Origin of the sequence: Salipaludibacillus sp. CUR1, assembly GCF_021028955.1 — a bacterium.
Taxonomy (GTDB): Bacteria; Bacillota; Bacilli; order Bacillales; family Salisediminibacteriaceae; genus Salipaludibacillus.
The window spans coordinates 1-57,671 of sequence record NZ_JAIWPE010000014.1 but is presented as its reverse complement, the minus strand read 5'-3'; the positions used below and the strand labels follow the sequence as shown (position 1 = coordinate 57,671).

The 57,671-nt window shown below is 43.0% G+C and carries 49 protein-coding genes (1 of these 49 running past the window's edge); 9 read left to right on the top strand and 40 right to left on the bottom strand.

Annotated elements, in window-relative coordinates; translation table 11 throughout:
- Positions 1-74: the start of an ABC transporter ATP-binding protein gene (locus tag K8O68_RS02720; protein WP_230895426.1), read on the bottom strand. 949 nt of this gene lie to the left of the window's left edge; only the first 74 of its 1,023 coding nucleotides appear in the window; the start codon lies at positions 72-74; its stop codon lies off the left edge, out of view.
- A gap of 8 nt (positions 75-82) precedes the next feature.
- Positions 83-1,066 carry an ABC transporter ATP-binding protein gene (locus K8O68_RS02715; RefSeq protein ID WP_230895404.1) on the bottom strand — a complete coding sequence of 328 codons (984 nt, stop codon included), beginning with the start codon at positions 1,064-1,066 and terminating at the stop codon, positions 83-85.
- Between the two features lie 563 nt (positions 1,067-1,629).
- Here K8O68_RS02715 and K8O68_RS02710 point away from each other — a divergent pair.
- Positions 1,630-2,421: an SDR family oxidoreductase gene (locus tag K8O68_RS02710; RefSeq protein WP_230895403.1), complete on the top strand. Its 792-nt coding sequence runs from the start codon at positions 1,630-1,632 to the stop codon at positions 2,419-2,421.
- Between the two features lie 135 nt (positions 2,422-2,556).
- On the opposite strand, the gene K8O68_RS02705 is transcribed toward K8O68_RS02710, so the two are convergent.
- The 22 genes from K8O68_RS02705 to K8O68_RS02600 form a co-directional block, all read right to left on the bottom strand.
- Positions 2,557-2,754 carry a hypothetical protein gene (locus K8O68_RS02705; protein WP_230895402.1) on the bottom strand — a complete coding sequence of 66 codons (198 nt, stop codon included), beginning with the start codon at positions 2,752-2,754 and terminating at the stop codon, positions 2,557-2,559.
- Between the two features lie 22 nt (positions 2,755-2,776).
- The gene (locus K8O68_RS02700; protein WP_230895401.1) at positions 2,777-3,235 is read right to left on the bottom strand and encodes a hypothetical protein; all 459 of its coding nucleotides are present in this window, start codon (positions 3,233-3,235) and stop codon (positions 2,777-2,779) included.
- Between the two features lie 17 nt (positions 3,236-3,252).
- A complete protein-coding gene (locus K8O68_RS02695) occupies positions 3,253-5,436 on the bottom strand; it encodes an MMPL family transporter (protein ID WP_230895400.1) in 2,184 nt (727 codons plus the stop codon).
- 301 nt (positions 5,437-5,737) lie between these two features.
- The gene (locus tag K8O68_RS02690) at positions 5,738-7,147 is read right to left on the bottom strand and encodes a sensor histidine kinase (protein WP_230895399.1); all 1,410 of its coding nucleotides are present in this window, start codon (positions 7,145-7,147) and stop codon (positions 5,738-5,740) included.
- Positions 7,140-7,838: a response regulator transcription factor gene (locus tag K8O68_RS02685; RefSeq protein ID WP_230895398.1), complete on the bottom strand. Its 699-nt coding sequence runs from the start codon at positions 7,836-7,838 to the stop codon at positions 7,140-7,142. Before K8O68_RS02685 ends, K8O68_RS02690 begins: the two co-directional genes overlap by 8 nt.
- Before the next feature lie 161 nt (positions 7,839-7,999).
- Entirely contained in the window at positions 8,000-8,173 is a 174-nt protein-coding gene (locus K8O68_RS02680; RefSeq protein ID WP_230895397.1) for a hypothetical protein, read from the bottom strand.
- A 45-nt stretch (positions 8,174-8,218) separates the two neighbouring features.
- Positions 8,219-9,634 carry a Na+/H+ antiporter NhaC gene (nhaC, locus tag K8O68_RS02675; RefSeq protein ID WP_230895396.1) on the bottom strand — a complete coding sequence of 472 codons (1,416 nt, stop codon included), beginning with the start codon at positions 9,632-9,634 and terminating at the stop codon, positions 8,219-8,221.
- Positions 9,635-9,946: 312 nt separating this feature from the next.
- Positions 9,947-11,824, bottom strand: coding sequence for an asparagine synthase (glutamine-hydrolyzing) (gene asnB, locus K8O68_RS02670; RefSeq protein WP_230895395.1), 1,878 nt, complete (start codon positions 11,822-11,824; stop codon positions 9,947-9,949).
- Between the two features lie 292 nt (positions 11,825-12,116).
- Positions 12,117-12,725 (bottom strand): NAD(P)/FAD-dependent oxidoreductase, encoded by a 609-nt coding sequence (locus tag K8O68_RS02665; protein WP_230895394.1) that lies wholly within the window; start codon positions 12,723-12,725, stop codon positions 12,117-12,119.
- Positions 12,726-12,963: 238 nt separating this feature from the next.
- The gene (locus tag K8O68_RS02660) at positions 12,964-14,586 is read right to left on the bottom strand and encodes a long-chain fatty acid--CoA ligase (protein ID WP_230895393.1); all 1,623 of its coding nucleotides are present in this window, start codon (positions 14,584-14,586) and stop codon (positions 12,964-12,966) included.
- A gap of 137 nt (positions 14,587-14,723) precedes the next feature.
- The gene (locus K8O68_RS02655; RefSeq protein WP_230895392.1) at positions 14,724-15,707 is read right to left on the bottom strand and encodes a quinone oxidoreductase family protein; all 984 of its coding nucleotides are present in this window, start codon (positions 15,705-15,707) and stop codon (positions 14,724-14,726) included.
- A gap of 101 nt (positions 15,708-15,808) precedes the next feature.
- Positions 15,809-17,587, bottom strand: coding sequence for an acyl-CoA dehydrogenase family protein (locus K8O68_RS02650; protein WP_230895425.1), 1,779 nt, complete (start codon positions 17,585-17,587; stop codon positions 15,809-15,811).
- A gap of 64 nt (positions 17,588-17,651) precedes the next feature.
- A complete protein-coding gene (locus tag K8O68_RS02645) occupies positions 17,652-18,374 on the bottom strand; it encodes a 2-phosphosulfolactate phosphatase (protein ID WP_230895391.1) in 723 nt (240 codons plus the stop codon).
- 37 nt (positions 18,375-18,411) lie between these two features.
- Positions 18,412-19,470 (bottom strand): phosphotransferase family protein, encoded by a 1,059-nt coding sequence (locus K8O68_RS02640; RefSeq protein ID WP_370640471.1) that lies wholly within the window; start codon positions 19,468-19,470, stop codon positions 18,412-18,414.
- Positions 19,471-19,568: 98 nt separating this feature from the next.
- On the bottom strand, positions 19,569-20,348 hold the full coding sequence (locus K8O68_RS02635; protein ID WP_230895389.1) for an enoyl-CoA hydratase: 780 nt from the start codon (positions 20,346-20,348) through the stop codon (positions 19,569-19,571).
- A 30-nt stretch (positions 20,349-20,378) separates the two neighbouring features.
- Positions 20,379-21,251 (bottom strand): 3-hydroxyacyl-CoA dehydrogenase family protein, encoded by an 873-nt coding sequence (locus tag K8O68_RS02630; RefSeq protein ID WP_230895388.1) that lies wholly within the window; start codon positions 21,249-21,251, stop codon positions 20,379-20,381.
- Between the two features lie 133 nt (positions 21,252-21,384).
- The gene (locus tag K8O68_RS02625) at positions 21,385-21,951 is read right to left on the bottom strand and encodes a TetR/AcrR family transcriptional regulator (RefSeq protein ID WP_230895387.1); all 567 of its coding nucleotides are present in this window, start codon (positions 21,949-21,951) and stop codon (positions 21,385-21,387) included.
- 61 nt (positions 21,952-22,012) lie between these two features.
- On the bottom strand, positions 22,013-22,789 hold the full coding sequence (locus K8O68_RS02620; protein WP_230895386.1) for an SDR family oxidoreductase: 777 nt from the start codon (positions 22,787-22,789) through the stop codon (positions 22,013-22,015).
- A 23-nt stretch (positions 22,790-22,812) separates the two neighbouring features.
- Positions 22,813-24,021, bottom strand: a complete 1,209-nt coding sequence (locus K8O68_RS02615; RefSeq protein WP_230895385.1) for an acyl-CoA dehydrogenase — start codon at positions 24,019-24,021, stop codon at positions 22,813-22,815.
- A 210-nt stretch (positions 24,022-24,231) separates the two neighbouring features.
- A complete protein-coding gene (locus K8O68_RS02610) occupies positions 24,232-25,992 on the bottom strand; it encodes a glycoside hydrolase family 16 protein (RefSeq protein WP_230895384.1) in 1,761 nt (586 codons plus the stop codon).
- 211 nt (positions 25,993-26,203) lie between these two features.
- Positions 26,204-27,208 carry a LacI family DNA-binding transcriptional regulator gene (locus tag K8O68_RS02605; protein WP_230895383.1) on the bottom strand — a complete coding sequence of 335 codons (1,005 nt, stop codon included), beginning with the start codon at positions 27,206-27,208 and terminating at the stop codon, positions 26,204-26,206.
- A gap of 203 nt (positions 27,209-27,411) precedes the next feature.
- A complete protein-coding gene (locus K8O68_RS02600; RefSeq protein ID WP_230895382.1) occupies positions 27,412-28,377 on the bottom strand; it encodes a bile acid:sodium symporter family protein in 966 nt (321 codons plus the stop codon).
- A 179-nt stretch (positions 28,378-28,556) separates the two neighbouring features.
- Here K8O68_RS02600 and nei point away from each other — a divergent pair, with 179 nt between their 5' ends.
- Positions 28,557-29,375 carry an endonuclease VIII gene (gene nei, locus K8O68_RS02595; protein ID WP_230895381.1) on the top strand — a complete coding sequence of 273 codons (819 nt, stop codon included), beginning with the start codon at positions 28,557-28,559 and terminating at the stop codon, positions 29,373-29,375.
- 136 nt (positions 29,376-29,511) lie between these two features.
- The gene (locus tag K8O68_RS02590) at positions 29,512-30,336 is read left to right on the top strand and encodes a squalene/phytoene synthase family protein (protein WP_230895380.1); all 825 of its coding nucleotides are present in this window, start codon (positions 29,512-29,514) and stop codon (positions 30,334-30,336) included.
- Positions 30,337-30,408: 72 nt separating this feature from the next.
- Here the strand turns inward: K8O68_RS02590 and K8O68_RS02585 are convergent, their stop codons facing one another.
- The 10 genes from K8O68_RS02585 to K8O68_RS02540 form a co-directional block, all read right to left on the bottom strand.
- Positions 30,409-30,567: a YjcZ family sporulation protein gene (locus K8O68_RS02585; protein ID WP_230895379.1), complete on the bottom strand. Its 159-nt coding sequence runs from the start codon at positions 30,565-30,567 to the stop codon at positions 30,409-30,411.
- Between the two features lie 426 nt (positions 30,568-30,993).
- Complete coding sequence (locus K8O68_RS02580) at positions 30,994-31,131, bottom strand: hypothetical protein (protein ID WP_230895378.1); 138 nt, start codon at positions 31,129-31,131, stop codon at positions 30,994-30,996.
- A gap of 178 nt (positions 31,132-31,309) precedes the next feature.
- On the bottom strand, positions 31,310-32,809 hold the full coding sequence (gene yfcC, locus K8O68_RS02575; protein ID WP_230895377.1) for a putative basic amino acid antiporter YfcC: 1,500 nt from the start codon (positions 32,807-32,809) through the stop codon (positions 31,310-31,312).
- A gap of 471 nt (positions 32,810-33,280) precedes the next feature.
- A complete protein-coding gene (locus K8O68_RS02570) occupies positions 33,281-34,864 on the bottom strand; it encodes a BCCT family transporter (protein WP_230895376.1) in 1,584 nt (527 codons plus the stop codon).
- A 295-nt stretch (positions 34,865-35,159) separates the two neighbouring features.
- A complete protein-coding gene (locus K8O68_RS02565; RefSeq protein WP_230895375.1) occupies positions 35,160-35,885 on the bottom strand; it encodes a PAS domain S-box protein in 726 nt (241 codons plus the stop codon).
- 124 nt (positions 35,886-36,009) lie between these two features.
- Positions 36,010-36,309 carry a spore coat protein gene (locus tag K8O68_RS02560; RefSeq protein WP_230895374.1) on the bottom strand — a complete coding sequence of 100 codons (300 nt, stop codon included), beginning with the start codon at positions 36,307-36,309 and terminating at the stop codon, positions 36,010-36,012.
- A 12-nt stretch (positions 36,310-36,321) separates the two neighbouring features.
- A complete protein-coding gene (locus tag K8O68_RS02555) occupies positions 36,322-36,525 on the bottom strand; it encodes a hypothetical protein (protein WP_230895373.1) in 204 nt (67 codons plus the stop codon).
- Positions 36,526-36,752: 227 nt separating this feature from the next.
- Entirely contained in the window at positions 36,753-38,471 is a 1,719-nt protein-coding gene (ggt, locus tag K8O68_RS02550; protein ID WP_230895372.1) for a gamma-glutamyltransferase, read from the bottom strand.
- A 377-nt stretch (positions 38,472-38,848) separates the two neighbouring features.
- On the bottom strand, positions 38,849-40,219 hold the full coding sequence (locus tag K8O68_RS02545) for a UDP-N-acetylmuramoyl-tripeptide--D-alanyl-D-alanine ligase (protein ID WP_230895371.1): 1,371 nt from the start codon (positions 40,217-40,219) through the stop codon (positions 38,849-38,851).
- Between the two features lie 200 nt (positions 40,220-40,419).
- Positions 40,420-41,520 carry a D-alanine--D-alanine ligase gene (locus K8O68_RS02540; protein ID WP_230895370.1) on the bottom strand — a complete coding sequence of 367 codons (1,101 nt, stop codon included), beginning with the start codon at positions 41,518-41,520 and terminating at the stop codon, positions 40,420-40,422.
- Positions 41,521-41,965: 445 nt separating this feature from the next.
- On the opposite strand from K8O68_RS02540, the gene K8O68_RS02535 reads away from it, so the two are divergent.
- The gene (locus K8O68_RS02535; protein WP_230895369.1) at positions 41,966-42,748 is read left to right on the top strand and encodes a formate/nitrite transporter family protein; all 783 of its coding nucleotides are present in this window, start codon (positions 41,966-41,968) and stop codon (positions 42,746-42,748) included.
- A 202-nt stretch (positions 42,749-42,950) separates the two neighbouring features.
- Here K8O68_RS02535 and K8O68_RS02530 read toward each other — a convergent pair whose 3' ends face one another.
- Positions 42,951-44,573 (bottom strand): PucR family transcriptional regulator, encoded by a 1,623-nt coding sequence (locus tag K8O68_RS02530; RefSeq protein ID WP_230895368.1) that lies wholly within the window; start codon positions 44,571-44,573, stop codon positions 42,951-42,953.
- Between the two features lie 297 nt (positions 44,574-44,870).
- On the opposite strand from K8O68_RS02530, the gene K8O68_RS02525 reads away from it, so the two are divergent.
- On the top strand, positions 44,871-46,814 hold the full coding sequence (locus K8O68_RS02525) for an oxidoreductase (protein ID WP_230895367.1): 1,944 nt from the start codon (positions 44,871-44,873) through the stop codon (positions 46,812-46,814).
- A 14-nt stretch (positions 46,815-46,828) separates the two neighbouring features.
- Positions 46,829-47,695, top strand: coding sequence for an SDR family NAD(P)-dependent oxidoreductase (locus K8O68_RS02520; RefSeq protein WP_230895366.1), 867 nt, complete (start codon positions 46,829-46,831; stop codon positions 47,693-47,695).
- 114 nt (positions 47,696-47,809) lie between these two features.
- On the opposite strand, the gene K8O68_RS02515 is transcribed toward K8O68_RS02520, so the two are convergent.
- The 3 genes from K8O68_RS02515 to betB form a co-directional block, all read right to left on the bottom strand.
- The gene (locus K8O68_RS02515; protein WP_230895365.1) at positions 47,810-48,520 is read right to left on the bottom strand and encodes a hypothetical protein; all 711 of its coding nucleotides are present in this window, start codon (positions 48,518-48,520) and stop codon (positions 47,810-47,812) included.
- 223 nt (positions 48,521-48,743) lie between these two features.
- Complete coding sequence (locus tag K8O68_RS02510) at positions 48,744-49,736, bottom strand: aldo/keto reductase (protein WP_230895364.1); 993 nt, start codon at positions 49,734-49,736, stop codon at positions 48,744-48,746.
- Positions 49,737-50,006: 270 nt separating this feature from the next.
- The gene (gene betB, locus K8O68_RS02505) at positions 50,007-51,479 is read right to left on the bottom strand and encodes a betaine-aldehyde dehydrogenase (RefSeq protein ID WP_230895363.1); all 1,473 of its coding nucleotides are present in this window, start codon (positions 51,477-51,479) and stop codon (positions 50,007-50,009) included.
- Positions 51,480-51,767: 288 nt separating this feature from the next.
- Between betB and cudC the strand changes: the two genes are divergently transcribed.
- Both cudC and K8O68_RS02495 read left to right on the top strand, forming a co-directional pair.
- Entirely contained in the window at positions 51,768-52,319 is a 552-nt protein-coding gene (gene cudC / locus K8O68_RS02500; protein WP_230895362.1) for a choline uptake/conversion transcriptional regulator CudC, read from the top strand.
- Positions 52,320-52,493: 174 nt separating this feature from the next.
- Positions 52,494-53,417, top strand: coding sequence for a glycine betaine ABC transporter substrate-binding protein (locus tag K8O68_RS02495; RefSeq protein ID WP_230895361.1), 924 nt, complete (start codon positions 52,494-52,496; stop codon positions 53,415-53,417).
- A 139-nt stretch (positions 53,418-53,556) separates the two neighbouring features.
- Here K8O68_RS02495 and betA read toward each other — a convergent pair whose 3' ends face one another.
- Together betA and K8O68_RS02485 are read right to left on the bottom strand one after the other, a co-directional pair.
- Entirely contained in the window at positions 53,557-55,248 is a 1,692-nt protein-coding gene (betA, locus tag K8O68_RS02490; RefSeq protein WP_230895360.1) for a choline dehydrogenase, read from the bottom strand.
- 687 nt (positions 55,249-55,935) lie between these two features.
- Positions 55,936-57,015, bottom strand: a complete 1,080-nt coding sequence (locus K8O68_RS02485) for a phospholipase D-like domain-containing protein (protein ID WP_230895359.1) — start codon at positions 57,013-57,015, stop codon at positions 55,936-55,938.
- 333 nt (positions 57,016-57,348) lie between these two features.
- Between K8O68_RS02485 and K8O68_RS02480 the strand changes: the two genes are divergently transcribed.
- On the top strand, positions 57,349-57,564 hold the full coding sequence (locus K8O68_RS02480) for a tyrosine-type recombinase/integrase (RefSeq protein ID WP_370640470.1): 216 nt from the start codon (positions 57,349-57,351) through the stop codon (positions 57,562-57,564).
- The last annotated feature ends 107 nt before the right edge of the window (positions 57,565-57,671 follow it).

Here is a 57,671-nt window from a genome sequence, read left to right as displayed (position 1 = left end):
TCTTTGACCTCTAAAATCACATCAGAAGAGGTTTTTTCCTGTTGTGCCCTGCCTGATTTCACTGCTGTATTCATTTCTGGTGTCATACCGCATCCTCTCCTTCTTCGTACAGGTAGCATCTTACCTTACGCCCTTGTTCCTGCGGAATGAGTTCCGGGTTTGAAGTCAGGCATTTATCAAATACTTTAGGACAACGGGGAGCAAAGCGGCAGCCTGCAGGCATTTCATCTGGAAGAGGGACATTGCCTTTAATAGATTGAAGCCTCTCGATTTCCCCTTCGATGGCTGGAATAGAGTTCAACAGTCCTTGAGTATAAGGATGCTTTGGCTCGTCGAACAAGCGCTCAACATCTGAGGTCTCTACAACCTGGCCGGCATACATCACGACCACATGGTCAGCCACTTCTGAAACAACCCCGAGATCATGAGTAATGAGCAGAATCGCTGTTTCAAACTGGTGTGTTAAATTCTTCATAAATTCAAGAATCTGTGCCTGGATGGTTACATCCAAAGCTGTGGTCGGTTCATCTGCAATTAATAGCTTGGGATCGCAGCTCATAGCCATCGCTATCATTACCCGCTGCCTCATCCCTCCGGACAATCTGTGCGGATAATCTTTAAGCATTTCCTCTGCTCTTGAGAATCCAACGAGTTTTAACAGTTCCACTGCCCTTCGACGAGCCTGCTCTTTGCTCATTTTTTTATGGTACCTGAGCACTTCTGTAATTTGCTCACCGATAGTCAGTACGGGATTTAAAGAAGTCATAGGTTCCTGAAAGATCATAGAAATTTCATTGCCCCGGACTTTCCTCATCTCTTTTTCTTTCAGTTTAAGTAAGTCCCTCCCGTTAAAATTCACTTCCCCCCCGACTATTTCTCCGCCGGGAGAAGGAACCAGCTGCATAATGGAAAGAGACGTCATACTCTTCCCTGAACCGGATTCCCCAACGAGTGCCACCGTTTCCCCTTTTTTAATAGAAATATCGATACCGTCCACTGCTTTTACTGTCTGTTTCTTACTTATGAAATGTGTTTGCAGATTCTTCACGTCCAATAATACCGACAATCTTAACACCGCCTTTTTTCCGCACTAATGTATGCGCTTACATAACTGTATCTGTTCTGTAAGCGTTCTATATCCTCTGTTAGGTTTGTTTTTTACTTTTTAAAAATATCACCCTGCCACTATCATTTTTCTAATCTTTAGACAATTTACCATAATCTTTTATTTAAGTAAACTCGTTTTCTGAAAATTTTAGATTTTTGAAAATAACTAACTTTTTAAAATATTTTTATTGCATGTTATCTAATTTATATTTAAAAATCATTTTTTACGCTAAAATAACATCGGCTTCTTTCCTCACATAAGGCAAGAGGATTTCAAATTTTATTTTAAATATATTGGAATATTATCTTTCTTAAGGGAGTGGTTCTTAATTACTATTTTAAAAAATTTATTTTAGATACTTAGTCGTTTATATATTGAGACATCTCATTCCACTACTCTCTGTTCCCTTTATTCCGCTCCCCCTGGAAAAGGTTTCAATTTGAGTCTCTTAAGGAATAAAAAAATGAACTGGAAATTTTAAATTTTTATCCACTAAACAATAAAGAAAAGAGGAAGATATTATGGATCAGTACACGTCTTTACGGGGAAAAGCTGCTGTGGTAACAGGGGGCGGATCCGGAATGGGCAGAGCCGCAGCCCTGCATTTGGCAAAGCAGGGTGTGAAAGTCTGTCTGATTGATCTGAAAAAAGACGACTTACTGGCAGTAAAAGAAGAAATAGAGTCATCAGGCAGCGAAGCAATCGTTGCTGAAGCCGATGTTTCCAATCCAAGTGAGCTGGAGCAGGCATTTAATCAAGCAGCCAGTGAATTTAATCAGCTCGATATTATCTATGCCAACGCAGGGATTAACGGAACTGTCGCCCCTATCGAAGATTTAAAACCTGAGGAATGGGACGAGACTCTCTCAACTAACTTAAAAAGCACCTTTTTAACAGTAAAATGTGCGATTCCTCATATGAAAGAGAATGGCGGCAGCATTATACTAACGAGTTCAATTAACGGCAATCGGGTTTATTCCAATTTCGGTATGTCAGCATACAGCAGTTCTAAAGCAGCTCAGGTCGCTTTTGGAAAAATGGCTGCCCTCGAGCTGGCAAACTACAATATCCGTGTAAATGTCATTTGTCCGGGAGCTATCGAGACTAACATTGGCGAGAACACTCACCCTAAGGAAGACCAGCTGGAGAAAGTTGAGATTCCTGTCGAATACCCGGAAGGCAACCAGCCTCTGGAAGAGCGGTCAGGTAAGCCGGAACAAGTCGCTGATCTCGTATGCTTTCTCGCTTCTGATGCATCAAGCCATATAACCGGGACTGAAATGTTTATAGACGGCGCAGAATCACTGCTTTAAACTGAAAACCTCCCAAGGACGGGCGCCCTGGGAGGTTTTATTATGGTGACTCTACCGTATAATCGGGGAAATCGGCGTTATAATCGTGTGACTTTACCGTATAATCGGGGAAATCGACGTTTTAATCGTGTGACTTTACGTATAAAGTCGGAAATCGATGTCATAATCGTGTGACTCTACCGTATAATTGTCCAACTCTACGTTATAATCGCGAGACTCTACCGTATAAATGCTCAACTCTACGTTATAAACTTCAAACTCTACCGTATAATCGTTCAACTCTACCGTATAACAATTTTCGACAAAAATCGTCCACAGCCCGAGGGTAAGCATGCCACAGGGCCAGCACCAACTCTTACGTTAATCTCATCCCCACTACCATAATAATCAGCAGAGCTAATGCAGCGGAAGTAAATAAATAGTTTGTATACATTAATCCAACTGATTCCAACGTTTTCTCTTTTTTTAGCGGGAGGCCCTGAAGCTTTGTTCTTAATTTTCTGCTGTATACGGACACCACAATAATAGTAAATAATATTACTAAAGAACCTGCCTGCTCCATGAAAATCAGATAAAAGGGAAGATTCTCTCTATTGAATTGCAAGATCATCAGAACCCCTGTAATAAGAACGATTAGTGCACTCGGAATTACTCCTCCATTTATCCATAGCCGAATCCGACTGATAACAAAAGTATACTTTTCAAGTGACTCGTTGTTCTTAATAAGCGAACGCAGCAAAAAGCCAAATGCTGCAAACGAACCTATCCAAACAGCAACTCCTGCAATATGAAAAATATAATAGGCTGAATACATTTTCTGCTTCCTTTCTATTAATTATTATTGGTGTTCTTCTGTCTGACTGATGGCCACCAGTTCCATTGTCCAAGGATTGTGACAATCGCTGGAACGAGCATTCCTCTGACTAAAAATGCATCAAGCAAAATTCCTAAACCAACAATAAAACCGAACATGTACAGTTCCATAAGAGGCTGGGTCATCAGGACGCCGAAAGTAGCGGCAAGAATTAGACCAGCAGATGAGATGACACCTCCTGTCAAAGCAACCCCGCGCTGAACGGCATGCCGGATAGAATGATGACGGTTCTCTTCACGAATTCTTGAAATCAGCATAATGTTGTAGTCCACTCCTAAAGCCACTAAAAAGACGAAGGCATAAAGCGGTATCCGGTAGCTCATCGCTTCAAAGCCCAGTATATTGTGAAAAATAAACCAACTCAGTCCTAAAGCTGATAAATATGACAGCAGAATTGTAGACATCATGTATACAGGGGCGATTACCGATCGTGTATGCCAGATAAGCATGGCTACAATTACGGCCGTTACCACCAGGGCCACTACCCATGTATCCCGTTCATTTAATGATCTCACCTCTGCCTGTTTGGCCGTTTCTCCTGCAAAATAAAGAGTGATATCCTCCTGTGAGAGACCACTTTCCTCAAGCAGGAACTCTTTTGAGTTTTTTAAACGGTCTAATGTATCTAAAGATGATTGATCGTAAGGATTTCCCTCAAGGATAAGCTCCAATTGAAGAGCTTCCCCGTTTTCACTCATACTCCGCCCTTCTTGCAAATCTTCCAAAGGAGGAAGTTCAACGTCATAGATATCTTCTCTTTCCACTAATAAACTTTGCATATGCTCCAGGCTGTTCCATTCTTCTTCATCTAAACTAAAGCCCTCTGCATTTTCCATTAAAATCGTCACCGGAGCTAATTCCCCTGGCGGGAAGCTTTCTTCCAGTTTTTCAAAGCCGATTCTGGAGCCCATGTCTTCAGGAAATGATTTGATTAAATTAAAGGAATACTGAATAGAAGGAACATTCATAGCATTAATTATTAGAAAAAGAAGTACTAAACCTCCGGATAGAAGAGGTTTTTTTGTAACTAATACGCCAATTCCTCCCCAAAAGCGGTTTTTCTTCAAGGTTTCTTCTCCGACTTTCGGGATCGACGGCCAAAAAGCTCTCCGGCCTGCAATCGTAAACAAAGCCGGGATAAGTGTTAAACCTGCCAGAAGCACAAGTAAAATTGTTATAGCAAATGTTGGTGCGAAATTCTGGTATGGTCCGTAATATGCCAGTAACAGGACAAGCATGGCTGCAAATACGGTTCCTCCACTGAAAAAAATCGGTTCAGCTACGCCTTTAACCGCACGGCTCATAGCTTCGTACTTATTATCTACGGACCTTAACTCCTCACGGAAACGGGAGAAAATAAATAAACTGTAGTCCGTGGTAGCTCCAAAGAGCAGGATCATCACGATTGATAGAGATTGCGTTTCAATCGTAAACACGCCGTTTGCAGCTAATAAGCCAAGAACTCTGTCTGTCACCTGGTAAACAAATCCTGCAGCGACTAATGGAATCACCGCCAGTAAAGGAGATCTGTATATAATTATAAGCAGAAGCAATACCAGGCCGATGGTTGAGAACAATAAAGTTAAGTTCGCACCGGCAAAAATCGAAATCGTATCAGATGCAATTCCAGCGGGTCCGGTTACATACATCTTCCCTTTCTCCAACTGTTCATTTCCGTACTCATCTACAGCTGTAATAGTCTCATTGATCTCTTCCATAGCCAGTCCGGTTGTCAATGTCATCGGCAGCACCATAGTCAAGCCGTCATCTGACCGGAAAGCTTCCCGGACATCATCAGGGAACCGGTGAAATGGAACGACTGAATCGATGGAGGGCAGCGTGTCATCATCGGCAAGCCATTCACTGATTTGTGAAATGTCCTGCCAGTTTTCTTCATGCCATTCTTCTGAAGAGGTAAAAACAAGCAGGGCTAACTGACCGTCATCGTCGGGAAAATACGTTTGAACTTTCTTTTCTGCTATTACCGCCTGGGCGTCTTCAGGCAAATCATTCTCCCCTGTGTTAACCGTATAATCATCAGCTGAAGGTGCTGCACTTAAAACCCCTGTTGCAATAACCCAGAGAATAAGCGTCAACCAGACTAACTTCCGCTTTGATGTTAAAGCTGCCACAAACTTCATATTAATCCCCATTTCATTTATTATATTTAATTAGTCTGTTAAGGACTGACAAACATTAGATTATCAGCTGAATGTGAACAGAACGTTAACAAATGAACGTAAGTTTCGGGTCAGTCCTGTTTTTTCAAGCGAGCTCCCCTTGTGAAGAGTCTCTATTAAACTTGGCTTAACCTCTGAAATGGCTCAAGCTAAAAAAATCTCACCCTGACAAATCAGAGTGAGATTAAAGCTGTTAAGATTTCCCGCCGGCCTCAACCAGATAAGGCATATGGTACGCTTGCTGAGCCCCTGGTGACCGCTGCTAGTCATCCTTATTTTTGCCTAAAGGAAGTGTAAATGAAAAGGTCGTGCCCTTGCCTAGTTGACTCTCGACATGAATTGGAACTCCGTGTAAATCCATAATCGATTTAACAATTGATAAGCCAATCCCTGTTCCCGCTTTATCAGTCCGTGAACGGTCAGCTTTGTAAAACCGCTCCCAAATAAGGGCCAATTCTTCCTGAGCAATTCCTTTTCCTGTATCTTCAATCCTTATGCTCGCTTCATCCTTATTTTTTTCGAGAAAAATAGTCACTTTAGCTTTTCCAGCTGAAAACTGGATCGCATTTTGCAAAAGATTTATCAATGCTTGTTCAATACGGGCCGGATCTGCGAACACATAAATATCTTTATCATCAGAGATAATTTCTAACTCAATATTTTTCTTAGTCAGCTGGGGTTCAAGTTTGACAACGATCCTTTGCAGCTGCCTTTGCAAATTGTAGTTTTCTTGTTCTAATTTTATTTTACCGGATTCCAGCTGGGTCATATCAAGAGTATCATTAACTAATTTAATTACACGCTCTGTTTCATCTTTCATTAACAGATAATAGTGGTCTCTTTTCTTATCAGGTATGGTCCCGTCAAGCAGAGCCACCAGGAAACCCTTTATCGATGTTAAGGGGGATCTCAAATCATGGGAGACATTAGCTATAAAATCTTTCCGCATTTGCTCAAGACTGTTCAATTCATCTGCCATATAATTAAATGTTTGCCCCAGCTGGCCTATCTCATCATTAGAGGCCACATTTACAGTGTGGGTGAAATCTCCTTTTGCGTACTTCATCGCAATATTATTCATATCACGGAGAGGGGCGGTGATTTTGCGTGAGATAAACCATAAAATAACTCCTGCAAAAGCAATGGTAATTGTAAAAGTGATAAGTATCATAAACACCATTTGCCGGTATTCATGATCCAGATCATAAAAGATCATAGCCATTGTAAAAGACTCGTCAGTCATAGAAACAGTGAGCGGTGATGCAATCAGGTAACTTAAACTGCCGTCTATTCTGGTTCCCTCAGAAACCATGTTTCCAGCCACTGCTGCTCTAATGAGTTCAGCGTCTATTCCATTGACTGCCGTTACGGTATCGTCCGGCACATAAATGGGAGCCCCGTCTGAGTTGTACACTATAATACTAAAACCTTTTTGATTCAACGCTGACTCTAAAGAAGCTGCCGTTTCCTCATTGTTCCAGCCGTAAAGGCTTTGCAATTCCAGATGATTCTTCACTTGATTATAATGGTGTGTATATGTTTCCTCATACTCCTCATAAAGATTTATATGAAATAAGTAAATAAACACTAGCCCAAATAACACGAACGAAAGAAATATGATTAAGGAATAGCTTAAAAACAGCTTTTTGAAAATGTTTCCTGTTTTAATCATGGGATTTTTCCTCAAATCTGTAGCCTATTCCTCTGATCGTCGTGATTGACCATTCTGAGCTGTGGCTGGCCAGTTTATCTCTTACTCGTTTGATATGGACATCAACGGTACGGGGGTCTCCGTCAAAATCATATCCCCATACCCGGTCTAATAACTGCTGCCTTGAAAGAACCTGATTTGGGTTAGACGCAAAGTTATAAAGGAGTGCCATTTCTTTAGGAGCCATGATAAGTTCTTCATCTCCCGCAAAAACCCTAAACTCTTGCATATTAATTTTTAAATTGGAAAAAGCCAGACTTTCTTTAATTTCGCCGGAGATTTTTGTCCGTCTTAACGCAGCTTTCACTCTGGCACTCAACTCATTTGGGTCAAAAGGCTTAACGATATAATCATCGGCGCCTATTTCCAGTCCTTTGATAATATCATAGCTTTCCCCTTTTCCTGTGAGCATAAGTATGGGGATCAGCGGGTCTTCCAGACGAATCGTTTTGCAGACCTCCCAGCCGTCTATCTTAGGCAGCATTAAATCCAAAATAATGCAATCAGGAGACTCATCAAAAAACTTTTCCAATCCTTCTTCTCCATCAAAAGCAATGAGTGATTCAAAACCCATTTTCAACATATACATCTCTATCAGTTCGGTAATATTCGGATCATCTTCGACTGTTAATATTTTAACCGGACGATTCATCCCGCCCCTCTCCTTTACAAGCTTCTTTTATCTATAGCATACTTCACCTAACTATTTTTACACAGAAATATGAACGGAATGTTAACAGCAGAAGTTTGGTTTGATGAAAAAACTCCCAAGGACGGGCGCCCTGGGAGTTTTTATTATGGAGACTCTACGTTTTAATCGTAACACTCTACCGTATAATCGTGTGACTCTACCGTATAAAGCCGGAACTCTACCGTATAATCGTCCGACTCTACCGTATAAATGCTCAACTCTACCGTATAATCGTCCAACTCTACCGTATAACAATTTTCGACAAAAATCGCCCAACGACTGCCATTCCTCGTCACCCCGGCAGTTCCCCCTCAACTCCCCAATTGCAAGCAACTTCGCCATTACCTCGTCTTCATACTAATTCCCGTAAATCCGTAAAATAGCGTAATGACCGGGCACAGCAGGCAGAAAAAGGCAAACGGCAAATAGGCTAATACTGGCACTTCAAGGACACTTGCCATAAAGACACCGCTGACGCCGTATGGAATGAGGGCATTGACGACGGTTCCCCCTGATTCGAGCGCCCGCGACAAATGCTTCCCCTCCAGTCCCATCTCTCTGAATCGCTCAATGTACGCTTCACCTGTCAGGACGACCGACATATACTGTTCTCCTAAACTGACATTCAATCCCATAGCTGATAACACAGCAGTCATGACTGCCCGGCCTCTCGTTGATACAAAGCCTTGAATAGAAGCAATTAACGCGTTAATAATGCCTAAAGATGAAAGAATGCCGCCCATACTGAGAGCCAAAAGCAGAAGCGAAACCGCCCACATCATACTTTGCAGCCCTCCGCGGTTTAACAGGTTATCAAGCTGGCTGTTTCCGGTTTCTGTTTCAAATCCGTTCTGAATAAGAGGCATCCATTCCTGCAGGATGATCTGCCCCTCAAGAGTGACCGCTGTGATAAAGCCGAGAATAATCCCCGTCAGCATCGCCGGGATTGCAGGTACTCTTCTCATGGCTAAAATAACCATTACAAGGGCAGGTATTAAAGCTGCCGGATGAACATTTGCGGCATCATTTAAAGAGTCAATCCAGCCAGCCATCTCTGTCCCTGTCATATCTCCCTGACGGCTTCCAATGATAAAAAAGAGAATCAAACTGATAATGAACGCCGGGAATGCCGTCCACATCATGTAACGTATATGGTCAAACAGATCGACTTTACTTACGGAAGAAGCCAGGTTAGTCGTATCAGATAATGGGCTCATCTTGTCGCCCAGTAATGCGCCTGAGACCACTGCACCGGCTGTGAGAGCCGGATCAAATCCAAGTCCGCTCCCAAGCCCCATAAAAGCAATTCCTATTGTAGAGGCTGTGGTAAATGAACTGCCGATAGAAATGCCAATAACCGCAGTTACTAAAAAAGCGCTTGGAAGGAAGTAATTGACAGATATTAAGTTAAAGCTGTAGCTGATCAATGTCGGAATCGTCCCTGACTTCATCCACACGGCAATCAGTATACCAATCAGCATAAAAATCATAATTGGAATAATACCTGATTTAATTCCATTAACGATTCCTTTTTCAAGCAGACTCCACGGCTGCCTTTTCGTAAAGTTATATATTGCTAAGAAGACTACAGCAAGAAATAGAGGGACGTGAGGCTCAGCCCCAAGTGAGAGGAGTGATACTGCGATAATGCCTACAATCACCGCGACCACGATAAGAGCTTCCCAGCCATTAACCTCCCCGCCCTGGCCTTCTATTTCTGACTTTGTATCTTCAATTTTATTATTAGACTGTTTCATAAGTAAAACCTGCTTTCCTGAACTGGCTTTCAAAAAATAAAAACGCCTTTTCGCTTAAACGCTTTTAAGCATTAAAGTACAACGTTTGCTATTTTAATGGGATACCAGCGAAAAGTCAATCAATCTTCCTTCTTTCAAACTTGTTTAAAAAGCCTCACTATTCCATCTTTTAAGCGAACTTCCAGCCTGCTGTACATCACTAATAAATAAAAAACCCCCAAGACCGTCGAAATGGTTGGGGAGGTTAATGTTAAGCTATGGAGCCCCTTCTGCATTGGGGCCGCCCTTACTCAACGGGAAAACATTATTTTTTTATAAATCAGCCGTTTTGTAAAGGTGGTTAGCATAAGGCTCCTTTTCAATATACACAGAGTGCCAGATCATAAAGCAAATGACTACCCAGATCTTTCTGCTATGATCTTCTTTTCCTGCGGCATGTTCATCAAGCAGGGTCAGGACATACTCTTTTTTAAAGAGATAATCCGTCGGACTGTGACGAATCACCGAGCGGGCCCAGTCATAAAGTTCCTCTCTTAACCAATGACGAATAGGAACAGGGAAACCCAGCTTTTTTCTGCGCAGCACAGATTCAGGGATAAATTCTTTTACAGCCTCCCTTAACACGTATTTTGTCGTGCCGTGTGAAATTTTATGATTTGTCGGAAGCTCTCTGGCGACCTGAAAAACTTCTTTATCCAGAAACGGGACACGAAGCTCAATCGAATGAGCCATTGTCATTCTGTCGGCTTTAACCAGAATATCGCCTGGAAGCCAGGTATGAAGGTCAATATATTGCATCTTAAGCGTGTCATCCAGAGACTCGGCCTCTTTATATAACTTTGCTGTTATTTTTGTAAATGGATTTGAGAATTCATAACCATTCAGCATCTCTTTCTTTTCCGCTTCACTTAGTAAATTCGCGTTCCCGATATACCTTTCAGACAGCGGGGTCGTCCCTCTCAGAAAATAGTTCTTTCCTTTCAGTCCTGAAGGGAGGCGGAGAGCTTTATTATGGATAAAAGATTTAAACCCGTAAGGCATAAGATTAAACCAGCTTAACGCAAGCGGCTCCCGGTAAATATTATAGCCTCCGAAAAGCTCATCGGCGCCTTCACCTGAAAGCACGACTTTGACATGCTTGCTCGCTTCTTTAGCCACAAAATACAACGGAACAGCGGCAGGGTCAGCTACAGGATCATCCATATGCCTTATAACATTAGGCAATTCTTCAATAAATTCGTACGGCGTAATTATTTTATTAATGTTTTCGACGTTCAGCTTGTCAGCTGTATCCTTTGCAATTTCAATTTCACTGAATTCTTGACGTTCAAATCCGACAGTAAAGGTTTTTAAATCCGGATTAAACTTTTTAGCCAGGGCTACGATAGCTGTTGAATCAATTCCGCTTGACAGAAAAGCGCCAACAGGCACGTCGCTCCTCATATGCTTCTCTACAGAATCCTCCAGCGCTCTTCTGATTTTTACTGTATTCTCTCCCAGAGCGCTCTTCACCGGATGAAATGTTTTTTTATAAAAACAGCCGATTTCCAGTGCTTTATCCGGTTTTTTAGTTAAAAAATGCCCGGGTAATAGCTTCTTTACGTCTTTTTCTAAACAAAGAGGTTCAGGCACATACTGGTAAGTCAAATAATGCTGCAGGGCTTCGGCTGATAGATTTCCCTGTGATTTATAAGCATCAATACTTTTTAGTTCAGAAGCAAAAAATAATTGTTCAGGTGATTCATGATAATAAAAAGGTTTTATACCAAAAGGATCACGTGCTGCAAAGAGCGTTTTCTCTTTTTTGTCCCATACAGCAAAAGAGAACATCCCCCGAAGTTCTTTCACACACTCTTTTCCTTTTGAAATATACAGATTAAGAAGCACTTCGGTATCTGAATCAGTTTCAAACGTATATCCCTGAGTGATTAAATCCTGCCGGAGCTCTATATAATTATAAATTTCACCATTGAATATAAGGTGGTACCTGTTTTGAAGAGAAAACGGCTGATGGCCATTCTCAAGGTCAATGATACTCAGCCTTTTAAATCCAAATTGGATATTTTCGTCTTTATAAAGGCCAGTCGCATCCGGCCCCCGGTGATGAATAGCTTCAAGAGCGCTGTACCATACAGTCGACTCTATTGCCTCAATCCCGTTATTTCTTAATTCACCAATAAAACCGCACACCTGTCATCCCCCGCCCTTCATAGGTCTGCAATATTGCAAAATTTGACTCATACCTCCTTAATATAACTCATTTTATGGAAATTATTAGATGTTTTTTACGAACAATTATGCGAAAAATGCCGATAATGTCCAATTTTTATTAAAAAAGCTCACTCTGAATCATTTTATTCAGGTGAGCCTAAAGGAAATAACTTACTTATTCAATTGGCTTTATATAATGCATCATCCCTCATACCATTAAAAATGTGCTGCTCTTACCATCTTCTGCACAGGACGGACACCCGCCGCATGACTACTTATCATGCCAGACGTGTGCTTTTCCTTTTTCAGCTGAAATAATTTCCATCGCTGCCTGAGTCCCCTGCCCAGCCGCTATAATACTTTGGGTAGGAACGCCCGACAGCAGCCCGGCAACATAAAGCCCCGGAATGTGTGTTTCGCCGCTCCAGGAGCCGCCCCGGACACGTGAGATTTTCCCGCTCGGCACTGCAGGGCTTACTTCCGTTTCAATTCCAAGATCTTTCAAAGGTTTAAGATAGATATTGGAAGCTACAATGACGTATTTTGCTGACAACGTCTGCTGGCCGCCCTCTTCAGAAGAAAAGGTGAGTTTAAAACGGCTTTCCTCACTTGAATGAGCCAATCTTTCGAGTTTCTCCACCTGATGTGTAACGATTTCAGTCCCGAACTGCTTCGATTGGTCCGTCATTTTAGAGATTAACTCTTTTCCTGAAATGCCTTCCGGAAAACCCGGGTAGTTATACACCTTAGATATAGGCTTTAATTGTGATTTTCCTGTGTCAAAGACTGTGGTGGTTAATCCGGCTTGAGACGTATAAATAGCTGCGGAAAGACCGGAAATCCCTCCGCCTATAATAGCTGTATCAATATGTTTCTCCAAAGTAAGACCTCCTAGAAAGAGTTGTTAAGTCCAATATACAGGGGTAGGTATATAATTTTCAAGTGTTAATTAGCTTCTTACTCAGATTCTCACTCTAAAGAGCCCCTCCGTTCCCAACCTTTCCATTCTCTTTTATTTCCTTGAGCCACCTTCTTCACGGGAAAAAGCCCCCATATTTACTATGGGGGCTCAAGCTGACGCAGTCCGACACCTGCGTCCCTCAAGAGTTACCTTCCAATCACCTTGCCTGATTAACCGTTTCATAATGTTCCTTCACCTTATCTCTCAGGGCCCGCTTCAGGAACTTACCGACTGATGTTTTCGGAATTTCTTCCATAAAAATGACGTCATCCGGCAGCCACCATTTAGCAAACTGCGGCCTTAAATAATCAAGGATGTCATCTTTAGAGACAGTTTCATGCCCTTCTTTTAAGACCACGCATGCCACCGGCCGTTCCTGCCATTCAGGGTCAGGAATTGCCACCACGGATGCTTCAAATACCCCTTCATGAGCCATGAGAGCGTTTTCCAAATCCACCGAGGAAATCCATTCACCGCCGCTCTTTATGAGATCTTTCGTACGGTCAACAATTTTGATGACCCCTTCCTCGTCAACCGTACAGACATCTCCAGTGTGAAGCCAGCCGTCTACGAATGTCTCTTCTCCGCGGTCGTCTTTAAAATAATCATCGGCAATCCACGGACCTCTTAAAAGTAGCTCACCCATATCTTGTCCGTCCCAGGCCACTTCGCCCTGGCTGCCGACTACCTTCATTTCCAAGCCCGGCACCAGAAGCCCCTGCTTCGCGCGGATTTCGAAACGCTCTTCTTCCGGTAAGTCTTCCTGATAGCTCTTCAGTCTTGAAACCGTCGCTAACGGGCTTGTTTCAGTCATACCGTAAGCATGCAGGAATGGAACATTGTATTTTTTCTCAAATGTTTTAATCATTCCTAACGGCGCTGCCGACCCGCCGCAAACAACAGCCCGCAGGCTCTCAGTATTGTATTCATTCTCTTCAAGCTCCTTTAGCAAACCGAGCCAGATTGTCGGCACGCCTGCCGTTACTGTTACTTTTTCGTCCTGAATAAGTTCAGCCAGCACTTTAGGTGTAAAACGCGGGCCAGGCATCACTTGAGTGGAGCCTAACCACGTAGCAACATACGGCATTCCCCACGCATTCACATGGAACATCGGAACGACCGGCATAATGGAATCGGATTCCGTTGTACCGAGTGAATCAGCGAAGGCAAGGCTCATACTGTGAAGCACGGTGGATCTGTGGGTATAGACGACTCCTTTTGGATTGCCTGTCGTCGCGGACGTAAAGCACATACCTGCTGGTTCTGTTTCTTCTATATCTTTTGGATACTCGAAATTCTCATCTCCAGCCGAAATCCATTCTTCATAAGAATAAACATTGTCCACACTCGTCTCCGGCAGTTCGTTATCAGTCATAACAATATAGGCTTTCACTGTTTTCAGTTTGTCGTGTACGGCTTCAATTAATGGAAAAACGTCCTCGTCTACAAAAATCAGTTCATCTTCTGCATGATTAATAATGTAAATAATATGCTCAGGTGAAAGACGAATATTAATGGTATGAAGCACAGAACCGATGCTAGGAATGGCAAAGTACAGTTCCAGGTGCCTGTGGTGGTTCCAGGCTAACGTTCCAATCCGGTCCCCTCTTTCAACTCCGAACTCTTTCAGCTTGCTTGCCAGCTTCCTTGTTCTCTTTCCTATCTCTTTATAAGTGAACCGCTGGACCCCTGCACTCGTTCTGGAAACGACTTCTTTCTTAGGATAAAAACGTTCAGCTCTCTCAATCATCGAAGAAATCAGCAAATTACCTTTCATCATAACGAACCGCCACCTTTCAAAGATTTAGTTGGAAATGGACAGGCTGCACTCTCCTATAAATACCACAATTTTCAAAAATGAGAAACAGAATTTTTGATATTTTCATAATTTTTCAACAGTTTTTTTGCTTTTATGACTTAAGGAGTCAGAATAAGCTTCCCTGATGTTTTCCTCCCCTGAAGCATTGAGTGAACGTTTGCCGCTTCTTCCAGAGGATACACCCCGCCGATAATCAGTTTTAACTCTCCTTTTTGTGTATAAGCCAGCAGTTGTCCAAGGCTTGACTTTAACAACTCAGGCTTTTTCATAATTTGCGGAAGGAAAAAGCCGATGACCGACTGATTTTTCTCCATTAAGGAAGCAGGGTAAAATTTGGGCTGTTCACCGCTTGCAACTCCATATATGACAAGTCTTCCAAAAGGCGCAAGGCACGACAGCGTCTTATGAAAGATATCCCCGCCGGCCATTTCAAGCGCCACATCGATCCCTTTTCCATCTGTCATCTCTAACACTTGCTTTTCCCAGCCTTCTTCTGTGTAGTCAACGGTCTCATCTGCCCCCAGTTCTTTTGCCAGGTCACGTTTTTCTTCGGTGCTGGCTGTAGCAATCACTTTTCCTGCCCCAAACAGCTTAGCAAGCTGAACGGCAATCGTTCCGACTCCTCCGGCTGCAGCATGCACGAGCACGGTTTCCCCTTCTTCCAGCCGTCCCATCGTTTTCAACACGTGCCAGGCACTAAGCCCCTGCAACGGGAGGGCCACTGCGTGGTTAAAATCAACCCCTTCCGGAACCGGAATAATTGACCGTTCATCAGCAAGTGTATACTCAGCATATCCAGTCGCATTGTCAGCCCCTATTAACGTCACTACTCTTGCACCCGGCTGTACATTTGTTACCTCATCGCCTACTTCAGCCACAATACCGGCTACTTCCGATCCCGGTACGTACGGTAAAGGCGTGGAGACAACATATTGCCCCTCTCTTCTTGCTGTATCGGCATAATTGACGCCAATCGCTTTTATTTCTATTAGCACTTCCCTGCCCTGAGGAGCAGGCTTAGATAACTCTACCTCTTTTAAAACTTCCGGTCCGCCAAATTCTTTCATCTGTATTGCTTTCACTTAAATTCCCCTCTCTTTAACTCTATCTTTTGTAAGCCTTCGCCGGCAGTGAACCGGCAGATTAATTCAAACTATTATTCCTTTCTGCCACATTTTCCGCTTCAGCAAACGTATTTTTGCGAGTCATTTAAAACAGCAGCGATTTCCCGGTATTTGGCTGATAACCCTTCCGCCCGATACTGTCCAAGCTCCTCTGTAATCATAGTGACAGTCTGATCCAGCTTGTCGCCGGAAAGTATTCCAGAAGCCAGTTTTCTGGCAACAATCTCCGCCTGCCATGCCGATTCACTCGTCACAAGAACCGCTAATTGTTCTTTTAACCGCTCGTTTTCCGCCCCGTTTTTACCAATAGCTTTAGCTGCCCGCACCACCGCTGATTCTGCAGCATACAGGAGGATGGCTAAATCTGATAATTTCATGATCGTGTCCTGTTCTTCCTGAAGCCGGTCGCCTAGTTCTTCATTAACCGTTCCTGCCAATATGAGAAAAATTCTGCGGATTGACAACACCGCTTCTTTTTCCTTGGCCAGTGGGCCTTCAAGTCTGTCTTTCTCACTTTTCAACTCTCCTTTTGCCTCACTGATCATCTCCTGAATCGGTATCTCACCTGCTGCAGCTTTCTTAAAAAGAAGATTAGGTATAATCAGGCGGTTAATTTCGTTTGTCCCTTCAAAAATCCGGTTGATTCTTGAATCGCGGTACATTTGTTCAATCCTGTTCTCACTTATGTACCCGCTGCCCCCGTGAAGCTGCAGAGCCTCATCCACTATTCCGTCCAGAGTTTCTGAAGAGTAGACTTTGCAAACCGCGCACTCGGTCACATACTCCATCATCCGTTTGCCTGTCAGCTTAGCATCTTCAGAATCGTACAAATCGCCCAGGGCGTCTTCCAGCAGGCCAGCCGTCCGGTATTGCAGAGACTCTGCTGCAAAAATACGCGCAGCCATGTGTGCGACTTTCTCTTTTGTTGCGCCAAAATCAGCTATCAGTCTCTTAAACTGTTTTCTTTCATTTGTATAAGAAAGGGCGAGTTCCAGCGCATGCTTGGCAGCCCCTACGCACGCCGAGCCTAAATTAAACCGGCCAAGATTAAGGACATTAAAAGCTATGACATGGCCGCGGCCTTCTTCCCCCAGTAAATTTTCAACCGGCACCTGGCAGTCTTCCAGGATAACCGAGCGGGTGGAAGATCCTTTAATACCCATCTTTTTTTCTTCAGGGCCGAGAGAAAGACCTGGGAAATTCCGCTCTGCAATGAATGCCGTGAATTTTTCTCCGTCCACTTTCGCGTAAATAATAAAGGTGTCCGAGAATTCAGCATTTGTAATATACAGCTTGGTCCCGTTCAGCGCATAATGGGTGCCCTCTTCATTCAGGTAAGCGGTTGTTTTGGCGGACATGGCATCTGATCCCGCTGCCGGTTCTGTTAAACAATAAGCACCTATATACTCACCCGAAGCGAGTTTAGGCAGGTACTTTTCTTTCTGCTCGGGCGTTCCGAAATACGTAATAGGCAACGTCGCAATGCATGTATGGTTGGAATGGGCGACTCCATAACCACCGGTTCTCCCAACGGCTTCGCCTACAATCCCTTTACTTACTTTATCCAGCCCGAGGCCCCCGTAAGCTTCCGGGACACTGTGGCCAAGCAATCCTGCCTCCCCTGCCTTATGGAGCACTGTTACCACTTTATCAAAGTCCTGGGCTTCGATCGCTTCCCTGTTCGGCTCCACTTCCCGCTCCACAAACTGTTTCGCTGTTCTGGCAATCATTCGATGTTCTTCTGTTGAATCTTCTGGAGTAAATATTCCGTTTTCTGAAACAGGGGACAGAAGGTAACTGCCTCCTCTTAGTTCCCGGACCGTTCTTTCTTTAGCCATTTCAATCAGCTCCTCTATTTGGACTGTCTCATTGGATGGCAAGTATGAAGCCTCCATCCACTCATTAAACAATTATTTTTTTACCATGTAAGTAAGGGACCACAGTTAAAGCCCCGCAGTCAGCTACAAAACGCACTTCCTCGCCGTAACCTGACGCAGCCAGCATTTGCCCGACTCTCGACTGTAACAGCACCTTTTCTGATTCATCTTTCTGCCTTTCGTAAAACAGATAAGCTGCATAAGCGGCGTCCGTCAGTTCAGGAAAGGACTCTTCTTTTTTCATCAGACAATCAATGAAATAGCCTGCGCCATAAAAGTCTTCTATACAGAACTCCCCGGAAGAACCTGAACAGATTAAAACGACTGTTTCATCAGCATGGTTAGTTACAATTTCCTCGGCGGCTGCTTTTCCATTTAGAAGGGAAGAGATATAGACTTTCTTTGCTGTAGAGGCCTTCCTGACAGCGACGGTTCCGTTCGTTGTTGACAGGATCATTGTCTTGCCTGCCACCAGTTTTTTCAGTTTTACCGGGTTAGGCTCGTGAAAGTTTTCAATCGCTTTGCCTTCATGTTCCCCTGCAATTAAGAACGTCCCTTCCTGTCTTCCGAGCGACTCGCTTTCCGCTTCTTCCCTGTTGAGTACAGGAACCACTTCTTTAACGCCGTCCGTCAGCGCAGCTGTTATCGTTGAAGTAGCCAGCAGCACATCGAACACGACAGCTATTTTCCCATCTATCTTTTCTTCATTAATCTCTTCTTTTTTAAAAAGAAGGTGTACTTTTGTCATCAGACGGCCCCTCTTCTTTTACCAGAAGTCATTTGGTTTAACCTTCTTCCAGCGCTGTCGCCAGAGCCTGTTGAATCAGCAGGTCAACAAACCGGTCCAGATTGGCAAACCGTTTATCCTGAGTCTGGCCCTTTTTCCAGCGGTAATAGATTTGCTGGCATATGACAGCTAATTTAAAATAGGCAAAAGCTAAATAAAAGTGGAATTCGGAGACATCCCGGCCGCTTTTCTCAGCATAGGTTTTTACAAATTCTTCTCTCGACATAAAGCCCGGCATGACTGTTACCGGCGGTTTACCCATCGCATACTGCAGGGGTTCAGGGTCATCTTTAACAATCCAGTAACTCATGGCAGCACCTAAATCGGCGAGCGGATCACCTACTGTCGTCATTTCCCAGTCGAAAAGCCCAGTTACCTCAGAAAAATCTTCGGAAAACATCGTATTATTTAACTTGAAATCATAATGAATGACCGTAGCCTCCCTGGAAACAGGGATATTCGCCGTCAGCCAGGTTTTCAGCTGTTCCACGCCTGCGATCTCACCGGTTTTTGCCCGTTCATACCGGGTGATCCAGCCTTCAACCTGCCTTTCCATAAATCCATAAGGCTTTGTCATATGAACTAAACCTGTTTTTTTATAATCAATGGTGTGCAGTTCGACAAGAGTATCGACCATTTTATCTGAAATCTTCCTGCAAAGCTCTTCAGAAACGTCTGCCCCTTCAGGAAATTCCGTATTCAGGACAACGCCGTTGCGTCTTTCCATAATGAAGAAGGGACTGCCGATAACCGATTCATCGTCACAGTATAAAAAAGGCTGAGGGGCAGCAGGAAATACAGGGTGCAGTTCTTTCAGCACGGTGTATTCCCTTTGCATATCGTGTGCCTTCGGGGCTACGGGGCCAAGAGGCGGTCGTCTGAGAACCGCCTGCCATTCTCCAACAGTCAACTGGTAAGTCAGGTTTGAAGCCCCGGAAGAAAACTGTTCAATAAGCAAACGGCTATCAGGTAAGCCATCAAGTTTTTCTCTAAGGTATTTTTCAAGCGCGACAGTATTTATTTCTTCTCCCTGGCGCACAGGAATTGTATCTTCCATGGTCATACCAGCTCCTTCAAATCTTTTTATCAGCCACTCGTTTGATCAGCCGCATGTTGAGAAGACTATATATCTATATACTCGTTCTGTTTTCACGATTATTTATGCTTAAAAGACGGCTTTCGTTTTTCTATGAAAGCCCGCACGCCTTCTTTTACATCTTCTGTTTGAAAAATGTCTGCAAATAATCCTGCTTCCAGGTCAATTCCTTCATTTAATCCCACATCCATCCCTTCATTTACCGCCTTCTTAATGCGGGATAAAGACTGGAGCGAATAGCCGGTCATTTTACCAGCCATTTTTATTGCTTCAGAGACGCCTTCTCCCTTTGCTGTGACCTGGTTAACCAGGCCGATTTCCTTTGCCTCTTGTGCCGAAACAGGCTCTCCTGTATACATCATTTCCTTAGCCTTCGCTTTTCCTACGAGACGCGGGAGTCTTTGCGTGCCCCCTCCCCCTGGGAATATCCCAAGTTTGACTTCTGGCAGCCCGATTTGGGCATGTTCCTCAGCGATGCGTATATCAAATGTTAAAGCCAGTTCACAGCCGCCTCCCAGCGTCAGACCGTCCAGGACCACGATGGTTGGTTTAGGAAAGGAGTCAATCGCGTCTAAAACACGGTGCCCTTCCATAATAGTATCCTTGCTGTCTTCCCGTCCGATCATCTCGGGAAATTCTTTAATATCTGCTCCGGCAACAAACGCTTTTTCACCGGCACTTTTCAAGACAACTGCAATAGCTTCAGGATCATCTTTAAGAGCATCGAATGCTTCCCCAAGTTCCTTAAATACCTTTTTACTTAAGACATTCAGCGGAGGACGGTCAATTGTTAAGACGGCCACACCGTTTGTTTTTTCCACATGAATAAATTCGCTCACAGCTTTTCACCTCTTCTTAGATTAATAGCATTACGCTTTGGCGTAGTCGTACCATCCTTTACCTGTTTTACGGCCCAGTGTTCCAGCCTCAACTTTTTCTTCTATACATCTGGCGGGCTTATCTTCCGGATCACCCGTTTCTGCGTAACGCTGCTGATTAACTAAATAAGCGACATCAATTCCTGAAAGGTCCATTAAAGCGAAAGGACCGATCGGATGCTTTAACGCTTTTGTGCAAATCAAGTCTATGTCTTCAAAATCCGCGTAACCCTCTTCATAAAGGTTTACCGCTTCTTTCGTTAAAGCTCCGAGAATACGGTTGGCGATAAAACCGGAAATTTCTTTATTGATCAGAACGGCTGTCCGGTTGATTTTTTCACAGAGATCCATTGTGATCTGGGCTGTTTCGTCAGATGTATGCTCTCCTTTAACAACTTCTACGCAGTCCATGACAAGAGGCGGGAAAAAGAAATGCATATTACATACCTTGTCCGGCCTTTCTGTTTCGTCAGCAATTAATGAACTGACAATTGTAGAGCTGTTAGTGGCAATAATAGTGTGCGGCGGGGCAAATTGGTCAACCTCGGCAAACACCTGTCTTTTTACATCCAGTTTTTCGACGACTGCTTCAACTACAAAATCAGCATGAAGGACGGCTTCTTTCAGGCTGGTGGTAAAAGTCAGCCTTGAAAACGAGGCATCTTTTTCGGATTCTGAAATCTTTCCTTTGTTTACCCATTTATCCATTTGGAAAGCTAACGCTTCCTGAGCTTTATTTAAAGCTTCTTCGTTCACATCCTGTATCACCGTCTGATAGCCTCCCAACGCGAACAGCATGCCGATCTGATGACCCATAGACCCTGCTCCAGCAACCGTAACCTGCTTTATGGCTTCAATCCTCATTCCTATCTCTCCCTTTCAGTTAGTTAAGGACTTCCTCTACCAGCCTTTTTGACTGACCGGTTAGTATGTTAAAGCTATAAGTATTCTTTGCCTGTTCACCTTTTAAATTTAAAGAAGTTTCCAATCAGGTGATTTACTTTGTATGAATGCCGTTTAAGAAAATCTCCAAATATATTTCAGCTATTTCGTAATCGGGAACCGGTCCATTCGGATTAAACCACTGATAGCTCCAGTTGCACGCGCCTAACACAGCAAACGTGACAATATCTGAGCGCAGATCGTTTCTGAACTCTCCCTTTGACATCCCTTCTTCGATCATCGCTTTAAGCTGGTCAAAAAATTGGTCCCGTTTCGGAATAATTTCCTCCAGATGCTTGTCACTTAAATGGCGCATTTCCCTGAAGAAAACCCGTGCACTGGCGCCTTGTGTTTCTATACTTTTTATAAGCATATACACGATATCAAACAATTTTGTCCGGCTGTCTTTGCCGGTATCCTCGATAATTTTCTTCTGATGCTCAACAATATCGCTGATATAACGGAGGTGGATATCCATCAGAAGCTCTTCTTTACTTTTAAAATAGTAATAAAATGTTCCTTTGGTCACTCCCAGGACATCAACAATATCCTGTATTGACGTCTCGCTGAAACCTTTCTTTTCAAACAATCCAATGCTTTTTGCTAAAATTTTTTCTTTCACTTTAATAATCCCTTTCATGTCTGCTATTTTTCACACATTATAGCATAAATAGGGTGACTCCTTACGTAAACGCGTGGGTACCTCCGTCAACTATAAGCGTGTCGCCTGTAACAAAATCAGAAGCTTTGGATGCAAGGAAGAGAACGGCACCTTTTAAATCATCCTCACTGCCAAAACGGTTTAAAGGCGTGCGTCCAAGTATGGCATCTCCGCCTTGTTCCAGCACTACCTTGGACATTTTTGTAGGGAAAAAGCCCGGCGCAATAGCATTAACATTGATATTATACTGGCCCCATTTGACTGCCAGGTCTTTAGTGAATGTCATGACTGCCCCTTTACTTGTATTGTAGCCGATCGTATCCATTACCTTTGGGTCGGTGCCTCCCAAACCTGCCACAGACGAGATATTAATAATTTTCCCTGACTTTTGTTTAATCATTTCCCTTCCCGCAGCCTGCGACATTAAAAATGTTCCGGTGACATTGACATCTATCACTTTTTTCCATGCCTCAGCCGGCATTTCTTCAGCAGGCGCCCCCCATGTGGCTCCGCTGTTATTAACGAGAATATCAATTTTTCCAAATGTGCCGAGTGTTCTCTCAATCACTTGCTGCACATCTTCTGAATTCGTAATGTCACATTTTAAAGCTAATGTTTTTACTCCTTCTTCCTGCAATTGGGCGCTTACAGCCTCGCACGCTTCAACCTTGCGTGAGCAAAGGACAATATTGGCTCCTGCCTCGGCAAAGGCCTTTGCAATCTGTTCTCCCAGCCCTCTGCCTCCTCCGGTGATAATGGCGGTTTTTCCTTGTAAATTAAACAGTTCTTTAACATGCATCGTTATCTTCCTCCACATTCAAATTAAGAATAGTGACTCAGCTCCAGCTTGGCTACCGACCGGCGGTGAACTTCATCCGGTCCGTCTGCGATCCTTAACGTCCGGGCATTGGCCCAGTGGTGGGCTAAAGGAAAATCATTACTCACACCCGCGCCTCCAAATGCCTGGATCGCCCGGTCAATGACCCTGAGTGCCATACTTGGGGCCACAACTTTTATCATGGCGATTTCCTTTTTAGCCACTTTATTTCCGACAGTATCCATCATGTAGGCAGCCTTTAAAGTCAGAAGCCGCGCCTGTTCAATATCAATGCGTGATTCAGCGATCCATTCACGGATGACACCCTGGTCAGCGAGAGGCTTCCGAAAAGTGACTCTGTCCTTTACTCTTCTGCACATTTCCTCTAACGCCCGCTCCGCTGAACCGATCAGACGCATGCAATGGTGGATCCGTCCCGGCCCAAGCCTTCCCTGTGCGATTGCAAATCCTTTTCCTTCCCCCCACAAAATATTAGAGGCTGGCACCCGCACATTGTTATAGTCAATTTCTGCATGACCGTGGGGAGCATGATTGTAGCCGAACACGGGAAGGTTGCGTTTGATTGTCACCCCCGGTGTATCCAGCGGGACCAAAATCATCGACTGCTGCTCATAGCGGTTGGCATCGGGATTCGTTTTCCCCATAAAAATGGCTACCTTGCAGCGGGGGTCTCCTCCACCGGACGACCACCATTTCCGGCCGTTAATGACATACTCGTCACCGTCTCTTTCAATACTTGCCCCGATGTTAGTTGCATCAGAGGAAGCTGTGTCCGGTTCCGTCATTGAAAAACACGACCTTATTTCCCCATTTAAAAGAGGAAGCAGCCACTTTCTTTTTTGTTCTTCTGAACCGTAACGAACAAGAACTTCCATGTTTCCTGTATCAGGAGCATTGCAATTAAACACTTCAGGCCCAATAACAGACCTTCCCATAATTTCACAAAGAGGCGCGTATTCCACATTGGACAACCCTTGTCCATAGTCGCTGTCAGGCAAAAATAAATTCCAGAGCCCTTCTTCTTTTGCTTTTATTTTCATCTCTTCCATGACCGGCGGTACCCGAGCCCACGGATCTGACTGATTTTCTACAAATTCTTCATAAGCCTGTTCATTTGGATAAACATTTTTGTCCATAAATTCAGTCAGCTGCTCCTGGAGCCGCTTCACCTTATCAGAGTAATCAAAATTCAAATTCCTTCACCCCTCCCAGTATAAATGCTTGTATAGACATAACCAGCCTACAAACTGACCGGTCAGTATGTAAGTTTAATATACTCTTAATTTTCAGATTTTTCAACCCTTAGTAAAATTTCCAGGATCTGTTTGGGTTAATTTAAAAACCCGAATTCTGTAAGAATCCGGGCGTGCAAGGTTTCCAACCGTTTAAGTTCAAACCTCAAATTATTCAGTTTCTTTTAGTTGAGCCATAATTTCTTCTGCAGGAACTGTTAATTCTGATTTTGCATCGTCTTCCACATGCCGCTTATTCGGCCCGCGGTATAAGTGTTTAAGATAATTATCCATAAACTTGGCTGCCTGCTCATATCTGCCGGCGCTCTCATGATGCTGCGCCTGGCGCAAAGTGTTCCCGAGCTGGTTGACTAATGGACCGCGAACGTCCCCTGCATCCACATACTCGTTCAGCGCATTTTCCAGTTCATTTAACATCTCAGCAGCCGTAAGAGGTTCTTCTGATTCTTCCTCTTCAACCACTTCCACAAGTCTTACATTGTCAATGAAGATATCATATGGGACGTCCAGCTGAGGGTCATTTTCTCCTCTGCCCAACCCGAACATAATGTGATAATCCCCATCTTCCTTCACATTAAGGTAACCTGTGTAGGTTTCCATAGTGTCGCCAACTTCAAAATCCAGAATACCAGACTCTGAACTAACTAATTCAAACCGTACCGTGCGATCTCGTTCGGACTTCATGTCAAATTCAACTTTGTACGTCCCGCTTGGCACCGTTACATCCTGCATGAGCTGTATATGCCACCATGCCCAGCCTACTTGGCGGACTGTCGCTTTTAACACTTCATTCTCAATTGAGAAATCTGCTATACCTGCATTTGGATCATGGTTACCCATGTTAAAAATATTCCATACGAGACGGTTATTTTCGTTACCGAACTCAGTCGTTGTTTCGAATGTGCCATCTTCAATTAAGTTGTCCCCAACTTCTACCCAGTTCTTCGTTTCATCTACCGGTGGTGTTTCGCCGTCACCCGGCTCGTCACCATTACCCGGGTCAATCCATTCACCTGGCGGCGGGTGTTCTGCATCTGCGTCTTCATACACGCGGACATATTCCACTTCCACTCGTCCAGGAAACTCTGTTGTTTCGTCAGGCTCGCCGCCGTACCAGCCGCCAACTGCCAAGTTCAGAATCATAAAGAACTCCTGGTCAAATGGTGCAGGGTATTCACCATACTTTGTCCCCCACTCCGTTTTTGTGGAATACAATTCATCGTTCACATACCAGCGTATTTCACCTGGCTCCCATTCAATCGCGTATTCATTGAAATCAGTCGTAGACTGACCCTCAGGGAACGTGTACGATTGTTCACTGTACGTATTATTCGGCCACAAGTCACCGTAGTGAATCGCTGCTCCAACTTTATCTGTTTCAGAGCCTCTGTTCTCCATAATATCAATCTCACCTGAAGCTGCCCAACCGCCGTAAACGTCATCCTGCGGCATCATCCAGAATGCCGGCCAGTAGCCTTGCCCTTCAGGAAGCTTCATGCTTGCTTCAAACCGGCCGTAAGCCTGGCTGAATGACTCATCAGTGAGGACTTTTCCAGACGTATAATTATATTCACCATGCTCATCACTAACCGATTCTTCACGTGCTTCAAGAATGAGGCGCCCGTCTTCTACCCGGACGTTATCTTCCTGGTACGATTGTAATTCGTTATTTCCCCAGCCCTCTATCCATTCGCCTTCGTTATAGAAACCATTTCCGATATCAATACGCCATTTATCCAAATCTAGTTCATCGCCATCGAATTCATCGTTCCAAGTCATTTGCCAGTTAGGTTCTGAATTTGCCGGTTCTTCACTGGTATTGCCATTGTTTTCATTTGCGCTGACAAACATGCTCACATTAGGAATCATTAACAAAAAGATTAAAAACGAACTAAAAACTTTTATCTTCATCTCAAATCCCCTCTCATTTTTGGTAATTACCTTGTACAATCGCCTCACTGTTTGGCAGAAGGTCCACCTCCTTTTAAAAATAAAATGACCGAAAACGCTTTCGATTTGTCAGATAATTTAAAGCAGACCTCTAAGCCTACCTTTTCTTCTAAATTTTCGATAATTCTACTGACGAAACCGCTTTCGAAATAGTTAAAAGGTAAAAATCTACTTAAATAGACTTAGTAGATTCCCTTTTAATCAACTCAACTGGAATAATACATGTTGAAGGTTCAAACTTATGATCGATTTCCTGCAATAATACTTCAGCCGCTTTTTCGCCAATTCTATCCATGTCCTGTTTAATGGTAGTAAGAGAAGGTGTATACTCACCAGCCAATTCAATATCATCAAAGCCGATTACACTAAAATCTTCAGGCACCTTTAATCCTGCTTCTCTAATCGCTTTCATGGCACCAAATGCCATATTATCGCCAGCTGCAAATACAGCAGTCGGCCTGTCTTTCATTTGCAGCAGCTTTAGCATTGCATTATAACCGCCTTCAGCAGAGAAAAGTCCGCCATCAACGATAAACGGCTTATGAATGTCCAAGCCATGGTTTTTCATAGCACTCTTAAAGCCTTTTAATCTCTCAAGTCCCACAAAGGTTTTCGGATGCCCTGCGATGTGGGCTATTTTCCGATGGCCTAATGAATACAAATGTTCGATAGCTAATTCACAGCCATGAAGGTTATCACTGTAAACAACATTCGATTTTGTACTATGTAGATCAATAATGACATTAGGTAAAGTGGAAGCAATTATTTTTTCCACTTCCGAGTCATCATAGTTTGAACTCACCACTGCTATGCCATCTACACCCCTGTGAACCGCATGATCAAGGTAACTCATTTTTACCCCGCCCACATTACGGTTTAAAAAGATTAAATCATAACCTTTCTTTTCAACACTTTTTTTAAACCCTTCAATGACTGAATTAAAAAACGGATGCTTCATGCCTATTCCGAGATCTTCAACAAAAATAATGCCGAGAGCCCACGATTTCTTTGTAGACAGGGTACGCGCAACCGAGTTTGGATAATAGTGCATTTCCTCAACTGCATCAAGTATTAATTTTTTGGTTTTCTCACTGACATCTGAATAATTGTTTAAGGCTCTTGAGACTGTAGTGATGGAAAAACCTGTTTTTTTAGCAATATCATAGATTGTTGTCATTAGATTAATCCTCACATTCTCGAAAGCGCTTTCGTCAAATATACTGATAATTTTAAAAAAAGTCAACCATTTTATGAAAAATAATGTAAATAAATCTTTTATTAACCAGGCTATTTTATACCATTAAAACGCCCGGATATAAGCTTATCCGGGCGTTTTAATGTGACTATCTTTATGTTTCTGCTAAAGGTTTGTGCTGCTTTTTAACTTACTCCAGTGACAGAATTATTCCTGGAAGTTTCTTTTCTTCCGGTCCTGTTCCAAAATGACACAAGCGCCGGCCCTGAAATATTATGCCAGACAGAGAATATCGCACTTGGCAAAGCTGCGAGCGGGCTGAAATGAGCGGCCGCAAGAGCAGCTCCGAGACCTGAATTCTGCATCCCGACTTCCATTGAAATAGCCCGCCGTTTTGTTTCATCGAGACCGACCCATTTAGCTGTTAAATAGCCGAGCGCTAAACCAAAACCGTTGTGTAAAATAACAGCAGAGAAAACGGCCGCTCCCGACGTTATTAAATTTTCGGCGTTTAAAGCCACTACTGCTGTAACGATCAGCATAATAGCTGTAACAGAGACAAGCGGCAGCACTGCGGTCCCTTTCTCAACAGCTCCAGGAAGAAGTTTCCTGGCGGAGATTCCGAGAATAACCGGTATGATAATCACTTGAACTATGGACATAAACATCTCACCTGCACTTACCGGGAGCCATTGACCCGCTAATAACAGAACAATCAGCGGAGTCAGAACCGGGGCCAGCATAGTTGATACAGAGGTCATCGCTACGGACACAGGAACATCTCCGCGGGAGAGATAGACCATCACATTTGAGGCTGTGCCGCCAGGGCACGCGCCCACAAGGACGAGCCCTGCCGCAAGCTCCGGGGGCAAATTAAACAGATAAGCGATACCAAAAGCTGTTAACGGCATGATTAAAAATTGGGCAAGTAAACCTATAAACACCGGAGCTGGCTTTTTAGCCACCAATGTAAAATCCGATAATCTCATTGTCGTTCCCATTCCGAACATGACAATCCCGAGTAAAACAGTGATGTAAGCGCCGATCCATCCGAACGCTCCGGGGGATGCGAACGCAATAATTGACACAAAAATAACAATAAGGGCAAAGTACTTACTGAAAAAATGGCTGATTTGTTCCAACTGCTTCATCTTTTAAACTCCTTTAATAATATTTTCAGATAATTAAATCTATTGTGTCATTGTAACGTTTACTTTATCGCTTTTCAACACCAAAGCAGTAAATTTCAATTATTCTTGTTTGTCAGGAGAGTCTTAGGGAAGGTATAATTTGCAATTAGAAAGGCTTACTCAGAGAGGGGGGAGAAGCAGTGCCGGAAGGTCCTGAAATCAGAAGAGCTGCGGATGATATTGAAAAAGCTCTCCAAGAGAGGCCAGTCCTCGATATCTCATTTACATTTGACCGGTTAAAAGAATATGAAGATTTTCTCATTGGTGCACACATTCAACGTGTCGATACGAAAGGGAAAGCTATGCTCCTTCGATTTGATGCCGGCTTCACGGTCTACTCCCATAACCAGCTGTATGGAAAATGGTTTATTAGGAATGCTTATAACTACCCTAAAACAAACCGGCAGCTCAGGCTTGCGATTCATAATGAAAAGAAATCCGCGCTTCTATACAGCGCCTCCGATATAGAGGTTTTGCGAGATGAAGAAATAGCTGCTCACCCGTTTATTTCGAGGGCAGGGCCAGATCTTTTAAGCGAGAGTGTCACGGCTGATGATTTGTATAAACGTTTTCTTAGTAAACCTTTTTACCGCAGGAGATGGACCTCTCTGCTGCTTGACCAATCCTTTATAGCTGGAATCGGAAATTATTTACGCAGTGAGATTTTGTTCTCTGCCCGTATCCATCCGTCGGCACGCCCTGTGGATTGCACTGAAACGCAGCTCAGGCTTGCATCTGAGGCAGCAATCAATCTGATGTATCAGTCTTATGCGCATAATGGAATTACTAACGATCTTGAACTTGCCGGAAAACTGAAATCCGAAGGTAAAACACGAAAACAGTACCGGCACTGGGTATTTAACAGGGAAGACCAATCGTGTTATATGTGCGGGACTCCTGTGGAAAAAATACAGGCTGCCAGCCGGCGGTTATACTTCTGTCCTTCGTGTCAAATCTGACATTCATTTTTTTAAGAAACCATGACAATTAACACGTTTACCTGTTTTTTTATGACTTCACCAGGCAGATTAGTTATAATAGACAAAACGCCGTTCGTACATGCCGTTTACAGAATTTGAAAGGGGAAAGCCATTAATGTATCACGATAAAAAACTCCAAAAAGAAGCCATGCATATGCTGAAGCTGACAAGCAGAACTTTTTATATACCTATTACACTACTGGAGCCAGTGTTAAAAAAAGCTGTCGCTTCTGCCTACTTATGCATGAGAGCCATCGATGAAATTGAGGATCACCATACGCTTGATTCTACAACGAAACAATATTTGCTCCGTGAAACGGGGGCGCTCCTGGAGACTAAATTTGATAATGAAGCATACCTCCGGCTCGTCCGGCCATACAGACACCTGCTTCCTGAAGTGACCGTGAGGCTGGGCGACTGGCTGGAGACTTGCCCAGAAGACATAACCGGTAAAGTAAAAGAATCTACTCGGACCATGGCTTTAGGAATGGCAGACTGGACAGAGAAAAACTGGAATATCAGAACAAAAGAAGATCTTGATGATTACACGTATTACGTCGCAGGGCTCGTTGGAGTCATGCTCTCTGATATTTGGGAATGGCGGGACGGAACAAAAACTGACCGGGATATGGCAGTGGCTTACGGGCGGGGCTTGCAGACCGTCAACATCTTACGGAACCAGGACGAAGATCAGGAACGGGGCGTCTCATTTGTCCCGGACGGATGGACAAGAGACGATTTATTTGCCTATGCAGAACGGAACCTTGCCTTAGGAGATAAATATATGAAGGACCTGGACAGCCGCAGTATTATCCTGTTCTGCAAGGTGCCTCTCGCATTAGCAAAGAAAACACTCAAAGCGTTGAAAAACGGACGTGAAAAAATCTCAAGAAATGAAGTTGAAGAAACTGTTGAAGCAGAAATAAAAAGCACCCAGTAAGAAAAAAGGCTGGAAAAACGGGAATTCCCGCTTTTCCAGCCTTTTTATAATGGGTGGAATAACCTGATTTAATTAGTATTTCTTTGTAAAAGATGCTCCAATGATAACCAGAAGAATAAACAGCACAACGATTAAGGCGAATGCGTTACCTTTCCCGTGATAAGGGGTAGCTGCCCCGGCAACACCATAACCGTAAGAGCACGGGTCAATACATCCGTGATGATGGTACATTCAAATCCCACCTTTCTAAATCCTTTTTTGTAATTACACTACAGCTTATGTAAATATGGTAATTTGTGTTTGGACATTTCAATTATTTTTCTTTAATGGAAAAAAGCCCGGAGAAAATTTTCCGGACTTTAATAAAAAAAATCAGTATGCAACTTAGCGGACGGCAGAGGTTCATGTTAAGTGGCGTGAGGGGTTTCTACTGACCATGAGAGGCGAGGTCTTATGCCTGTTTGGACCGGCCCACTCCTCGCGGGAGTAATAAATTTCAGCTGGTACCCTTTCGCCTGGTGCCACGCTTCATTCGGACATAAGAGACCTTCTCTTTTGACCGTTCACACCCGCCTGCCCCCCGTTCGGGCATATGAGGCCTTCTTTTGACCGTTCACGCCGCCCAGCTCCCCGTTCGGGCATTAGAAAGCTCATCTTTTAAAAAAACATGTGAGTAAATAGGAAATCTCTGTTTTCTATATTTTCCTGGTGTCTATCCTCTTCATTTAAGAATAACTGTTCACTTTCAGCCTCTTTCATTGACTGCAGAAATTCATGAAAATTGTTCTTTTTCATCACTCACATCTCCCTTTTGTTTTATAACAGATGCATTATTTAAATTCTATGTTATAACACATCAGGGATGTCTGTCAATTAATTATCTGAATTTTCTTTTAAATAATTCACTCTTGTGCTGGACGTTCACCCACCAAAAAAACCGGCACATAAATGCCGGTTTTCTCCCTCATCTTACTTATGAAAAGTTAATCAGTACAGCGATAATAACAAAAACAAATGCTAAGCCGAACATAATAAGCTGAAATTTTATGATAAAACGGAACCACGTGCCCCAGTCTATACGCGCCGCACCCAAAGTTCCCATTAATGCAGCTGATGTAGGAACAATAATATTTGTTAACCCGTCACCGAGCTGAAAACCAAGGACAGCGATCTGCCGGGAAACTCCTGCAATATCTGATAATGGAGCAATTAACGGCATGGTCAGCGCTGCCTGGCCGGAACCTGATACGACGAAAAAGTTAATGACAGATTGAAATATAAGGATGAAGCTTGCTGAAAGAATTTCAGGCAGATTATCAATCATTCCACCGGCATGGTAAAGCATCGTATTTAAAACGGAAGGCTCATCAGCCGCATCCCCGCCTAATATGATGATAATCCCTTTAGCCATTCCTACTACCAGTGCAGCAGGAAGCAGCTGCTGGGCACCCTCAGAAAAACTTTCTGCAATATCATTAACTCTCATGTTATTTAACTTAAAGATAACTCCAATAACACCGGCAACTATCCCGATAGTAAAGAACTGGGTGGCGATTTCCGGAATGAAATAAGCGTCCTGTATCACTCCCCAGATGATCCACACAATTCCGAGCACTAAGGTCAGCACCACAAGGGTGTCCCCAAGAGTAAAAGACCTGTTCAGATCCTGCTGCTGGTTATGCTTTCTGAAATACTCGTTTGCTTTTATAGAGTAAGAAGCCCTCGGGTCTCTTTTCACTTTCCTTGCGTACCACATCGTGTAAATAATTCCGACTGCCGTAAAAACAGCCCACATGCCGATACGAAAAGGGGCCCCTGACAGCACGGGCACATCCGACACACCTTGTGCGATAGCTACCCCGAATGGGTTCATCCATGAAGTGGCAAAACCAATCTGAGTGGCTACATATGTAATCATTACTCCTGTAATGGCATCATAGCCTAAGGCAATAACCAGCGGTATAAGAATGATCGCAAATGCAATCGCTTCTTCACCCATTCCGAAAACAGCACCACCGAGGGAAAAGAAAAAGAACATCACAGGGATAATAAGTGACTCTCTGCCTTTTGTTTTATCTATTACAGTCAGAATTCCCTGATCGATTGATTTGGTCCGCATAATAATGCCAAAAGCTCCGCCAATAATTAAAATAAAAGCAACGACGCCTACAGCAGAACCCCATTTATCACCTGAAACCATGCCTTCAAATGCATAGTTTAAGAAACCAGCTTCACCGAAAGGTTCAAAGAGGCTCACGCCGTCCCTTACCGCTTCTCCCTGCTCATCTGTCACATACTCAAATGTGTCAGGAATTAAAACTGTTCTCGTATGCTCTGTCCCCTGGCTCTCGTATGTCACCTCTTCCGTTTCAAAAATCCCCATAGGTACCGTATATGTCAGCAACCCAGCAAGAATCACGACAAAAAAGATAATAATAAACGTATGGGGCATCTCCCATTTTCTCTGCGGCATATTTGCTCCTCCTTTAGTTTTAGGGGTGTTTAAAAAGTAGTGATGTCCAGCCACACTCCTGTATCCAGGAATACACGTTTAATCTTCGCTGCGTACCGTTTCACTTTAACAGCACTTTAGTTTACAGCCTTTGACACACTATTAATCTCAAACTCTTTTGTTACCTGATTGTCATTTTACTTGGAATGGTATGTATTAACAATTTATTTGTTGATATTTTCACAAAATTTCCTTCAAAGAAATTTTAGAAATATGCCAGAACTAAAAACCAGCTAACATTAAGTGTATTTTGAGTTCGCGGACTAATATAACCCACTCAGCGTGTAAAGAAGCTGGTAAGTGGGTCATAAACCGATTATATTGGGGACTCAGAAGCCAGTACTATAAGTGAGTTGTCCATAAAGGGCGGAGATAAGCTCATAAAAAAAGCCCTTCATGTGGGGACCCGCCCAACATAAAGGACTTTCTGCTTTATCCTGTCCGTTTTTCACGTTCAGCCTGTTTTCTCGTATTTCTCTCCCAGGCCTTGTCCTGATCCATCATTTTTACAGCCGCATAGATTGTCAGAAACTGAATGACAATGATAGGCAAGCCCATAAGACCCGATACTACTTCGAGAGGTGCCAGTCCGCCTACTCTCATTAACACTAAAGCGACGGCTGCTACAATCCCGGCTACCATAATACGAAGCATTCTCGAAGGCTCGTATTTACTCATATCTTTTGTACTCGTATAAGCTGCTATTGTATAAGTAGTGGAGTCCAGCGTAGTCGTTAAGAAAATCATAGCTACGATCGTAAACACTGCAATAGCAAGTGTAGCAAACGGCAGTGAGCTTAAAATCTCAGGAATAGCAGCCATTTGATCATTGTTTGTGACAATGTCAATTACAGGAACTTCACCTGTTAAATAACGCTGTACCCCTAAACCGCCAAGTACACCCGTTGCTACCCAGGCTAACATTGTCGGCGCCATTAAATAAGTTAAAATCATCTCTTTAACGGTTCTTCCCTGGGAGATTTTCGCAGCAAAAATACTGTGAAGCATTGCCCAAGTGGCGTTATATGCAAACCAGAATATTGTATTGCTTTGCATATGGGTTGCCCCTTCTGCATTAATAGAATCTGTATAAAGAGAAATATCAATATAGTTCGTTAGAAGGACACTGATACTTTCAGTAAAATAATCAAGGATAAATACCCCTGGCCCCGCAATCATTACGAATAAAGCAAACCCTCCGGCTAGATACATATTAAATGTACTTAACCTTTTAATTCCTCTGTCGATACCTAAGTAAGCACTGATAGAAAATAGGATAACCCATATTATTGTTACTACTAAAGTTAATCCGAACGTCACCTCTATTGTAAACAGCTGTGATAAATTATAAGTTACAATTGGTGTTCCTAATCCTAATGTGACTGCTGCCCCGGCAAGGATACTGACCAGAAAGATCATGTCCAGAAATTTACCCCCCAGCCCATCGGTAAACTTATCACCGAATATACAACGGCACGCCTCGGAAATCCTCATTAGTGGACGTTTCCTTACGTGCAGAATGTAAGCCATAGCTGGAGCCGCCATAACAAAGATGGCAAATGTCTGAAAACTCCATAGGAACATACTGTAGGCGTTCCCCATTAATAAGGCTTCACCTGACTGCGCTTCTATGCCAAAAGGCGGGTCTGAGGCCACATTGGCCCATTCAACCATTCCGGTCCTCATAATGGTTGAACCAAGTCCCATAGCAATTAATATGGAAGCATACTCGAATAAAGTAAATCGGGGTTTCTCCCTCGGATCCCCTAAAACGACATTCCCATATTTTGAAAATGAAAAATATAAAGCCGCCCCAAGAAGGATAAGGGCGTACCAAATATACCCCCAGCTGAAAACCTCAACTATTCTATCGAATATATTATTTAACACATTTAAGGATGCTGCCTCATTAGTTGAAAAAGGAATACTTATAGCAATAATAATAAATAAAGAAGGCAAAAATATTTTATAATCTATTAATCTGCCCTTGCTTGAATCTTCACTCTCTTTACTCACATTGATAACCTCCTGTTTAAAAGATATAACGTTTAAAAAAGACGCTCCCTAAGGGTATATTCCAATTTGGAACTATTTTAAAACATTTAGAAATACAGTCGAAATTGCCTCTCTATTGAAAAAACTTACAGATAATATAAGTTCAAATCCCGCCATTCCGCACTCTTGCTTGTTTAACAGACAAAAAAAGACCCGGTTAAAGGTCTTTTAACGCTGATTTTTTCATTAAATTGTCAAACCATCAGGTGTGTTCTGATTGTTTTGAATTTAGCTTTTTCTATTTTAAATGGGCCTACTACTTGCATAATAGTTCATCTATTGCCTGATGAAGCGTCTGATAAGTAGAATATTCCGACAGATACTCATAATTCGTCTGAATATAAGGAACCACTTCAGGCTGAATACCGGATATAAAAACTTTAACCCCAAGCAGTTTAAGAGTGCTTAATAACCTTGAAATTATGAAAGCAAATTCTTCATCCATTACTTTTAAAGATGAGAGATCGAGAGCCAGATATTTTACTCCGAGTGAGCGGCATTGAATGAGGGTATTCTCTACAATAATATCTTTCTGATTTTCCGTCTTGATGGCATGGAGGGGCAGAATCCCAATTTCCTCTGTAACGGGGATAATATTAATTGTCATCTCTTGAATCATGGCGTCACGTTCCTGCTGACGTTCAACATTTTCTGTGACATCTTCAATTTGAGTCATTACAAATTCAATCTCTCCATTTTGATCGTAATGAATTTTTGTCTGGACTCTTAATACCAAGTCCCTGCCTTTCCAGTGAAAATTAATATTTTTAAAGCTCAGGCCTTCCTTCGCATTAACTGTTTGAGTTGCCAGGCGGGCCTCGTCCGGTGTCTCCGGGAACACTTCATGAAGATGTCTCCCTTCCACTTCCTTAAAAGATAAACCGAATAACTGCTCATAGGACTCGTTAATATAAAGAATGTACAGGTTTTTGTCTGTAATGATAATACTTTCTTCAAACAATTCGATTGCTTCTTTGAACACGTGCTTTCCCCCTGTAAAACGTCGTATTTTATTCCAGTACCCGTTTTTAAGAAAAGTTAATACATTTTTTAGTATTTTTCCAAAAAAAATCCCCCCCGTCTTTTAGACAGAGGGTGAGAGAATCCTATGGTAAAAACTGGTCATCCGGGTGCAGATTATTTTGCATTTCCTCCTGAACCCTTCCGACCTCCTCACGTGAAGCCTGAGACTGGATATACCATCCCTTTGAATTCATCAGATTGTACATAGCATACTGGCTATCTCTCGCATTGTTAAAACACCTTTGATAGACTTCTCTGAGCTGTTCATGGCTTGTCTCGAGTAATGTGTCGGCAGCACTTCGGCATCTTCCCTTCTCCAGTTCAAGACAAAGCTGAAGCATTTCACGATCAGTCAATCCGCGGCCTTCTATATTATTCGGCATGTGAAGCACCTCCTATTGGGTTAACCCAGAGTTATTAAAATATTTAGCGATCTCAGCTACCTGCAATTGATGCTGTTCGGCTAGCTCTTCCAGTAACCGTCTAATTTCAGCGTCTTTACATTGAGAAGCACACCAGTTCAGAGTTTTAGCTGTTATCTCTTCTGCCCGCACTTCATCTTCGACCGTATAGAGTTCTCTCATCGACATCTGATTCATGATTTTCAACACCTCCATAATATTCCTGTCAAGGTGTAGTATGGATGATTCTCCGCTTTCTTATCCATTTATCTTTCAAAAGGATCTGCTGCTTAAGATACATTAACAGAAGAACCTTTTCTAAAATGAAAAAGGCATAAGTCCGGTTCCATCCGGACTCATGCCTGCTTGAAATTATTTAAACAGCCTGACTGTTTTTTCTTTCACCTGAAAAAGACCGGGTGATTTTATTTCTCAGCAGGCGGCTCTGTCAGACCTATCGCTGCTCCCGGACGAGGTGAATCTGCCGCACCGTAAAGTTTTCCGGTTTCAGGATCAATCAGGATAGCCTGCACATCACCAATTCTGACATCTGCTGTCTGTGTCTTAAAGCTTCTGTCAAGCTCATAGCCGAGTTCTTTCAACTTCTTCATCGCTTCTTCATTTATTCCATCTTCCCATTCCATAGACAAATCCGGGTTGTTAAATATTCTCGTTTCAGCAACTGCTTCTCTCAAATCCATTTTGTATTCAATAAGGTGCAAAAAGACCTGTACGACAGAACCAACAATAGTTGAGGCCCCTGGTGACCCAAGAGTAAAGAACGGCTTATCGTCATGATAAACAATAGTAGGGGCTTTTGAACTGACTGCATACTTTTTCCCATTAGGTTCGTTGGCCGACCCAGGTTCCGGGCTAAAATCAGTTAAATCGTTATTGAGTACGAATCCGTATCCAGGCACCATAATTCCGGAACCGAACATCCGCTCCAGTGACGTTGTACATGCGGCAATATTACCCCAGCGGTCCACAGCAGTGAAATGGGTGGTTTCCATTCCTTTTTCACTCGTATCCTGTTTCATTTCCCGGCCGGCTTCCCCTTTCTGATATTTATACGGGTCTCCGCCTTTTATTTCTTCTCTTCGAAAATCGAAGTTTAGGAGCTTTCGCCTCTCTTCCAGATACTCATCATTAAAAAGGCCTTCCATCGGAATATCCACAAAAGCAGGATCTCCCATATATGTTTGCTGATCAGCAATAGCGAGCCGCATCGATTCAGCAAGCAGGTGGTATTTTTTCCAGGATTTAATATCATATTGGCTGATTTCAAGCGGTTCAAGTATTTTTAAGAGCTGGGATACTGCAAACCCGCCGCCGTTCGGAGGAGAAGGAAATGCAAAGTCAAACTCTTTATAGCTCCCCCACAGAGGATTATCAATGGCAGCTTCGTAGCTTTCCAGATCTTTTTTCGTCATGATCCCGCCTTCTTCCTGAAGCGTTTCAATAATCGCATCAGCAATTTCGCCTTCGTAAACAGATTTGAATCCTTCTTTTCGAATCGCTTTTAATGCACGGGCGTAATCAGTCTGCCTGATCGTGTCTCCCTCTTTAAGCTTAGTGCCATTCGGCATATATATTTTTTTCGCTTCGTCCCCGAGACGGTGTTCAAACAAATCTATCGTTCGTTCCCAAAGGCTGTTTACCCGGAACTCCTCTTCTGCCAGCTTTATAGCCGGATCAACAAGCCGTTCAAGCGGCATAGACCCGTAGCGTTCATGAGCGAGTTCGAGCATCTTTGTGGAGCCCGGCACGCCCACCGACCTCGGGCTCATAGAACGGTCGTCAAATGACATTAGCTCTCCGTTTTCATAAAAAACGTCGGGCTTTACCGCTTCCGGAGCCCTCGTATGGCCGTTAACAACTTTAGTCTCGTTTTTTTCGCTGTCATAATACATAATAAACCCGCCGGCTCCTATACCTGTATTCATTCCTTCAGCCGGCCCTAAAGCAAACTGCATGGCAATGATGGCATCAATCGCATTCCCTCCGTCTTTGAGCACTTCCTCTCCTATTTCCGATACTTCATGTATAGGACTTGATACCATTCCATAATTACCGCTAACTGTATGCTCGTTGCTTCCTTCAGTTACTGTTTTCTGTTTATTAAATATGTCTTCCAAGCTCACCTGCTCCAACTCCTTTATATTTAAATGCATAATTTTATATGTTCCTACCTCTTCTTTACCCGAACAGCTTAAATTTAAATAGTTTCTCTAATCACTTTCTTTTTTTAAAAAAGATTTATGTAAAAAAAAGAAAGACTGCGTTACTTCAGGAGGTTTCTGTATTCACGGCGTTTTTTAAACCGAGCCTCTTAATAAACAAGCAATTACTTTGCAGAATTTCATACATTCTTTTATATTTATATCCTTAGTCGTTCGGAAATAAAGGGGAGGTCTGGAGAAGGGTAAATTCGGGGGAATAAAACCGTTGACATAAAAAAACGCAATAAAAAAAGAAGGACTCATTAAAACATTAAGTCCTTCTTTCAATTACACCTATATTATATAAATTCATTGACCACTTCTTCTAATTTCATGCCGCGGGAGCCTTTAACTAACACAATGTCCTCTTTCTCCACAACTTCCTTCAGTTTTGCAATCAATGCCTGTTTATCCTCATAGGCAAAAACGCAGTGATCCTGAAATTTCACTTTTGCCCCCTCTGCGATTTTCTTACCGAGCACGCCAAAAGTAAAAACATAGTCAATTTTATCAGGATCTATATCTTTTCCTGTTTCAAAATGGAAGGTTTCTTCCTCAGCGCCCAGTTCAAGCATATCTGACAGGACCACTATTTTTTTCTTGTAGCCTTTTAAATCCTGCAGCAATTCAACCGCAGCGCGCATGGATGTCGGACTGGCATTATAGGCGTCATTAATCAGTGTCACGCCGCCGTTCCCTTCAATTAATTCAGTGCGCATCCCTGTGATTTTAAGCTTTTCGAGCCCTTTTTTAATATCAGAGACTGCCACCCCAAATTTTTGGGCAACCGCAATAACAGCGAGGGCATTATTAATATTATGTTTACCAAGAACTGGGATAAAAAATTCAGCGCCATCTTCCCGGTTTGTCGTAAAGAATGTCCCATCGCTCTTCTGCTCAATTTTTACCGGAAAATAGTCATTCGTTTCAGCTCCGCCAAAGGTGATGACATGAAACGGGCTGTTCACCACTTTTTCAGTTAATAGCGGCTCATCTCCGTCAATTACAAGGGTCCCGTTTTCTCTGAGTCCTGACGTAATTTCAAATTTTGCCTCCGAAATGCCTTCACGTGAACCTAAATCCTGTAAATGAGATTCACCAATGTTTGTAATGATGGCCGCTTCAGGCTTAGCGATTCTGGAAAGAAGGTCGATTTCACCTCTCCCGCTCATCCCCATTTCCAATACAGCCATTTCGGTGTCTTCTTCAAGGCTGAGAATTGTCAAGGGAAGGCCGATATGATTATTATAATTCCCTTCCGTTTTCTGAACCTTATAAGTCGTGGCAAGCACAGAAGCCACCATATCTTTTGTGGTGGTTTTTCCATTGCTGCCGGTAATGCCGATCACTTTTGCCGGCAGGCTTGCTAAGTAGCTGCTCGCCAGATCCTGTAATGCCTGTAACGTGTCTTCGACTAATATAAGCGGCAGATCAGCAGGTGGATTCGGCTGGTCTTTTTGCCAAAGGGAGCCAGCTGCTCCCTTCCCGGCAGCGTCTCTCACAAAAGCATGGCCGTTAAAATTTTCCCCGGCAATCGGGATATATAAATTTCCTTCTCGTATCGTTCTTGTATCTTTGGATACACCCGCAATTTCCAATGAAGCGGCGCCCTGTCCGGAAACTTCTCCATTCACCCACGCAGCAATATCCTCTAATGTTCTTTTAATCATCCTCATCTCTCCTTAATATCAACCCATAGGAATTATTTCAATAAAATTCCTTAAAAATAAATTCATAATTTTTCAAAGAAGCATCACACGGCGTCCCTTACTATTCGGGCTTACACCCCGGAAGGGACACCGTCCTCATTTATTTTATACAAAAGAAGGCTGACTCACAACGGAGTCAACCTCATTCGTGTTTTCCGGGATTAAAAAGTATGTTTAATCTTCTGTTTTTCATTGTGGCGCTCTACTCCGAGCTCAACCAGTTTTTCAATCAACTGTGAATACGATAAACCTGATTCCTGCCACAGCATTGGGAACATACTGAATGGCGTAAAGCCTGGCATCGTATTGATCTCGTTCATTAGGACATCGCCTTCTTCTGTTAAAAAGAAGTCGGCCCGGACCAGCCCGGAGCAATCAAGGGCTTTAAATGACTGGATCGCCACACGCTTTATGTTTTCGTAATCGTCTGAGGTAATATCGGCAGGAATAATGAGACCTGTGCTGCCGTCCTCATATTTCGCTTTGTAATCATAAAAATCCGTTTCAGGAACGATTTCTCCGACCACTGAGCATTCCGGCTCGTCATTTCCCAATACAGCGATTTCTATTTCCCGGCCGTCGATTCCTTCTTCAATAATAATCTTACGGTCATATTCAAAAGCGAGTTCAAAAGCTTCCTTTAAGCCTTCACGGTCCTTACATTTACTGATTCCTACACTGGATCCTAAGTTTGCAGGCTTAACAAAACAAGGGTAGCCAAGCTTCTCTTCTACCTTAGTGTAGGCAGTTTCCTGGTCTTTCTCCCAGTCCCGGCGAAGGTACCATACATATTCCGGCTGCTTAATACCTGCCTGCTCATAGATGTTTTTCATCATAATTTTATCCATTCCGGCAGCTGATGCCAGTACGCCGTTTCCGACATACGGCAGGTTCAGGAGTTCCAGGAGCCCTTGTACGGTCCCGTCTTCTCCGTTCGGTCCGTGAAGCAGCGGGAACACGACATCAAGCTTTCCTGCAGAATGAACACTTTTCTCAGCCTGGTCTGAAACCGCGAAAATTCCAGGATTTAAAGCAACCGGAGAAACCGCTTCCCCGTCTTCTTTCAATAGAAGTTCCTCTACATGATCAACCGGCCCCTGGAGCTGTGCCCCCCTGGTCCACTCACCGTTTTCTGTTATATAGATCGGATGAACCTCGTATTTTGATAAATCAAGCGCGTTAATCACAGCTTTTGCAGTTTGTAATGATACTTTGTGTTCGGCAGATTTCCCGCCATATATAAGTCCAAGTTTCGTCTTCATATTCACCCTCCATAATCTATTCGCAATTCTTATTGTAAAGCATTTTCGCCCCTGGGTTAAATACTAATTTATCCTTGTCTGACTGTGCACCGGCTTATTAGCCTATTTTTAGCTAATGTATGTAGAAATTTTTATTTAGAGTATGTTTACTGGAATATATTTTGAAGGCAATTATTCAGGTCGCATCTGCAGCTGTCCGCACTACTTCCCCCGACTTTCTTTCCCTCACAACTTCTGTGGTAAACGTCTCTTTAGAGCTAATATTTGTCATTTCAAACCTGTCCATTTCGGGCTGAAAAAAAGGGGCTAGTGGTGTTTTCTATGATGGAAGCGCCTCCAAAAATAAACCTGCAAATTGGATCCGTTTTCATCGAAAAACGCTGTTTTCTTTTGGGAAAGAGAGGCGTATAGTGAAATGAGCAGCCATCTGAAAGGAAGTAAACGTATGGAAATGAAATCTCTTGAGCAGGTTGAAAAACTGGCGCTCAAAAAAGAAAAAATCTTCAATACAGGAAAAGTCCGTTATCTGATCCGGGCGATGCTTGCCAGTATGTTTATCGGTTTTGGCGTCATCGTCGCCTTTAGGACAGGGAGCTACTTCTATATGGAACAATCCCCCTGGACTTATCCAATGGCTGGCATATCCTTTAGTGTCGCCATCATTTTAATCGCCTACGGCGGAGCGGATTTGTTTACTGGCGATACCTTTTATCACACGTACGCAGCCATCCGGAAAAAGATGAAATGGAGCGTCGTCGGCAAACTGTGGACCTACACCTATATCGGCAATATTCTAGGCGCGGGAACGTTTGCTTTTTTAATTTATACAACCGGACTTTTTAATAGCCCGGAAGTCAATTCCTTTCTGCTTACCGTGTCTGAGCAGAAAATGACAGATCCGGTAATGGAACTGTTTTTTCGGGCCATTCTCTGTAACTGGCTCATCTGCCTTGCCTTTTTCGTTCCTCTTTCCATGAAAGAGGATATTGCAAAAATGGCAGCTATGATATTCTTTGTCTTCTGTTTCTTCATCTCCGGTTATGAGCACAGTATTGCTAATATGTGCACGTTTGCGATCGCACTCGTTCTGGATAATCCGGATGCCGTCTCTATCGAAGGCATGATCCGCAACCTGATTCCTGTCACACTCGGAAATATTATCGGCGGAGCAATCTTTATGGCCGTCGTCTATCACTATATTAACCGCCCTTTTTTGGATAAGGAATAACATATAACTTTTTTAAATATTGAAGTTCAGGCAGCGCCAGCTCTTTCAACACCTAAAACTTTAAAGCCCATTAATAAAGACTTTAAACAGAAACTCTATGGTTTAAGATTAAGAGAAAGGCAAAATAATGCAGACCGGCTGAAATTCTGCGGGATCCATAGTAGGCAGCTACGCTTTCCTCCCCAAAATTAAACCGTTTTAACTACCGGCTCTGCTTGCTTTCTATTGTCTGATCCATATACTTGTGGATTTTATAGGTATAACCCAGCTGAAAGATTAATTCTCCTTCAGTTAAATCCAGATTGATAATTTCATTAATTTTTTTCATCCGGTTTTTCATAGTGTTGCGGTGGATAAACAGCTTCTGCGCTGTCAAATTAAGGTTCTGGTTGTGAAGCAGATATAACTGAAGTGTGTCATAATAATCCGTTCCATAGGTCTGATCATGAGTTAAGAGTTTTAAAACGGCAGGGTGACAATAACTTTCCAGTCTCTCTTTATCAGGAAAGTTATCAATGAGTTCATAGAATCTTAATTCATCCAAGTTCATCAAACTAACCCGGGGTCTTATTCTCTTTCCAATTGCCATCGTTTTTAGCAGCCGTTCAAACACAACAGGCAGAGTGAATAAATCAGAGAAAAAGTCACTTATAATCCCTTGACAACGATGACCTTTCAAAAGTTTATCCAGCTCAAAACGTTTCTGCTCTTCTTGAACAGAAGAGCCCCTTGCGCCCTCAGAACGCGATGTATGCCCCTGGTACTCAATCATCAAACTAATAAGAATATTATCATGCACCCCCAGATAACTGTCAGGAAAGAGTGAGACAATGTCCTGCTCCAAAGTTGTTTTCTTTATTTTTCTCTCTGGAAGAGGTGATTGTCTTACTTCTTCAGGTGAAATAAGTAAAAGCCGCATTGAATGAGTATGAGGGAATTTGGCCGCTTTTTGCCGCTGTTCCAATTCTTCACGTGAATGAATAGTCTTTTTCACTAAATCAACCAGTAACTTTTCTTCCATCCTGCAATAAGAAAGAAAAGAAGCTACTTTTTTCTGTTTGAGATGATAACCGGCAAGCTTTGAGGCTTGTGAGAGCAGTTCGAGCTTTTGGGAATCCATGTCCCCGCTACAAACTGGAACAACAAGATACCCGCCATGCCTGTTTTCACTTTGGATCCGGGTCACCCACTTCATTACCGGGCTGGCGGTGCAAGTCAAAGAAAAAGGTTCATGGAGATCGATAGGCTTTATTTCATCTATTAACCGGTTAACTTCAGTAATAAATTCATAGGAACAGAATCCGTTTTGTAAATTTCTTTGCCAAATTTCGTCCGTAAGAGGCGTTTCCGTGGAGTATGCTACTACTTTAAAGTCATCATTAATCATTATTAACGGATTCTGGAGCAGCCTACCACTGACTTCAAGGAGCCGGTCCAGGGTGTCGGCTGCCAGTAGAGCCTTGAGCTGTTCATTAAATACACGCACTTTCAGCTGTCTTCTCGCAAACAATGCCTTAACCTGATTAAAAATAACAAAAATACTCTCTAATGGGGGCATATATATGATGGTACAGTGTTTTTTCAACAGTGCTTCTTTGAAGTCTGGTTTTAAAGGTTCATCTTCTACAACCAGCAACATCAGCTCAGGCTCTATTATGTCTGCAGGAATAGATGAGCTCTGCAGTATATAAAGGATATTTCTAAACGTTTTTTCTCCTGGTGTCATAAAGTAGACGTCTTCTATTACCCGGCCTTGTATCTTGCCAGTCAGCTTAATTCCCCTAAACCTTTGTTCCAGTTCCTGTACTACTTCCTTTACATTCATTCTCTTACCCCTCCATTCCCGACAATTGAACAAAAAGGGATTTATCGTCTGAAATAATTCATTTTTGTAAAAAATTCACTATAATTCATTATAATTCAATTTGTTTAATCATACTGTTCAATTGTGTGCTTTCCATACAATCGTCACAAAGTGACTGTGTGCAGTAGTTCATCATGCACAACCAACTGGGATATTCTTGTCTTATGCGAACATAGCTGTGCTCTTAAGGCTGTGATATTTTTAAATCAGAGTACATGCTCAATTATTCACAAATGAGTTTCAAGGAGGTTGAATGGAATGACATACAAGCATTTATTTTCAAAAGGGAAAATTGGTTCATTACAACTTAAGAACCGGGTCGTCATGCCGGCGATGGGAACGTCATTGGCCAGCTCTTCAGGTGAAGCATCAGCGGATATCATCCGTTTCTACGAGGAAAGAGCGAAAGGGGGATGCGGATTAATTATTACTGAAATTACAAAGATTGATGATGACTACGGTGCAGGGACCGCTAATCAACTCACATTGACAAAGCCAAGCCATATCCCCCAATTGGAACGCCTTGCCCGGACGGTACAGAAATACGATGCGAAAATCTTTGTCCAGCTTCACCACCCGGGTCGTGAGACATACAGCCGGCTGATTGGAGGCAAACAGATTGTAGCGCCAAGTGCTATTATGTGCTCCCGTACAAAGGAAATGCCCCGCGAATTAACGACAGAAGAAATCGAAGGTCTCGTGAAAAAATTTATTACTGGTGCCAAAATGGCACAAATTGCAGGTGTTGACGGCGTTGAACTTCACGGAGCACACGGTTATTTGATTAACCAGTTTCTAAGCTCTTATACCAATAAAAGAACAGATAAGTATGGCGGGCATTTTGTGAATCGTATGCGGTTTATTACAGAAATTATTGTCGGCATTAAACATATTTGCGGGAAAGATTTTCCTGTAAGTGTGCGACTAAGTGCTGATGAGTTTGTGGAAGGAGGCATGAAACTTCAGGACACTATTAAAGTGGCGAAGTATCTCGAGAGCATCGGTGTGGATGTTCTGAATGTCAGCTGCGGCACGTATGAATCCGGCGTGACGATAGTAGAACCAGTCTCTTATCCGCAAGGCTGGAAAAAGCATTTAGCAAAAGGGATTAAAAATGAAGTAAATATTCCTGTTATTGCTGTAAGTGTCCTTCGGGAACCTGCGTATGCAGATCAGTTCCTTTCGGAAGGGAATGCAGATTTCGCAGGAATCGCCCGAGGTCATTTAGCAGATCCTGAATGGTGCAATAAAGCTGCTAATGATGCAGAAGAGCAGATCCGCCCTTGTATATCCTGTCTGCATTGCATGGAAGAACTCAGCCAAGGCGGCACAGTTAAATGTGCTGTAAATCCTAGAATGAGCAGGGAAATTGAGTTCTCGGGCCTGATTCAGAATGGCGAGGGACGAAAAGTTGTTGTTATTGGCGGGGGACCTGGCGGTATGGAAGCAGCCCGCACCTTAAAACTGAAAGGATTTGAACCAATTCTTTTTGAGAAAGAAGAACACCTCGGAGGCGCACTCCGTCTCGCCGGTAAGCCTAATGGCAAGGATAAAATGACATGGTTTGTAAATTTCCTGGAAAGAGAACTGAAGCGGTTGGACGTTGACATTCGACGGGGAAGTGCCCCTGCTATTGAAGAGGTGGAAGCACTTGAACCATACGCAGTGTTTTGGGCAGCTGGTGCAGAGTCTGTCGTCCCACCTGTCCCGGGTTCAGAGGGACCGAATGTCGTAACTGCGCACGCTGTTCTGGATGGAAAAGTCCCTGAGATGACCGGTAAAAACATAATCGTTGCAGGATCAGGGATGACCGGATGTGAAACAGCAGAATTTCTTGGTGAAAAAGGAAATAAGGTGACATTAGTTGAAATGAAAGAGACCATTGGAAACGGAATTTATGCTCCCATTTTATTCGATATTAAGCAGAAGTTGCAAAAATACAAGGTCAACGTCATAACTCAACAGCGCCTTGCTGCAATTAATGACCATTCTATAACTGTTACTCACACTGTTACCGGTAAACCCCAGTCCATTGATGCCGATTATGTCGTTCTATCCTTAGGAGTAAAACCGAGGACAGGACTGCTTGCAGAGCTGGAAGAAAGATATTCCAGAGTCAGAATAATCGGTGATGCTGTGGTAGCAGGAAGAATTTCAGACGCAGTCAGACAGGGCTATGAAAAAGCATTCGTTTTATCCTAAGAGGAGGTTAAATTATGAAAGAATTTAAAGGGAAGACAGCGGTAATCACCGGAGCAGGAAACGGCTTCGGTGTGGAATTTGCTATAGAGTGTGCTAAACGGGAAATGAAACTGGTTCTTGCTGATATCAATGAGGAAGATTTAAAAAGGACGGAACAGGTGATAAAGGAGATGGGCGTAGAAGTAATCGCTGTCCCTACGGACGTTTCCCTCTATGAGGAGGTCGCTCATTTAGCAGAAAAGACAGTGGAAATATTTGGATCAGTGGATTTGCTCTTTAACAACGCCGGTGTTGTAGTTCCAGGTCCTATCTGGGAAATCCCTGTGAAAGACTGGGAATGGATCATGGGTGTCAATGTGAACGGGATAGCATTCGGTTTAAAAGCCTTTATTCCTGTGATGCTGAAACAGGGGACGCCCTGTCATATCGTGAATACAGCTTCTGTAGCAGGTTTGTTAACTACACCGAATATGGTAGCTTATCATGCGAGTAAACACGCTTCGGTTGCTTTAACTGAATCAGTCGCCATGCAGCTCGAAGCGGCCAATTCAAAAATCGGTATGTCGGTATTCTGCCCGGGATTTGTGCAGACCGACCTGCATAACTGCGACCGGCAGCGTCCCGAACGATATGCAATTACATCTGATGAACCGTACTATCAAAGTCCAACATACAGAGCGGGTCTTGAACGGGCAAAACACGTCATTACAACTGGTATTCCAATCGATTCTATTAGTCAGAGCGTCTTTATAGCTATTGAGGAAGAGCGCTTTTATATACTTACCCACCCTCAATATAACCTGGTGATTGGAAAGCGTGTGAAAGAAATGATTGAAGGCCAAAACCCTGATACACAGTTCTTTTTGAAAGCTAAATCCTAATAAAACTACGGGACCTGGGCAGCTGTTTACTGCAGTGTCAGGTCCCTGTTCATTTTGTTGTTAAATTCTTTATTATTAAATGAGCACTTTCTTCATAATCATAAAAAACCCCGCTTACCACTCAAAGAAAAACTTTAATGACATTGTAAGCACGGTATATGAAAATACGCCAATGGTAAACGTGAAATAATGTATTTCCTTTTCATTGGGCAACTCGTTTTTAAAGACATTAAAGATCATTGCCCCAGAGATAAAGGCAAATACTATGGCTTTTATTAAAGGATTAAGTTCAACCGTCAGGGCAAAAATCCAGCCGATCACAATCCCGCCGGCCAGTATATACCGTCCCTTTTTACTGTATTCATTGGGGAATTCCCGGTACATGTCGTGGGCCACAGCGATAATATGAAGGCCGATAGCAATACTGTAAAAAAGCGCCTGGACACCAACCACATCAACAGAAAGCACCGTAAATGAAATTAACGCATTATAAAATGTATAGAAAGCAACAGCTACCCAGAACGAAGACGTATGAGAGACATCCTTCCGTCTGACAATTAGCTGTATCCCAAGGAAAACCACCACGCCCAATAAACCGACGAAATATATTTCCGACTCCATGGCAAGCGCTCTGTATTTCTCCTCAATATTTGCCTGCTCCTGGTGAAGGGTCGGCAAAAGATAAACAAAGACATAAGAAACTGCCAGACCGCCTGAAAATGAAAACCAGATCAGCCGTTTGATCCGTTCCGCAGGCAACAAGTAATTCGCCATTAAATGCAGAAAAATAAAAACGATTCCGATAAAAAATGGAATGACATTCACTGGCCATCCCCCCCATTAGTCCAAATTCTACTTAACTTTATCATACCTTCTGCTGAAACAGAAATCCAAAAATAAGAGTTCATCTGGCGGGATTTGCACTCCACGTCGAAAAAGCAAGAGGAAGACCCCCCTTGCTTCACATCAGATGATCCTTTTTCTGTTACTTGTTCAATTGCAGCCTCTCAAAAGCGTAGCAATATAAGATAGCTGGTGTAAGTTTCAGCTACTTGCCGTCTGGAAGGGGCGCCTCTTTAGAGATGAGCTCTTTGTCCCTGAGTTCCTGCCAGAAGGCTCCGGGAATTGTTTCTTTGAATGCAGCCACGTCTTCTTTGATCCGGTCAGGACGTGTGGAGCCTGGGATCACCGCATCGACTGCCGGGTGTGCAGTCGAAAACTGAAGAGCAGCAGCTTTTAAACTCACTCCGTGCTGAGTGGCAACGTCTTGCAGCTGCTGAACGTGCTGTTTAATCTCACTGCTCACGGGTGCGTAGTCATAGTGATCACCACCGAGCAGGGCTCCGGAGTTGTAAGGAGCACCGACTACAATCCCGCTTCCTCTTTTTTCTGCAAGAGGCATTAGCTTATCAAGGGCGCTCTGATGATTCATCAAGGTGTAGTGTGTCGCCTGCAAGGATAACGTAGGCACGGTCTCCTCCAGTTCAAGGGCCAGTTCGATTGGAAGCGGAAGGTTGACTCCAAGACCCCACTCACGGATGACACCTTCTTCCCTCATTTCGTTGAGCACCCGAAACGCGCCTTTACGCGCTTCATCAAAGAGGGAGATCCAATCATCGCCGTGAAAATCTGCGGAAATATCATGCACATAGACGAAATCGAGCCGGTCCGTCTGCAGACGCTCAAGACTCTGCTCAATAGACCGCTTTGTCCCATCTGCTGTATAGTCATCGATAAGTTTGTTCTGCCGGCCGTCTTCAAACAACCCTTCCTTCTCTTCCGTTTCATCGGAAATGATCCGGCCGACCTTTGTGCTTAGCACATAGTCATCACGGGATTTATTTTTTAAGAATTCTCCGAGCCGCTGCTCCGCCAGACCTGCCCCATAGAATGGAGCTGTATCAAAATAACGTATCCCTTCGTTCCAGACAGATTCAATTGTCTCCTGCGCTTGCTCTTCCGGCACATCCCGGAACAAATTACCTAAAGGCGCAGTCCCATAACCGATTGGCTGTTTTAAGAAAGTATTAAGGAAACTCATTCGTTTATCCTCCTCTTAGGAAAAAATACTGACACAGTCCTCTATTTCCTCATCCGGAAGCGTCTTAAACAAGGACGGTATTGCGCCTATAACGTAATTGTCTAATCCATACAAAAGAGACCCTCGTTAAGCGTTAACCTAACGAAGGTCTCTATTATTGCCTGAAAATATGAATATTTTTTAATTAACAGCCTATAAATAAGTTCCACTTTCTTCATATTTAATTTGCTCCCGTGATATTTTAAAGCATCAGGGCGCCGCAGGCACTTATTAGAACCATTTGAGAGGTTGAGGCTTCAGGTTATGGAAAATGTGCTTCGCTTCCGTGTACTCTTCTATTCCCAGTTTTCCGAGTTCACGTCCAATACCGGACTGCTTAAATCCGCCCCATGGTGCATGCGGGAAGTAGAGATTGAATTCGTTAATCCACACTGTTCCCATGCGCATCTTTGCTGCACAACGTTCAGCTTTTGCAATATCATTGGTCCAGACGCCGCCTGCCAGGCCGTAAATGGAGTCATTAGCAATCTTTACCGCTTCCTCTTCGGTCTGGAATTTCTCAACCGTAATGACAGGGCCAAAGGCTTCTTCCTGAACAACGCTCATCTCTGTGGTACAGTTTGTAAAAATTGTAGGCAGGTAGAAAAATCCATTTTGCAGTTCCGGATCTTCCGGACGGCTGCCGCCGGCTGCTAATACAGCACCTTCTTTGAGGCCTGTTTCCACATACTTTTCCACTTTCGCAAGATGCTCAGCTGAAATAAGCGGACCCATCTGTGTATCTTCATCAAATCCGTTTCCAAGCTTAAATTTATTCACGCGTTCAATAAGGGCGTTAACGAACTCATCGTGAATACTTTCTTCCACAATCAGCCTCGTGCCTGCAGAACAGATTTGACCGGCATGGAAGAATACCGCGTTTAGTGCCTGATCGACGGCTATGTCAAAATCAGCATCCTCAAAAACGATGTTAGGGTTTTTTCCGCCAAGTTCAAGTGCCAGCTTCTTTACATTCACGCTTGCCGTCTGCATAATCTTTTTCCCGGTCACGATGCCCCCTGTAAAGGAAATAAGGTCCACATCAATGTTTCCGGATAACTCTGCACCAACTGTGTGACCGGCGCCGAGTACCAGGTTGGCTGCACCTGCCGGGACCCCTGCCTCTTCCATCAGTTCGAATACTTTAATAGTCGTAAGCGGAGTAATTTCACTCGGTTTCATAATTAACGTATTTCCCGTTACAAGAGCGGGAGCCAGTTTCCATGACGCCTGCAATAATGGATAATTCCACGGGGTAATTTGCCCGCAGACCCCAACTGGTTCGTGAACCACCCTGCTGATTGAGTCAGGTACTGGAGAGGCAATCAGTTCCCCGCCGTCTTTATCTGCAAGCTCTGAATAATAACGGAAGACTCCGGCAATATCATCCATATCTCCACGGCTCTCTTCTAATGTTTTCCCAGTGTCCAGTGATTCCAGTTCAGCAAGTTCTTCTTTATCTCTTTCTATTAATTCAGCAATTTTTCTTACGATCGCCCCACGTTCAATAGCTGGAGTGGAAGGCCAGGTTCCCTCATCAAATGTTTCTCTTGCTGCAGCAATTGCTGCTTTTGCGTCTGTTTCGTCTCCTTCAGGAACAGTAGCAATGACTTCCTGATTAAACGGGTTAATGATATCCCGTGTGTTGCCTGAGTTTGACTCCACCCATTTACCATTAATATACTGCAGTTGTTTCGTCCTCAAATATATCAGCTCCACTTTTAATTTTTAAATTAATTTTATTAAAAATATATTTAACTTTTTAAACATGGTATCATCTCTTAGGAAGGCTGTCAAAGAAGAGAAATTAAGCGTGTCAGGTAAAAAATGTTCGTGTTGAATGGTTGCCAATTGTTAGTCAGACTTCATTTATCTCTTTAAAATTACGTGATTCCAATTGACATTTCAACTGAATTCTGTAACATATTGTTCATAAAGATTATTAAATAAATATTTAACAATCTTTACTTTTTATATCGAAGGAGCCACTTTATGAGCGAATCTGCAGATAAATCGAGAAAAAAAATAGAAGAAGCAAAAGATAAAGTGATCGGCGCCATTGCGGAAACAATGGATTTATACGGTGTTACTCCTGCTGCGGCCAATTTATATGCCACCATGTACTTTAAAGATCAGATGACACTGGATGAGATGCGGGAAGAGCTTGAAATGAGCAAACCGAGTATGAGCACCAGTGTCCGCAAGCTTCAGGAAATAGATATGGTGAAAAAAACATATACCCGCGGTTCCAGGAAACACACGTATGCAGCCGAGAAAAATTTCTTCCGTTCATTTATGGTTTTTTATTGCCAGATGTGGGAGCGCGAAGTAAATACGAACTTGGAAGCAATTGAAGAAGCACAGGAAGATTTAATTAATGTTATTAAGGACTCAGCGAGCACACCAGATGTGGTTGCAGATGCAAAAAAATACTACGATCAGCTGGAAGAGTCCAAAACGTACTATCGCTGGCTCGAAGATTTAGTTGCCAGTATACGAAGCGGCAAGATATTTGAGTATCTGCCTAAACGAGAGCAAGATTAATTAGTGAAAAGGGGTGAGGAAGTCTGCAGGGATCACATACAGGCTTCCTCAAAAATGGTGACTTCACCTACCGCTCGCCGGTTAGTGTGATAATTCCGTTTGCATATACGTTAAAAAAATTTTTAACGTATTAAATATATGCAATATATTTAACAAAAGGGGTTTTTTAATGTTATGTACAGATTGAAAAAGGAACTTAGTCTTAGTTTATCGCTGCTCACGGTTGCTGTCCTGGCAGCATGTGGAACGTCTGAAGGGGAAACAGACAATCTACAGTCAAATGAAGAATCAGAGGCCGAGTCAAATGCTGAGTCAGAAGTAAATAATGGGGAAATTATGATTTCGCAAATTAGCTGGGCTGAAAATATCGCAGTGACGAATATGTGGAAATCTATTCTTGAAGACAAAGGTTATGAAGTCGAGTTAAGCTTAATGGAAATGGGAGTGTCAATGGCCGCTTTGGAAAGCGGCGGGCTGGATGTCAATCTGGAAGTCTGGTTACCGGTTCAGGATGCGAATTATCTTGAACAATATGAGGATAGCATCAATTTTTCAGAAGAAACTTGGTATGATAATGCAAAAGTAGGGCTTGTAGTCCCAGAGTATGTCGAAGAGGTTAACAGTATTGAAGATTTAAATGAACATAGGGAACTGTTTAACGGTGAAATTATTGGTCTTGATGCGGGCGCTGGAACTATGGAAGTTACTGAAGATTTAATTAATGATTACGGTCTTGACTTCAATTTGCTTGCAAGCTCTGAACCGGCCATGTTAGGTGAACTTGAAGCTGCAATAGACAACGAAGAACCAATCGTTGTACCTTTATGGACACCGCACTGGGTGTTTTCAGCACACGATTTAAAATTCCTTGACGATCCGCAAAACATCTATGGTGATACAGAAAAAATACACCACGCCACGAGACAGGGCTTTGAAGAAGATTACCCTGAAGTGAGCGAATGGTTTAAAAATTGGAAGATGGATGATGAGGAAATCGGCGAGCTTATCGAGTATGTAGAAAGTGCCGAAGAGCCAATTGACGGGGCTGAAAAATGGATCGAAGAAAATCAGGATTTAATTGATGAGTGGGTAAATTAATAAAGTGGTAATTACTGGGGGGTCTGTCCCCCCAGCAATTACCTAAAAGGCGGATTTGAGAAGAACTCTCAAATCCGCCTTTATTAATATACAAAAAGACCGGGCTTGAGCGTTCAACCCAAGTCCGGTCCTTTTTAAATTAACCTTTTACTGTCCCTGCATCAGCAGGATGTACACCATGACGGTAGAAATCGGCATCAATCGGATCCAGCGGCTTTCGTCCAAGGATCAAATCCGCTGATTTTTCAGCCAGCATCAATACCGGTGCATGGATATTACCGTTAGTAACATATGGCATGGCTGAAGCGTCCACTACCCGTACATTCTCAAGCCCGTGAACCTTCATCGTCTCAGGATCCACGACAGCCATTGGGTCTGAATCAGGGCCCATCTTAGCTGTACAGCTTGGATGCAGTGCTGTTTCCGCATCTTTTGCCACCCATTCCAAAATCTCTTCATCCGTTTTCACAGAAGGTCCAGGGGATATTTCTCCTGAATTATAAGGTGCAATAGCCTCTTGGGACATAATTTCCCGCGTAACCTTCACCGCTTCTATCCACTCACGTTTGTCCTGATCAGTGGAAAGGTAGTTATAGACCATGTCTGGATGCTCTTTAGGATCTTTTGAGCGAATCTTTAATGATCCGCGCGCATCAGAATACATAGGTCCCACGTGAACCTGAAATCCGTGTTTAGTCTCCGCTTTTTGTCCGTCGTACCTTACAGCTAACGGAAGGAAGTGGAACATCAGATTCGGATAGTCGACGTCCTCGTTGGAACGGACAAACCCTCCGCCTTCAAAATGGTTTGTTGCTGCAGGCCCTTTGCGGCCGAGCAGCCATTGTAAACCAATCCAAGGCATTTTTGCTTTGTTTAAGTTAGGCTGCTCCGAAACTGGTTTTGGACACGCGTATTGGATGTAAGCTTCGAGATGATCCTGAAGGTTTTCACCTACACCCGGCAGATCAACGACCGGTTCAATACCAAGTGAGCGCAAGTGTTCAGCATCACCTACACCTGACAGCTGAAGCAGCTGCGGCGTATTGATAGCGCCGCCTGAAAGTATAACTTCCCCTGCATTGATTTTGTGCGTCTTACCGTTTCGACGGTATGTCACTCCGTTGGCTCTTGTACCATCGAAATCAATACTTTGTACAAAGGCACGGGTTTTGACTGTAAGATTCTTACGCTTCATTGCCGGATGCAAATAGGCGCGTGAAGCTGACAAACGTCTCCCTTTGTAGACATGCTTGTCAAAAGGCCCGAATCCTTCCTGGCGAAATCCGTTCACATCAGGTGTTCTTGAGTAGCCTGCCTCAACAGCTGCATTAAAGAAAGCTTCAAACAATGGATTTTTTGCGGGTCCGCGCTCCAGTTTAAGAGGCCCATCGTGACCGCGGTACTCATCATCCGGTTCCGAGCCTAAAGCCGTTTCCAATCGTTTAAAATACGGGAGACAATGTTTAAAGTCCCACGTTTCCATCCCCGTATCCGCTCCCCAGCGTTCATAATCCATAGGATTCCCGCGCTGATAAATCATACCGTTGATTGAGCTCGAACCACCGAGCACCTTACCGCGGGCATGCTTGACCCGCCGTCCTTTCATATAAGGTTCAGGGGCGGTTTCGTATTTCCAGTCATATAAACTTTTCCCCGCAGGAAACGGTAAAGCGGCCGGCATCTGAATCAGCAGATCCCACGAAAAATCACTTCTGCCTGCTTCAAGAACAAGCACATTTCGTGTCCCGTCTTCACTCAGGCGATTCCCGAGTACAGAACCCGCACTGCCGCCGCCAATAATAACAATGTCATAATTATTTGTATTAGTCATTTTTCAAACCTCCCTCGATATGAAGAATTGAATAAAGTCTACAAACTCTATTTACAGCATTCATAAAGATCCTCCTTAAGTTATAACCCTTACTTATTTGACAGTTTCATATCACTACCTCAGACCTTTTAGGAGAGGAAAAACTGCCCTCGTTAATTTCGTTAAATTTATATTTAACATTTTTAATATTTAAAATGTAACATAGTCTGTTTTTTTTGTAAACCTGGTTTTCGCATGACACTACCCTCTCACGCGGAACAGGCAGCTAATGATAATAAAAAAAGCTTTCCATAAGTTTGGTCAACTCGTGAGGGGCCTCCGCTAAAAAATCTAAATGCCAGGATTTCAAAACCGCGTCTTTCAACCAGCCTGATACTTCAAATATACACAAAAACCCCCTCACCAATCTCTACTTGAAGAGATCGATGAGGGGGTTTTATTTATCCTGCGGTTTCAGGCCGGAGGGGCGTTATTACATCATGCCGCCCCATTAGTCCAATGTTTTGTAGCATATTTAATGTGAGTTATAGTTGGTTAATTAATCCGTGTTATTAAAGGATTTTTCACACCCGACAATGTAACATCTTTAACGATAACTAACAGCTTAAAACAGGGTTACGTCACTCTATTGTTACTCCCATTATAAATCATTACTGCCTATAATAGCCTGTCTTTGCGGGCTATTTGCTAGGTGTTATCAATTGAACCTTGTTTATCATCGAGTCGATTCAGTTCAGTATTTATTTGAACAACCTGGTCTTTAATAGAATCAAGTAGACTTAAAAGTTGGCGAATATCTTCCTCCGCATCTTCTGCAAGGTCCCTATGCTGATCAGACGCTTGCTGGGATGCTAACTGACAAGCTTCATCGAGGTCATCATAGAGGGCTAATTCATCAGTAAGCAAATTGCTAGCCAAGTCCTGTTCATTGAATTGGGAAAGCTCACGTATAGAAGTTCGATATTCACAAAGACCCTTAACCTTCTGTAAAAGACTCAAATCCAGTAACTTAGAAGTGTGATTAAGACCATGGATTTGACTTAGATTCGTAACTTCCTCCTCCAATTCAATAATCACATCAAGCAACATAGATACATCTTCCTCTGACAAGGTGGGGGCCCAGAAGTTATAGACTTCAGTATTTTCAATAGGGTGACCTACATATGTATATAAGCCCTCCCTAATCCTGTCAGCAGCCATTTTTATTTCGGATAAAAACAATGAAAGAGTAAGTTGTTTCTCATTTAGAATATCACCAAAATATTGTTTCCCCTCTCCCTCAAGAATTGGAACCAGATTATCAACAACCAATTGGACCATATTAGGATCTCTAATTAAAATACCAGTTTCTCTGCTTCTCTGACTTTCTTCAGAGAAATTTGCCGATCCTACATATGCAATATTGTTAGTTAGGATTATTTTCGTATGGTTTTCAAAATGGAAAAAAGTAGCCAATCTATCTTCCATCTCAGGATTCAGTCTTTCCGTATATTTTTCAATACTTGCTTCTGCCTTTTCACGCGGTCGACTTCCATAATACCTATCAAACCGGCTTGGAATATTAGTGACTATTCTTACCTCTGCATGCTCTGTAGCATCCTTTAGCATTTGTAAGAGGTCTCCCCTTCTCTCAGAAATGTTATATGTTGTAACAAAAATAAAATCAGCTTCTGAAAAGTCGTTAATTACATCCTGATAGTTCAATTCATCTTTTGAAGATACAAGTTCAATCTTCCCAGGTACAAGTGGAATTCGTTGAATGCTCATGATCGGATTCTCCCTTTTTATCATTTTAATAAATTGACCATAACCATAATCTCATCGGCTAGTCAATAGCAAGTTACAGGAATTACTCCGACAAAATAAAAATGGAGTACTCAACTTTTCAAAGTTGAGTACTCCATTTTTCTCCTATTATATATGTATATATGTAATCTTTCACAAAATAAATATATTTCATCTTTTCTACCATTCTAGCCACTAACAACAGAAAAGAATACTAGCTTTTAACCCCAAAAACTCCAACAGCAGTAAGGATCATTGATGTTGATGAGACTGTGATTAATGAGATGAACAAGCATAAATTAGTTAAAACAAACAATGATGAAGCATCGAGATATTTACCATAATGATGATTTAGTTTTTGCAAGCATTGATGAGGAACTACCTGGTTACCCTCTTTATGTTAAGAAGATAGAGAATCGTATGAGGCGTTTATTAAAATTAGCAAAGTTAAATATTGAACTCACGCCACACTTCTTGCGTCACACTCAAACATCTCTTTTAGCTCAGGCAGGTGTGAGCTGTTACTGCTAATGATTTCTGACCTGAAACTACCAACGTATTTTGTCTCATTTTTGCTATTTAATATGTCCCTATTAATAAATAGATATAGAGGGGAGTTAGACTCACCCTCTTTTTTT

Coding starts and splice junctions, on each gene's coding strand:
- K8O68_RS02710 (WP_230895403.1), top strand. CDS start 1,630: ATGGATCAGTACACGTCTTTACGGGGAAAAGCTGCTGTGGTAACAGGG.
- K8O68_RS02705 (WP_230895402.1), bottom strand. CDS start 2,754: ATGCTTACCCTCGGGCTGTGGACGATTTTTGTCGAAAATTGTTATACG.
- K8O68_RS02700 (WP_230895401.1), bottom strand. CDS start 3,235: ATGTATTCAGCCTATTATATTTTTCATATTGCAGGAGTTGCTGTTTGG.
- K8O68_RS02695 (WP_230895400.1), bottom strand. CDS start 5,436: ATGAAGTTTGTGGCAGCTTTAACATCAAAGCGGAAGTTAGTCTGGTTG.
- K8O68_RS02690 (WP_230895399.1), bottom strand. CDS start 7,147: ATGATTAAAACAGGAAACATTTTCAAAAAGCTGTTTTTAAGCTATTCC.
- K8O68_RS02685 (WP_230895398.1), bottom strand. CDS start 7,838: ATGAATCGTCCGGTTAAAATATTAACAGTCGAAGATGATCCGAATATT.
- nhaC (WP_230895396.1), bottom strand. CDS start 9,634: ATGAAACAGTCTAATAATAAAATTGAAGATACAAAGTCAGAAATAGAA.
- K8O68_RS02660 (WP_230895393.1), bottom strand. CDS start 14,586: ATGATGAAAGGTAATTTGCTGATTTCTTCGATGATTGAGAGAGCTGAA.
- K8O68_RS02650 (WP_230895425.1), bottom strand. CDS start 17,587: ATGGCTAAAGAAAGAACGGTCCGGGAACTAAGAGGAGGCAGTTACCTT.
- K8O68_RS02645 (WP_230895391.1), bottom strand. CDS start 18,374: ATGACAAAAGTACACCTTCTTTTTAAAAAAGAAGAGATTAATGAAGAA.
- K8O68_RS02640 (WP_370640471.1), bottom strand. CDS start 19,470: ATGGAAGATACAATTCCTGTGCGCCAGGGAGAAGAAATAAATACTGTC.
- K8O68_RS02630 (WP_230895388.1), bottom strand. CDS start 21,251: ATGAGGATTGAAGCCATAAAGCAGGTTACGGTTGCTGGAGCAGGGTCT.
- K8O68_RS02620 (WP_230895386.1), bottom strand. CDS start 22,789: ATGCATGTTAAAGAACTGTTTAATTTACAAGGAAAAACCGCCATTATC.
- K8O68_RS02610 (WP_230895384.1), bottom strand. CDS start 25,992: ATGAAGATAAAAGTTTTTAGTTCGTTTTTAATCTTTTTGTTAATGATT.
- K8O68_RS02605 (WP_230895383.1), bottom strand. CDS start 27,208: ATGACAACAATCTATGATATTGCTAAAAAAACAGGTTTTTCCATCACT.
- K8O68_RS02600 (WP_230895382.1), bottom strand. CDS start 28,377: ATGAAGCAGTTGGAACAAATCAGCCATTTTTTCAGTAAGTACTTTGCC.
- K8O68_RS02590 (WP_230895380.1), top strand. CDS start 29,512: ATGTATCACGATAAAAAACTCCAAAAAGAAGCCATGCATATGCTGAAG.
- K8O68_RS02585 (WP_230895379.1), bottom strand. CDS start 30,567: ATGTACCATCATCACGGATGTATTGACCCGTGCTCTTACGGTTATGGT.
- K8O68_RS02580 (WP_230895378.1), bottom strand. CDS start 31,131: ATGAAAAAGAACAATTTTCATGAATTTCTGCAGTCAATGAAAGAGGCT.
- yfcC (WP_230895377.1), bottom strand. CDS start 32,809: ATGCCGCAGAGAAAATGGGAGATGCCCCATACGTTTATTATTATCTTT.
- K8O68_RS02560 (WP_230895374.1), bottom strand. CDS start 36,309: ATGCCGAATAATATAGAAGGCCGCGGATTGACTGATCGTGAAATGCTT.
- K8O68_RS02555 (WP_230895373.1), bottom strand. CDS start 36,525: ATGAATCAGATGTCGATGAGAGAACTCTATACGGTCGAAGATGAAGTG.
- K8O68_RS02545 (WP_230895371.1), bottom strand. CDS start 40,219: ATGATTAAAAGAACATTAGAGGATATTGCTGCGTGGGTGAATGGAGAA.
- K8O68_RS02540 (WP_230895370.1), bottom strand. CDS start 41,520: ATGAAGACGAAACTTGGACTTATATATGGCGGGAAATCTGCCGAACAC.
- K8O68_RS02535 (WP_230895369.1), top strand. CDS start 41,966: ATGGAAATGAAATCTCTTGAGCAGGTTGAAAAACTGGCGCTCAAAAAA.
- K8O68_RS02530 (WP_230895368.1), bottom strand. CDS start 44,573: ATGAATGTAAAGGAAGTAGTACAGGAACTGGAACAAAGGTTTAGGGGA.
- K8O68_RS02525 (WP_230895367.1), top strand. CDS start 44,871: ATGACATACAAGCATTTATTTTCAAAAGGGAAAATTGGTTCATTACAA.
- K8O68_RS02520 (WP_230895366.1), top strand. CDS start 46,829: ATGAAAGAATTTAAAGGGAAGACAGCGGTAATCACCGGAGCAGGAAAC.
- K8O68_RS02510 (WP_230895364.1), bottom strand. CDS start 49,736: ATGAGTTTCCTTAATACTTTCTTAAAACAGCCAATCGGTTATGGGACT.
- cudC (WP_230895362.1), top strand. CDS start 51,768: ATGAGCGAATCTGCAGATAAATCGAGAAAAAAAATAGAAGAAGCAAAA.
- K8O68_RS02495 (WP_230895361.1), top strand. CDS start 52,494: ATGTACAGATTGAAAAAGGAACTTAGTCTTAGTTTATCGCTGCTCACG.
- betA (WP_230895360.1), bottom strand. CDS start 55,248: ATGACTAATACAAATAATTATGACATTGTTATTATTGGCGGCGGCAGT.
- K8O68_RS02485 (WP_230895359.1), bottom strand. CDS start 57,015: ATGAGCATTCAACGAATTCCACTTGTACCTGGGAAGATTGAACTTGTA.
- K8O68_RS02480 (WP_370640470.1), top strand. CDS start 57,349: ATGATGAAGCATCGAGATATTTACCATAATGATGATTTAGTTTTTGCA.